Origin of the sequence: Roseateles chitinivorans, assembly GCF_050632145.1 — a bacterium.
GTDB lineage: Bacteria > Pseudomonadota > Gammaproteobacteria > Burkholderiales > Burkholderiaceae_C > Roseateles > Roseateles chitinivorans_B.
Window position 1 is genome coordinate 2,028,585 of record NZ_CP192577.1, and the last position, 56,008, is coordinate 2,084,592.

A 56,008-nucleotide genomic window follows, 5' to 3' on the forward strand; every position below is an offset into this window, starting at 1 on the left:
CCCTCAGGAGACGGATCGCCGAAGCTCCCGAAGCTGAGCCTCGAGACTCAGCAGCCGCCGCAGGCGACGACCTCGACCGCCACGACATCGTCGCCCAGCCAGGTGCCGCTCCCCGCGTCGGGCTCGACGTCGCCGGCCAGCACCGTCTCCTCGCCGCAGATCCCGGTATCGGAGGGCCGACCACAGACGCCGCAGAAGACCCAGGCGCAGGGTTCCGACGAGAAGGGCAAGACCGCCTTGCCGTCAGGCGACGCATCGCCGAAGCTCCCGAAGCTGAGCCTCGAGACTCAGCAGCCGCCGCAGGCGACGACCTCGACCGCCACGACATCGTCGCCCAGCCAGGTGCCGCTCCCCGCGTCGGGCTCGACGTCGCCGGCCAGCACCGTCTCCTCGCCGCAGATCCCGGTATCGGAGGGCGGGCCGCAGACACCGCAGAAGACCCAGACGCAAGGTTCCGACGAGAAGGGCAAGACCGCCTTGCCGTCAGGCGACGCATCGCCGAAGCTCCCGAAGCTGAGCCTCGAGACTCAGCAGCCGCCGCAGGCGACCACCTCGACCGCCACGACATCGTCGCCCAGCCAGGTACCGCTCCCCGCGTCGGGAGCGACATCGGCGGCGAGCACCACGTCGTCTCCGCAGACACCGGTCAAGGAAGGCAAGCTCCCAGCGAAGGAGGATTCAGTCGCGGCTGGCAAGCTGCCGCAGAAGACTTCACTGGGAGGACCTCTGCCGACCGCGCCGAAGTTGTCGACCACGACGTCCGCCGTCGCGTCCTCCTCTGCGTCCTCGTCCTCTGCCACGCCGCAACCGCTCCGTCCGAGGCCGCCGCTGACGCTGGACAACCGGCCGTCGACATCGGGCGTGACGCCCTCGACGACCACGGAAGTCGCGAAGCCCGTCGTGGCCGCGACCACGACCCGACCGACCGCGACCACCACCGCGACCACCACCGCGACAACGACCGGCACGACGACCGCGACCGCGACCGCGACCACCGCAGCGAATCCCACCACCACGGTGGCCGCGCCCACCACCAACGCCGTGCCGCCGGCCAACGTCTCCGGCAAGCAGCTCACCGACGCCTTGCTGGCCACGCTCGGACAGCGCGCGACGACCTACGGCGGTGGCCACGCCATCGCCTGGGCGGTGCAGGCGATCACGCTGATGAGCGCCGGCGCGGCCGGCGCGTCGAAGGAGGCGCTCGGCGTGTCGTCCAGCGTCCTCGGCGGACTGGCCGCGGCGCTGGGCAAGGAGTTCATCGGCGAGCACATGAAGACCAAGCCCTCGCTGGGCGCGACGATCAAGCTGCCGGGCGACACCTTCATGCAGCGCGAGGGACCGCGCGTGATGGCCGGCTTCAACGACATGTGGACGGCGATCGCCGGCGGCATGAGCGGCGTGGCCCTGGCGGGCAAGCTGACGCCCGCGATGACGGAGGCCTTCAAGGCCAAGGGCATGTCGGACCCGATGGCGCAGGCCACCGCGATGATGGTCACCGCCGTGGCGCAGCGCGCCGTGAGCGCCGGGTTCGACACCGTGTCCGACCTGACCAGCACGGTGATGAAGAGCAAGCTGCCCGGCGCGACCGGCGGCACGTCCGTCAACGACAAGGTGGACTACGCGACGATGAAGGCCGGCATGGCCGCGCGGATGATGATCAACTGGGGCCTGACCCTGCCGGTGGGCATTCCCGTGGGCCTGGGCAAGACGCTGTCGGACGCCAACCCGTTCGCGAAGGCGGCGGCGTCCAGCGCGCCGGCCTGGGCCGGGCTCAATGTCTGGATCAACACCAAGATGAACCTGGCGCCGATGTTCAAGAAGGACGAGCCGGCGGCCACCACCCCGCCGATCGCGATGACCGCGATGGGCGCAGGGAACGACAACAACGTCTGACCCTCCTGCGGCCCCCGCCGTCCGGGCCGCGGTCCGCGACCCGCCCGGACTGCGCCCGCGGTGCCGTGCGCTTCAGAGCTCGATGATCCCGCGCTTCAGCGCGATCGTGACCGCGTGGGTGCGGTCCTTCGCCGACAGCTTGCCGAGGATGGTGCGCATGTGGACCTTCACCGTCTCCTCGGTCAGCGAGAGGTGCTCCGCGACTTCCTTGTTGGCGTGGCCCAGGGCGACCAGGCGCAGCACCTGCGTCTCGCGCAGCGACAGCGCGCGGCTGCCCGCATGCTGGGCGAGGGCGGCCTCGATGGCCGGCGGCAGCATCAGCCGGCCGGCGTGGACGCCGCGGATGGTGTCCAGCAGCTCGGTGCGCATCAGCCCCTTGAGCAGGTAGCCGACCGCGCCGGCCTTGATCGCCCGCGCGGCCTGGAAGTCGCCGGGGAAGGTCGTCAGGATCACGATCCGCGCCTGCGGGAATTCGCGGCGGATGGCGGTCATCGCCTCGATGCCGTCCATGTCCCGCATGCGCAGGTCCATCAGCGTCACGTCGGGCTGATGCTGGCGGAAGCGCGACAGCGCCTCCAGGCCGGTCGTGGCCTCGGCCACCATGCGCATGTCGGGCTCGGCGTCGATGACCGTCGTGATGCCGCTGCGCATCAGCGCATGGTCGTCGACGGCCATCACGGTGATGGGGGAGGAGATCGGGGCGGAGTCGTTCACGCGCGGTTCCGCGGTTCGGCGGTCAGGTCGGGCGCCCTGCATCGTGGGCGCAAGGGCCGAAGCGTAGCCGCAGCGGGCGGTCCCGATCGTCCCTCGGGATGATGGCCCTCCCTCGAAAGAGTTAGCCCGGACGTTGTCGCGCGCGCGCCTCGCCCCCCGCACGGCTGCCCCGATCTTCCGGCCGCTTCTGATAGTGTTCCGGCCCCATGAGGTTGTCGTCCGAGATCCCCGTTTCCACCCGAGGTGCGCGCCCGGCATCGCCGGTGGCGGGCTCGCCGCGCGGGACGGCGATCTGGCGGGCGCTGCTCGCCGCGATCCTGCTGCTGGTCGCGGGGCCGGCCCGGGCCCTGGACCGCGACCTGGCCCTGAACCAGTTCCATCACCGCGCCTGGACGGCCGCGGACGGCGTGCCGATGGAGACCTGGACGATGGCCCAGACCTTGGACGGCCTGCTCTGGATGGGCGGCCCGAACGGCCTGACGCGCTTCGACGGCGTGCGCTTCGAGCGCTTCCGGCCGACGCCGCCCGCGGAGTTCCCGTCCGGCACCGTGGCGAAGGTGCTGGGGACGTCCGGCGGCGACCTGTGGGCCGCCTTCTTCCCGCGCGGGCTGGTGCGGATCCGCGGCGAGCAGGTCTGGCGCGTGCCGGCGACCGAGGCGGTGTCGACCGCCCGCGTCCGCTACATCGCCGAAGACGCGGACGGCGCGATCTGGGCCGGCGGCACCACCGAGCTGTTCCGCTTCCAGAACGGGCGCTGGGAGCGCATCGGCTCGTCGTGGGGGTGGAGGGCCGCGCCATCGACGGCGTGGTCGTCGATGGGCGCGGCACGGTCTGGCTCTGCGACAACGATCGCCTGCTGGGCCTGCCGCAAGGCGAGTCGCGCTTCCGCGCGGTCGGCGAGTGCAAGGACGCGACCAGCCTGCAGGTGCTGCGCGGCGAGGCGTGGCTGGTCTTCGCGCACGAGATGCGCAAGGTGCCCGCGCTGTCGCGGATGGCCATCGCGCGGGATCCGCGGCTGTCGACGCGCCGGGGGTCGTCGACGGCGGTGGACCGCGACGGCAACCTGTGGACCGTGTTCTGCCCGGCCGGCCTGTGCCGCCGCCGGCTGCCCTGGCCGCTGGCGGGCGACCGCGTGCCGCTGACCGGCGAGTACCAGCGTTTCGCCGCGCCGGAGGGCCTGTCGGGCGACTTCGGGATGATGATCGTCGAGGATGTCGAAGGCAGCCTCTGGGTGGCGACCAAGACGGGCCTGGACCGGTTCCGGCGCGCTGCGCTCGTGCCGGCGCCGATGCCGCGCGCCACCAGCAATTTCGCGCTCGCGGCGGACCCCGACGGCGGCGTGACGGTGGCGGCGTTCTCGCCGGTGGCGTCGACCGTCTGGCAGCTGTCGGGCACTGCCGGTGCGGCCGAGCAGGTCTCGGCGCCGAGCGCCCAGATCACCGCAGCGGGCCGCGACCGCCAGGGCCGGCTCTGGCTGGTCGGGCCTGCGGGGCTCTGGCGTCGCGACGGTGCGCGCTGGCTGGAGGTGCCCAGACCGCCGGGGGTCGGCGAGCGCTGGATCAGCGGCATCGTGCCGTACGGCGACGGTCTGATGGTCGCGTTCCAGCGCGGCGGCGTGCAGACGTGGGAGGACGGCCGCTGGTCTCCGCTGTCGCTGCCCGGCCTGCCGACGCCGCTCGAGGCGTCGGTGGCGCAGGCCGGCGGCAGCACCTACTGGTTCGGGCTCAAGGACAACCAGGTGCTGCGCTGGACCGACGGCGCGGTGCGCCGCTTCGGCCCGGCGGAAGGCGTGGATGTGGGAGACGTGCTGCATGTCTACGCCGGGCGGTCGCGTCTGCTGGTCGCCGGCGAACGCGGCGTGGCGATCCTGTGGGACAACCGTTTCGTTTCATTGACCACCGAGGCGCCGGAGACGCTGGCCGGCGTGTCCGGCATCGCCGAGACCGCGGACGGTGACCTGTGGCTCAACGGGCGCAAGGGCGCGGTCCACGTGCGGCGCGACGACCTGCGCGCCTTCCTCGCCGATCCCGGCCAGCCGCTCAAGGTCGAGGTGCTGGACACGCTGGACGGTCATCCCGGCGGCGCGACGGCCTTCTGGCCGCAGCCGAGCGTGGTGGAGGCCTCGGACGGGCGGCTCTGGTTCGCGGGCACGACCGGGGTGGCCTGGCTGGACCCGCGGCGGTCGCGGGCCAATGCGGTGGCGCCGGTGGTGCGCATCACCGGGCTGCGCGCCCATGGCGTCGACTACCCGCCGGGCGCGCCGGTGACCCTGCCGAAGAACGCCGAGATGATGGAGTTGCGCTTCTCCGCCGCGAGCCTCGCGGTGCCGGAGCGGGTGAGCTTCCGCTACCGGCTGGACGGCGTCGACCACCGCTGGCGCGACGCGGGCGCGCGCCGCGAGACCGTCTACAACAGCCTGAGCCCGGGCAGCTACCGCTTCCGTGTGCTGGCGGTCAACAGCGATGGTGTCGAGGCACCCGAGGAGGCGGTCCAGGACATCGTCATCCCGGCTGCCTGGTATCAGACGACGGTGTTCCGCGTGCTGTGCGTGGCCGCGGTGATCGCGCTGGTCTGGGGGCTGCACCGGCTGCGGCTGCGGCAGGCCGCATGGCGGGCGCGCGAGAAGATGCGCACGCGCATGGCCGAGCGCGACCGCATCGCCCGCGAGCTGCACGACACGCTGCTGCAGGGGGTGCAGGGGCTGATCCTGCGCTTCGAGGCGCACTCGGCGCAGTTGCCGGCGACGCACCCGGTGCGCGCGGCGATCGATGCGGACCTGGTGATGGCGGACGGCGTGCTGGACGAGAGCCGCCGGCGCGTCATGTCGCTGCGCGGGACCGCGCAGACGGGCGCGAGCCTGCCGCGGGCGCTGGAGGACATCGCGTCGCAGCTGGCGCGGGACTACGACGGCGAATTCCGGCTGGAGATCGTCGGCCGGGAACGGCTGCTGCGGCCGGAGGTCCGGGACGAGCTGCGGATGATCTTCGGCGAGGCGCTGCTGAATGCCTTCCGGCATGCCCGGGCGAGCCGGATCACAATGACCTGGCGCTTCGGCTGGTGGCGGCTGCGGGTCGAGCTGCGGGATGACGGGACCGGCATGCCGGTCGATCTGGCGGCGACCGGCAGGCCGGGGCACATGGGACTGGCGTCGATGCGGGAACGGGCCCAGTCGCTGGGCGCGGTGCTCAGGATCGACAGCGCGCCCGAGCAGGGCACGACCGTGACGCTGGCGATGCGGGCGTCCCGGACCTACGCCGCCTAGCGACGCCTTGCCGGCAGAACGCCCGCCGCTTTGACATCTCCGACCTGTAGAAGGATCACCATGAGTTCAAGACTGTTCGTCATCGCGGCCGCCGCCGCGCTCGTCTCGTCGCTGGCCGCAGCGCAGACCCCGGCCGTCACCGCCGCGGTCGCGGACGCGACCCGTCCCGCCAAGGACGTCCAGCAGGATGCCTCCCGGCGGCCGGTGGACCTGGTCGAGTTCTCCAAGGTGAAGCCCGGCGACAAGGTCATCGACGCGGTGCCCGGTGGCGGGTACTGGACGCGGATCTTCTCGCCGCTGGTGGGTCCCAAGGGCAAGGTCTACGCCTATGTGCCGAGCGAGTTCGCCGTCTTCAAGTCGAACCCGGCCGCCACCGCGCGGGCCATCACGGCGGAGCCCGGCCATGGCAATGTCGAACAGACCTCGAGCCCGCTCGCCGAGCAACCGCCGGCGGCCATCCACAACACGCTCGACGTGTTCTGGACCTTCGAGAACTATCACGACTTCCACGACAGCTTCATGAAGGGCGCGGACGTGAACGCCTACAACAAGGCGGTGTTCAGCCTGCTGAAGCCGGGCGGGTACTACATCGTGGCCGACCATTCCGCCGTGGCGGGGTCAGGTCTGAAGAACACCGAGGACCTGCACCGCATCGACCGCGCGACGGTCAAGGCGGAAGTGGAGAAGGCCGGATTCGTGCTCGACGGGGAAACCGATGCGCTGGCCAATCCTGCCGACGACCGCACGCTGAAGGTGTTCGATCCGGCGATCCGCGGGAAGACGGACCGCTTCGTGCTGCGCTTCAGGAAGCCGTGATCTCAGGGGCGCAGGACGATCTTGCCGATGACCTGCCGACCCTCCAGGGCGCGGTGAGCGTCTGCGCCGTCCCGTAGAGCGAATGCCTGCGAGACGCGCAGCGTCACGGCGCCCGACTGGATCCAGCCGAACAGTTCCGATGCGCGAGCCCGGCGCTCTTCGGCGGTGGTGAGCACGTTCCACAGATCGCCGCCGACCAGCGCCAGCGAGCGGTCCATGAGCAGTCTCGGATCCACCGGCGCCGGATCGCCCGCCGCCATGCCGTAGAACACGACGGTGCCGCCGGTGCGCGCGGCATCCAGGCTGTCGCGCAGCGTGGTGCCGACCGAGTCGTACATGACGTCCGCGCCGCGCCCGTCGGTGAGCGCCTTCACGGCCTGCGACCATCCTTCGGTCGGGATCACGACGTCGGTGCCGACCTCACGCACGGCTTGTCGCTTGGCGTCGGTCGAGGCGATGCCGATGACGCGCGCGCCCAGGTGCTTCAGGATCTGCACGAGCAGCAATCCCACGCCGCCCGCTGCCGCATGCACGACGGCCCAATCGCCGGGACGCGCCGCGTAGCTGTCGCGGCACAGGTACTGCGCCGTCAGCCCCTGCAGCAGGGCGCCGGCGGCGGTCTCGAAGGACACCTCGTCCGGCAGCGGAATGAGTCGGCCCGCATCGACCGCGCAGAGTTCCGCGTTGGCGAACGGACCGTCGGCGAAACCGACGCGCTGGCCGGGCCGCAGGCCGCTGCCCTCGGGCGCCGTGACGACCTCGCCCGCCCCTCGTAGCCGAGGATCCACGGCGGCGAACCGGCCAGGTGATAGTTGCCCTTGCGGCGGTAGACGTCGGCGAAGTTGAGGCCGACGGCGCGCATGCGCACCAGTGCCTGGCCGGGGCCCGGGACCGGATCGGGCACCGCTTCGTAGCGGAGGACGTCGGCGTCGCCGAATTGATGGAAGACCAGTGCTTGCATGGCGTGCCCCTCAGAGCGATCGCGTCAGGCCGCCATCGACGCGCAGGTTCTGGCCCGTGATGTAGCCGGCGCCCTCGGACGCCAGGAAGGCGATCGTCGCGGCGATCTCGTCGCTGCGTCCGTAGCGCTGCATCGGCACGCTGTCGCGGCGTTCGTCGGTCGCGGGGAGGCTGTCGATCCAGCCCGGCAGCACGTTGTTCATGCGGATGTTGTCCGCCGCATAGGTGTCCGAGAAGATCTTCGTGAAAGCGGACAGGCCCGCCCGGAACACGCCCGAGGTCGGGAACTGGCCGGACGGTTCGACGGCCCAGGCCGTCGAGATGTTGATGATCGTGCCCGACTGCTGCTGCTTCATCGTCGTCACCACGAGCCGCGACGCGCGCACGACGTTGAGCAGGTAGGTGTCCATGCCCCGATGCCAGTCGTCGTCGGACATCTCGAGCAACGGGCCTCGCGGGCCATGACCGGCGCTGTTGACCAGCACGTCGATGCGGCCCCAGCGCGCCAGCGCCTGGTCGACGAGACGCTTCAGATCCGACTCGGACTGGTTGGAGCCGGTGACCCCGATGCCGCCGAGTTCGTGTCCGAGGGCTTCACCCTTGCCCGACGATGAGAGCACGGCGACCCGGAAGCCGTCATGGGCCAGACGGCGGGAAGCGGCGGCGCCCATGCCGCTGCCGCCGGCGGTGATGATGGCGACCTTTTCTACTGTCTTGTCGGTTGTCATGAGATTTGCCCTCTGTCGTGCTGATGCCGGATGGAATCTGCCCACGTCGAGCAATACGCTATCAGCGCCGTCCAGGTTCGGCGAGCCCGCCCGCCTACATTCATCCAGTAGAAAAGCTACAGTCCTTCAATGACTATTCGATTGGAAGGGCTGCGGTCGTTGAAGGCGCTTCGCGTCTTCGAGGTCGTGGCGCGGCACCTGAATTTCCGGCTCGCGGCCGAGGAGCTCGACGTGACGCAAGGGGCCGTGGCGCAGCAGATCCGCGCGCTCGAAGCCGACTTGCGCATCAAGCTCTTCGAGCGGCACCCGCGCGGTCTGGCGCCGACCGGCGCCGGCGCCGCCTACGCGCGCCGCGTGCGGCTCGCGCTGGAGGAGATCGCCGACGCCACGCGCCTGCTGCGTCCCGGCGACCGGCACGTCACGATCAGCGTGGCGCCGACGATCGCCACCAAGTGGCTGCTGCCGCGCCTGCCCCGCTTCGCCGCGCGGCACCCCGACATCGACCTGCGGGTCCTGGCGACGGAGCGCGTGTCCAGTTTCCACGGGGAGGGCGTCGACCTGTCGATCCGGTGCGGGCGTCCGCCGTTCGGTCCGGGCGTCGAGGCGCGGCTGCTGCTCGAGAACCAGCTGATCGCGGTGGGGAGTCCGGCGATGCTCGGCGGCGCCGCGGCCCTGACACCGAAGCGGTTGGCGGGCTGCCCGCTGATCCATGATGGGCACGACGCCTGGCCCGCGTTTCTCGCGCAATTGGGCGTGTCGTCCTCAGCGTCGAAGGGCACCCGGTTCAACCAGACAGGACTGGCGATCGACGCGGCGATCGCGGGGCAAGGCCTGGCCCTCGCCGGGCGTTTCTTCATGGAATCCGACCTCGCGGCCGGGCGCCTGGTGCAGGTGACGCCGCAGGTGATGCACCTGGGTCTCGACTACTACCTCGTGTCGCCACGGCGGGCTCGCGGCGAGGCGCCGTTGGCGGATGTCGCCGCGTGGCTGGTCGGGGAAGCGGCGAGTCCGGGTTCGACGGATCTCACCTGATCCTCGAAGACTTCAGCGGTGTCTCGCGTGAGCGCCCTCAGACCTGCGCGCGCAACTCTCGCACACCCCGGCCCAGCTTGCGTCGCAGCAGGGTGCGCAAGGTCACCCCGTCGGCGTACCCGATCTGCGCGGCGATCTGGTCGATGCTCTCAGTGCTGGTGCGAAGCAGGTGCACGGCGCGCTCGACACGGAGATCCTGGAAGTACGACAGCGGCGTCTTGCCCAGCACGCTGTGCAGGCGCCGCGCCAGCGTCCGCTTGCTGGCGCCGACCGCGACCGCCGCTTCGTCCAGCGAGAACCCGCTGGCGAGTCGCTGCCGTGCCCATCCCTCGAAACGCTCCACCACGGGGTCGGCGTGGGAGAGGTGGTCGGGGATGATGAACTCCGCCTGCGAGCCGCGCGCCTCGATCAGCAGGTAGCGCGCCACCAGGGCCGCCAGGGCCGGGCTGCGGCTGCGGACCACGCTCAGCCCGAGGTCGAGGTGGGCGAGCGCGGCGCCGGCGGTCACGAAGCCGGCGGAGCTCACCCGCATGCGGGACTCGTCGAGCGTGACGCGCGGGTAGCGCTGCCGGAACATCGGCGCCAGCCACCAGGACGTCGTGGCGCTCTGGCCGTCGAGCAGCGCGCTCTCCGCCAGCACGAAGGTGCCGGTGCATGCAGCCCCGGCCATGGCGCCGGCGTCCGACCATCGCCGCAAGGCGGCCCCCGCGTCGGCGACGTCCGCGAGCGCCAGACGCGCGGCGAGCGCGTCCGGCATCTTGGCGCCGAGCGCGGGGACGAGCACGATGTCGGGCGCCGGGAGACGGTCCACCGGCAGTACCGGCACGATCAGCCCTTGCGCCGTGCGCACCCGCCGCCGGACGCCGACCAGGGTCACCTCGACAGGTGCTGGCGCCGGGTCGAGCGAGCCCGCCAGCTGGTTGGCCGTGCTGAGCGTGTCGGTCAGCGACGCGAGCCCCAGGTCGAAGACGCCGTCGAGAACGAGGATGTGGAGGTGCATGGCAGTAACGGTATCAATGTTGGCCATCTTGCCACTCGCCGATCGAAGGTGGGGCGCGGAGACTGGCGCCTCGCCAATCGATTCACCCGTTCAACGAGAGAAGCACCTCATGTCCGAATTTGCCCTGTTCGTCCGTCTTGAAGCCAAGCCCGGCCAGGAAACCGCCGTCGCCGACTTCCTGGCCGGCGCGCTGCCGCTCGCCAATGCCGAGTCCGGAACGACCTCCTGGTTTGCCTTGCGATTCGGTCCTTCGACCTTCGGCGTCTTCGACACCTTTGCAGACGAAGCCGGGCGTCAGGCTCATCTGGAAGGACCCATCGCGGCCGCCTTGATGGCCAACGCGGCCACGTTGCTCAGCAGCCCGCCGACGATCGAGACCATCGATCTGCTGGCCGTGAAGTTGCCCGGCCAATGAGGCCAGGCGCGACGACGAAGACTCACGCCGTCGCGTCGCGCCCGCTCCGGATCGATCCCGGATCGATCTCATTCGCCGGTGAATACCGGTGGACGACGTTCAGCCCGCGCGGCGAGGCCTTCCTTGAAGTCCTGGGTCCGATAGATCGTGCTGCGAAGCGCGTTGAGGCCGGACAGCGCGGTCTCCTCGTTCACGTCGAGCGCCGTGTGCGCGGAAGCGAGCGTGGTCCTGATGGACAACGGCCCGCAGGCCGCGATCCTGGCGGCGATCTGAAGCGCCATCAGGATCGCGTCGTTCCTGGTCGGACTGATGTCCTGCAGGGTGCCCATCCGCCTGGCTTCCGCCGCAGTCCAGGCGTCGCCGCTCAGGATGTAGCGCATGGCATTCCCCCAGCCGGCTTCGCGCACGAAGCGCACGGTCGCCCCGCTGGCGGGAATGCGCGCCTGCGTGTTCTCCATCTGCCCGAAGATCGTGTCGGCTGCGGCCAGCCGGATGTCCGCGGACAGGAAGAGCTCGTGGCCGACGTTCAGCGTGTTCCCATGCGCGACGACGACGACCGGTTTGCTCAGGCGGGTCTTGTCCTTTCCGAACGGATCGATCGTCTGGGGTGCGGCGGGGGCATCGCTGCCCGCGGCATACCTGGCGATGAAGGCGTCCACCTCGATGCCGGCGCAGAAGCTCCTGCCGTGGCCGAACAGGATCGCCACCCGGAGGGTCGGGTCTTGCTCGAACGCGTAGTAGGCCCTCGCCAGCGCGGCGGACATCGGCGGAATCAGCCGGTTCTCAGCCTCCGGGCGGTTCAGGCCGATCAGGAGGACGTGTCCGCGGTGTTCGAGCGTGACCAGGTCCTGCGAGCCGCTCGCGGGCTCGGCAGGAAGCGACGAGTCGGGTGCTGCCGAGCGTCCGGCCAACTCGGCCGGGGTGGCCGCGTCAGCGAAGGCGAGGGTCGACGTGGCCGTCGCCGCGAACTTCAGCAGGTCGCGGCGTTGCATGGCGAGGGGTGTGTTGAGCTTGTCCATGAGGCGTCCTTGCGCACGTTGGGATCGAGGTGGACTGTCCCCGTTCGACGCTGGCGTGGGCAGGTGCGCCGGCAACTAAGACTTATCCGTCGAATGGATCGACACTGCGCCGCATGAACGACAAGCTGCTTGCCCTCCGACTGTTCGCACGCGTGGCGCGCACCGGAAGTTTCTCTGCCGCCGCGCGGGAACTGGACCTGTCCCAGCCGTCGGTCTCGCGCATCATCGCGGCGCTGGAACAGGACATCGGCGCGGCGCTGGTCACCCGCACGACGCGGGCGCTCACGCTGACGGAGGCCGGGACGGACTACCTCGCGCGTGTCGAGGCGATCCTGGCGTCGCTCGAAGAGGCCGATCACGTGGCGAGAGGATCGCTGGAACTGCGCGGCGCGTTGCGTGTCGCGTTGCCTTCCAGCTTCGGCGTCCGCGAGATCGTGCCCTTGCTGCCCGGCTTCCTGGCACGCCATCCGCTGTTGAACGTCCACCTGTTGATGAGCGACCAGCGGCAGGACACGTTGAAGGAGGGCGTCGACGTCGCGTTGCGCCTCGGTGAACTGGCTGATTCGAGCGCGACCGCGCGTCTCATCGGCCGGACGCATCGATTGATCGCGGCGTCACCCGCCTACCTGAAGGCGAACGGCACGCCCGGGACGCCAGCCGACCTCGCGAACCACACGGCCATCGTCGGCCCTGCGGGAACGAGCGCGGCCGGATGGCTGTTCAACAAGGGTGGCCGGGACATGACGATCCGCGTCGACAGCCGGCTGAGCGTGTCCGTCAACGAAGGCGCGGTGGCCGCGGCGGTGGCGGGCATGGGCGTCGTGACCACGGCGCTGTGGGGATGCCGCGCCGAACTCGCGAGCGGCGCGCTCGTCCGGTTGCTTCCGGACTGGAAGATGAACGACGTCGAGGTCCATGGCATGTTCACGCCGGGCCGACCGCCGAAGCCGTCGGCCCGGGCCTTCGTCGAGTACCTGATCGCCGAGCTGCCTCGCTGATCAGGCTCTGCGGTCAGGCGCGCTGACCGCCGGAGGCCGTGATCCGTTCACCGGTCACCCAGGCCGAGTCGTCGGAGGCCAGGAACTGCGCCACGCGGGCGATGTCCTCCGGCTGTCCGGGACGGCCGAACGGGATCGTGGCGACGATCGACTTGACGGCCTCCTCGGGCCAACCCAGGGCGGCGATGCCTTCGGTGATCGTAGCCCCAGGGGCGAGGGTGTTCACCCGGATCTTCCTGGGCGCGAGTTCGACCGAGGTCACGCGCGTGATGGCGTCGACAGCGCTCTTGGAGGCTGCGTAGATCGCCGAGTTGGGCATGAAGCCGATGCTGGCGATGGAGCTGATGTTGATGATGCTGCCGCCGTTCGGGCCGAAGTACTTCGCTGCTTCCTGCGTGGCGGTGATGACGCCCAGCACGTTGGTATTGAACTCGCGATGGAACTCCTGCTCGGTGGCGCCTTCGATGGGACCGAAGGCGTAGACGCCCGCGTTGTTCACGAGGACGTCGAGCGTGCCGAAGATCCGCTTGGTTTCTTCGAACAGTCGCTGGATGTCGGCCGTCTTCGAGAAGTCGGCTTGGATCGCGACGGCCTTGCCACCGGCGCCGTTGATCTCGCCGACCAGCGCATGGGCGGCATCCTTGCTGGTCGAGTAGTTGATGACGACCGAGGCGCCGGCCTTGGCGAACTGCCTGGCGATGCCCGCGCCGATGCCCTTGGAAGCGCCGGTGACGATGGCGACCTTGTTGTTGAGTGTGCTCATGGATTCAATCTCTGGATGACGGCGCCGGGGTGGCGTCGGGATGAACTTTGATCCGCCGTCCGAAGAATGAGTAGGTGTTCAGGAGACTAAGACTTATCCGCCAGACGGATTGATGTCCGATGCCTTCCCCAGGTCGGCGCGCCGGGTCCAGTTGCCACGGGCCGGCTGGCGGCATCGGCCTGGGTCGTCGTCATGTCCGGCAATAAAAAGGCCCCTGCTGCCTGACAAGCAGACAACAGGGGCCGGGCAGGCTCAGCCTTTCAGCCGAGCACTTCAGTCACGATGCCGGCGCCGACGGTCTTGCCGCCTTCGCGCATCGCAAAGCGCATGCCGTTCTCGATCGCGACGGGCTTGTTCAGCTCGAAGCTGATCAGCGCCTGCGCGCCGGGCTCGACGACACCGGCATCGGTGTCGACGCTGATGACGCCGGTCACGTCGGTCGGGCCGAAGAAGAACTGCGGCTGGTAGCCAGAACCGAACGAGGTGTGGCGGCCGCCTTCCTCCTTGCTGAGCACGAAGATCTGGGCACGCCCCGTGCGGTAGGGCTTCAGCGCACCGGGCTTCACCACGACCTGGCCGCGCACGACGTCATCGCGCTTGACGCCGCGCAGCAGCAGGCCCACGTTCATGCCGGCACGACCTTCGGCCACGTCCTTGTGGAAGGACTGCACGCCGGTGACGACGACAGGGTCGTCGCCGGACGAGCTGAGGCCGACGATCTCCAGGGAGTCTCCGACGCGGATCACCCCGCGCTCGACACGGCCGCTGATGACAGTGCCGCGGCCAGCGATGGTGTGCACGGCCTCGACGGGCATCATGAACGGGCTGGCGTAGTCGCGCACCGGGTCAGGGATGCGCGAGTCCAGTGCCTTCACCAACTCGACGATGCATTGCACGTCCGGGCCGTCCAGCTCACCGCGCTCGGCGGCAGCCAGCGCCCGCATCGCGCTGCCGAAGACGAAGGCGGGCTCCGTGTAGCCATGCGTGGCCAGCAGCGCACCGATCTCCATCTCGATCAGTTCCGCGATGTCGGCGCGGTCGCTCTCGGGCACCAGGTCCATCTTGTTCACGAACACCACCATGTGGCCCACGTTCACCTGGCGGGCCAGCAGCACGTGCTCGATGGTCTGCCGGGCGGCGCCTTCGGTGCCGTCGACCAGCAGGATGGCGCCGTCCATCTGCGAGGCGCCGGTGATCATGTTCTTGATGTAGTCGGCGTGTCCCGGGCAGTCGATGTGCGCGTAATGGCGCGCGTCGGACTCGTACTCGACGTGCGAGGTGTTGATCGTGATGCCGCGCTCACGCTCTTCCTTGGCGTTGTCGATCTGCCCATAGGACAGCGCGCGGCCGCCGAAACGTGCGGCCTGCACGGCGGTGAGGGCGGCCGTCAGCGTCGTCTTGCCGTGGTCGACGTGACCGATCGTGCCGACGTTGACGTGGACCTTGGTGGTCATGATGTTTCTCCAATTCGTTGATGAGTGAAAAGCCGGTTCGGCCCACTGGCCAGGTGGACCTCTCGGCGGGGTTGTCGGCGCGCGCGCCAGACCTGGGTGCCCGCTTGCGCGGACGAAAACAAAAAAGCCTGCGGGGTGTGGGCCACCCGGCAGGCTTTCTCAATTCGCCTGAAGGATGGACCTCCAGGCACACGCAGGCCCGGAGGGGTCTACACGGACCACTCCACGGAGGGGACGCACAACACGACGCTGCTTGCAGCGCGTGCGGCGAAGAATGAGGACGGATCTCGATCGAGGCTCATGGGCATGGTCTCCAACGGAGGACGGAAAAAACAAAACCCGGTGGCTTGAGGCCTACCGGGTTTCGTTGAACTCAGGAGGCCGAGCCTCCGGATGGAATGGCTCTAGGGAAGCAGTGCTGCGTCATACGCCGCGCGCAGCGAGACCGCCGCGGATGTGCGGGTCTGGGCTGCGGCTTGCGCGCGTTGAGAGGTCAGGGACTGCTGCATGGTGTGGTCAGGCTAACACCGTGACCGGATGCAGGCAACGGACGCGTTGCGCGCGCGCCGCAGTTGGCATGAGCCTTGTTCCAGTCGGTGCCTGCGACGCTGGCGGACCCGCCGCGAGCGTCGACGGCAGCCACCTCCGCTTCATCCCCCTTTTCTGCAGTCTGTCGCCCCCCGCTGGGTCCGCACGGGGGCGCTTGCTATGGTGTGCTACATCAGCAACACACTGGCGCTCCGGCGCCCCGCGTCATGCACAGCTGGAACGATCAAGCGCCGATCTATCAGCAGCTCGCCGACCGCCTGGCGTCGCAGCTGCTCGACGGCGACCCCCGGAGGGCGAAGCGCTGCCCTCCGTGCGCACGCTGGCGAGCCAGTACCTCATCAACCCGCTGACCGTCAGCCGCGCGCTGCAGGCCCTCGTCGACGAGGGCCTCGTCGAGAGCCGCCGCGGCGTGGGCATGTACGTCCGCGACGGCGCCCGCATCCGCCTGCTGCACACCGAGCGGGAGCAGTTCCTCCAGGAGGAATGGCCCCGGTTGCGGGAGAAACTTCGCCGCCTGGGCCTCAAGCCCCAGGACCTGAACTGGGAGGACGCATGAAGACGCTCATCGAGGCCAGCCATCTGAGCCTGAACTACGGCCGCAAGGCCGCCCTGCAGGACCTGTCCTTCACCATCCCCGCCGGCCGCGTCGTCGGACTGCTCGGCCATAACGGCGCCGGCAAGACCACGCTGATGAAGGCGCTCGTCGGACTCAAGCGCGCTGAAGGCGAGCTCCGCGTGCTCGGCCTGGATCCGCATGCGGACCGCGCCCAGCTCCTGACCTCGCTCTGCTACATCCCCGACGTCGCCGTCCTGCCGCGCTGGGCCAAGGTCTCCGAGCTGATCCGCCTCATGGCCGGCCTGCAGCCCAGGTTCTCCGCCGACCGCGCCCGGCAGCTGCTCAAGCGCACCTCGGTCACCGAGAACGACAAGGTCAAGCATCTCTCGAAGGGCATGGTCACGCAGCTGCACCTCGCGCTGATCGCGGCCATCGACGCGAAGCTGATGATCCTCGACGAGCCGACGCTCGGCCTGGACGTGATGTCGCGCAAGAGCTTCTACGAGATGCTCATCGACGAGTGGTGCGATGGCGAGCGCTCGGTGCTCATCTCCACCCACCAGGTCGAGGAGGTCGAGACGCTGCTGTCCGACGTGCTCATGCTCGACGAAGGCAAGCTGGTGCTGAACATCTCGCTGGCGGAGATGGATGAGCGCTTCGTCGCGCTGTCGCATGACCCCGACGCCGCCGAGCTGGTCGCCGCCAACCACCCGCTGCTGCGCTACCGCGTGCAGGGCCGACCGGCCGCGCTCTTCGACGGCGTGCCGCCCGATGCGCTCGCCCACCTGGGCCAGCGCGTGCGCCCCAGCCTCGTCGACCTGTTCATGGCGTTGACCCGCAAGCCCGAGCGTCAGGCCACCGAAGCCTGACCAGCCTCCTCGCAACGCCCGGCGACCCTCATCCAAGGATTCAAGGACCACCCCATGACGCTCTTCAACACGCTGCTGCTGCGCGAGTGGCTGCAATACAAGCGGGCCTGGATCGGCCTGGTGCTGGCGCCCGTGCTGGTGCTGCTGGCGCTGGTGCCGTTCAGCCAGGTCGACGGCATCGACGTGCCCAGCCCCGAACCGGTCGCGCTGATCGCCGGCCTGCTCACCGTCGGCCTGGTGCTGGCGCTGGCCCTCGGCGTGTCCACGTACCAGTTGATGGGCCTGGCCCGTCGCGACCAGCAGGACCGCTCGATCGAGTTCTGGTCCTCGCTGCCCGGCAGTCACGCGGCCAGCATCGGCGCGCCGATCGTCGCCCACGGCCTCCTCGTGCCGGTCGTCGCCACGCTGCTCGCGCTGGTCGGCGGCGCGGTCGTCGGGTCGGCGATGGCGTTCAAGGAATTCGGCCTCGCCGCGCTGCAGCAGACGCAGTGGGCCGCGCTGTTCCAGGGCGCCCTGTGGCTGGGGCTTCGGCTCGCCGTCGGACTGGTGCTGGCGGCGCTGTGGCTGTCCCCCATCGTGCTCGCGTTGATGGCCGCCTCGGCCTGGCTCAAGCGTTGGGGCGCGCCGCTGCTGGTCATCGGGGTGTCGGCCTTCCTCAAGATCTACCAGAACGAACCCGCCGCCGAGATGCTGCGCCATGCGCTGATCACGCAGGTCGCGGGAGTCGGCGCCTCGCTGGTCCAGAGCGGGACCCGGCTGGTCATCGAATCGGACGGCGACGGCCACCTGAACATGCAGGACTTCTTCGACATGCTCTACCGCTTCCCGGATTACGCCCGGGAAGGGCTGCCCCAGGTGCTGCAGGCCGCGGTGCATCCGCAGTTCGTCGGCGGACTGGTGATCGCGGGCCTGTGCTTCTGGCTGCTGGTGCTGCAGCGCAAGCGCAGCCTCTGAGCGGGCGCGGCGCTCCCCGCCGAGGGCGCGCGCCGCCCTGCGTGCCGGCCCTCTCACCCCATCGTCGGGAACGGGCTGACGCCGATGATCATCCGGTGCAGTCCCATGACGAGCGCGATCCAGGCGACGACGCCGATCGCGACCGAGATCGCCGTCCCCTTGGCGGTCCCCGCGGGCGGCGGCGGCGTGGCACGACGCCGGGCCGACCGGAGATCCAGGATCGCCCAGGTCAGGAAGGCACCGAACAGCACGAGGTCCGCCACGGTGTTGTTGGCCAGCAGGTGGCCGAAGGCCCAGAGTTTCACGGCCAGCAGCATCGGGTGATGCAGCTTCGCCTTGAAGTGGTTGCGCGGCACATGGGAGGCTGCCAGCAGGATCAGCGAGGGCAGCATCAGCAGCCCGGCCAGATGGTTCATGCCGCGGGGCGTGGCCCACAGCGGATGCGGATCCAGCCGCGCCTGCCCGTAGCCCCAGATGATCAGCAGCAGGCCGATCACGGAGAGCGCGGTGTAGCTGAGCTTCCAGCGTTTCTCGCCCCAGGTGGCGAGGCGGCCGTCGCGCCAGGCCGGCGCGACGAAACGGACCGAATGCGGCCCGAGGAAGAGGATCAGTCCGAGGATGAGTGCCCACATGGTGAAGTCGCTCCTTTGCGGCGCGGACTATGCGCCTGCCGCGAGGACCTCACCAGTGCCGCCCGGATCAAGAGACCGTTGTCCCGGGCGGCAGGAATGCGGGCGCGGCCGGCGTCGTGGCGGACGGTCGGGCCGCCGGCGCGCGCACCTGGCGCAGATCGCCTTCGGCATGGTCGAGCCAGGCCATCGCGGCCAGCAGGGCCAGCGCCGTGACGGCGATGCCGATCGCGGGCAGCAGCAGGCGTCGCCAACGGTGGGCGGCCAGGGGCTGTGGCGCATGCACGGGCGGTGCGGCGCCGTGGAGACGGGCGGGGGCTTTCATGGCGGAACTCCTCAGGACGTGGAGGTCGCCGCCGTGCTCACGGGAGCACGGCGCCGAGGCCCCACAGCAGCGACGGATAGACCGCGCCCCAGGCCACCGCGAGGATCGCGAGGGCTTTCAGGCCGACGACGATCGGCGGGACGTGCTTGGCGGTGACGGCGGGCTTCGACATGGTGCGCTCCTTGAGCTGGCGGCTCATGGTTTGCAAACGGCGTGCCAGCGCCATGCGTTGACGGGGCCCGACCCCTAAAACATGACGTTACTCACGCGCCACGAGGCTGACATGGATCGCGCGTGGGCTCAGGCGCTCCGGTCCACCCGCAGCGCCAGCAGCACCGAGGTGTGCGTCTTGATCACGCCCTCGATGTCGCCGATCTCGTCGAGGAGCGCGTCCAGTCGCGCCGTGCTGTCGGCGCGCAGCGTCGCCATGTAGTCGAACTCGCCGCTGACCGACGCCAGCTGACGCAGCTCCGGCAGCCGCGACAGCAGCTTCACCACCTCGCGTCCGGCGCGCGGCTGCACCGTGATGCCGACGAAGGCCTGCACGCCGCGCTCCACCGCCTCGCCGCCCAGCCGCACCGTGTAGCCGGCGATCAGGCCTTCGGCCTCCAGCCGGGCGAGCCGGGCCACCACGGTGGTGCGGGCCACGCCCAACTTGCGTGCGAGGTCGGCCGTGCTTTCGCGCGCGTTGGCCTGCAGCAGCGCGATCAAGGCGCGATCGGTCTGGTCGCGCAACGTTGCCGGAGCGGCAGCCTGCGATTCAGGGGCGGATCCGGAGGCCGATGCGGGCGAGGTCTTCCTGGCATTCATGGGCGGTGCCTTCGACAGGCTGTGACGGAGTGCTCGGGATAAACCCTGGTTTTCGCCGGAATGGAAGATCCGGCTGACGGATCGTCAGTATCGAGGTGTTTTTCGTCGAACTCGCGCTTTCTTTCGTCAGGGCAGGTCGGGACACTGCCGCCATCGCATCTGAAACCTCATCCGCACAGGATCACAAGGAGTACGACATGAAAGTGGCACTGCTGGGCGCCGGACACATCGGCCAGACCATCGCTCGACTGCTGCAGGGCAGCGGCGACTACCAGGTCACCGTGATCGACAAGAACGCCACCGCGCTGAAGCTGCTGGCCGGCCAGGGTCTCGCGACGAAGACCGTCGACACCGAGGACAAGGTCCAGCTCGCCGCCGCGCTGCGCGGCAACGACGTGGTCGTGAACGCGCTGCCGTACCACCTGGCCATCACCGCGGCGCACATGGCGCTGGAGGCCGGCTGCCACTACTTCGACCTGACCGAGGACGTCGCCGCGACCAAGGAGATCAAGCGCATCGCCGAAGGCGCGAAGACCGCGTTCATGCCGCAGTGCGGCCTGGCGCCGGGCTTCATCGGCATCGTCGCGCATCACCTGGCCAAGAGCTTCGACTCGCTGAGCGACGTCAAGATGCGCGTCGGCGCGCTGCCCGCGTTCCCGACCAACGCGCTGAAGTACAACCTGACCTGGTCCGTCGACGGCCTGATCAACGAGTACTGCCATCCCTGCGAGGCGATCCACGACGGCGCCACCATCGCCGCGCTGCCGCTGGAAGGCCTGGAGCACTTCTCGCTGGACGGTACCGAGTACGAGGCCTTCAACACCTCCGGCGGCCTGGGCACGCTGTGCGAGACCTGGGAGAACAAGGTCCGCAACCTGGACTACAAGACCGTCCGCTATCCGGGCCACCGCGACCTGATGATGTTCCTGCTGGACGACCTGGCGCTGAAGAACGACCAGGAGAAGCTCAAGGACATCATGCGCAAGAGCATGCCGGCGACGATGCAGGACGTGGTGCTGGTGTTCGTGACCGTCTCGGGCATGAAGAACGGCGTGCTGATGCAGGAAGTCTTCGCCCGCAAGATCTTCGCCGAGCGCGACGGCGCGCAGCCGCTGTCGGCCATCCAGATCACCACGGCCGCCGGCATCTGCGCCGCGGTCGACCTGTTCCGCGAAGGCAAGCTGCCGCAGTCCGGCTTCGTCCGTCAGGAAGAAGTCGCGCTGCCGGACTTCCTCGCGAACCGCTTCGGCAAGGCCTACCAACAGTCGCGTCAAGTCGAATCGATCGGTTGATCGGTCGGCCGATCGATCGCATCCGTCGATTCGATCGGCCCCTCGCACGACTTGCCTGAACGCCTGAAGGAGAATTCCCCGATGACTTCCACCACCACCGACCTGCTGGCCGCCCTGGGCGTGCCGGCCGCCGCCGTCACCGGCGGCACCATGACCGTCCGCAGCCCGATCGACGGCGCCGTGATCGGCGCGGTCCATGAGGCCAAGGCCGCCGACATGACCGCCGCGATCGCCAACGCGCAGCAGGCCTTCCTGGCCTGGCGCACCGTGCCGGCGCCCAAGCGCGGCGAGCTGGTCCGCCTGTTCGGCGAGGAACTGCGCGCCAACAAGGCGGCGCTGGCCCGCTTGGTCTCGCTGGAAGCCGGCAAGGTGACCAGCGAGGGCGAAGGCGAAGTGCAGGAGATGATCGACATCTGCGACTTCGCCGTCGGCCTGTCGCGTCAGCTGCACGGTCTGACGATCGCCAGCGAACGTCCGGGCCACCGCATGATGGAGCAGTACCTGCCGTTGGGCGTGGTGGGCATCATCTCGGCGTTCAACTTCCCCGTGGCGGTGTGGGCGTGGAACTCGGCGCTCGCGCTGGTCTGCGGCGACACCTGCCTCTGGAAGCCCAGCGAGAAGACCCCGCTGACGGCGCTCGCGACGCAGGCCCTGTTCGAGAAGGCCGTGGCCCGCTTCGACGGCGCGCCGAAGTTCCTGTCGCAGGTCCTCATCGGCGGCGCCAGTGTCGGCGAGGCGATGGTCGACGACGCCCGCGTGGCGCTGGTCTCCGCGACCGGCTCGACCCGCATGGGCCGCGCGGTCGGCCCGCGCGTCGCGGCGCGCTTCGGCCGTTGCCTGCTGGAACTGGGCGGCAACAACGCCATCGTCGTCACGCCGAGCGCGGACCTGGACCTGGCCGTGCGCGGCATCCTGTTCGGCGCCTACGGCACGGCCGGACAACGCTGCACGACGACGCGCCGCGTGATCGCGCACGAGTCGATCCATGACGAGCTCGTCGCCCGCCTGGACCGCGCCCGCGCGCAGCTCAAGATCGGCAGCCCGGTCGAGCCCGGCCACCTGATCGGCCCGCTGATCGACAAGGCCGCCTTCGACGCGATGCAATCGGCCCTGGCCGCCGCGCGCGAGCAGGGCGGCGAGGTCAGCGGCGGCGAACGCGCCCTCGCGTCCCAGTATCCGGAAGCGTTCTACGCGGTGCCGGCGCTGGTCCGCATGCCGTCGCAGTCGGCCATCGTGAAGCACGAGACCTTCGCGCCCATCCTGTACACGCTGAAGTACAAGACGCTGGACGAGGCGATCGCGCTGCAGAACGACGTGCCGCAGGGCCTGTCCTCGGCGATCTTCACCAACGACATCCGCGAGGCTGAGACCTTCGTCAGCGCGAGCGGCTCCGATTGCGGGATCGCCAACGTGAACATCGGCACCTCGGGTGCGGAGATCGGCGGCGCTTTCGGCGGAGAGAAGGAGACCGGCGGCGGCCGCGAGTCCGGCTCGGATGCGTGGAAGGCCTACATGCGCCGCACGACCAACACCGTCAACTACTCGCGCGAGCTGCCGCTGGCGCAGGGCGTGAAGTTCGATGTCTGAGCGGAACGAGGAACTGAAGGCGTTGACGGCGCTCAACGCCAAGGTTGCGGCGGCGGTCGACAGCGGACTGTTCCAGGTGCTGCGCGGCGCGCTCGGCGACGAGGCGGCCCGCGCTGCCTTCTCGCGCGTGCAGGTCGTGCCGTCGCTGCTGCGTCCGGCCGGCGAGCGGGTCTCGCGCGCCGAGCTGGCGCAGGCGCTGAACATGGCGCTGTTCCTCGACGTGACCGACCGTGTGCCGATGGCGGCCGCCTACGTGGCCGACTTGCAGCGCGACGGGCAGCAACTGGTCTTCGACCACGGCGCGCTGCGCACGGTGGCCTGGCCGTCAGGCGCGCTGCCGCCGGGCGAGGCCGCGATCACCCGCGTGCTGAGACCGTTGGGCTTCACGATGGCGGCGACCTATCCGCTGCCGCGTCTGAAGATGACCGGCCGCGCCTGGCGCCACGCCGACTTCCCGGAGGACATCGCGCAGTTCTTCGTCTCTGAACTGCACCCGGAGCGCTTCTCCGGCAGCTTCCAGGGCGCGGTGACGCGGGTGCTGGCGACCTCGCAGGACCCGCTGACGCCGGGCGACCTGGCGCTGCTGGAACACCTCGCGCGCGACGGCGATCTGCCGACCGGTTCCGCCGTGGCGCTGCTGCCCAAGCTGGTCGGCTGCTTCGCCCGGCAGCACGCGCTGTTCGAGGCGGACGACTACCAGCTCCTGCTCACCGAATCGGCCGAGATGGCCTGGATCGCGACCGAGGGCAATGCCTTCAACCACGCGACCGATCGCGTGGCCGACATCGAGTCCGTCGTCGCGGCGCAGCGCGCGCTCGACCGGCCGGTGAAGGACTCGATCGAGACCTCCGCGACCGGGCGTGTGCGCCAGACCGCGTTCAAGGCGGTGCGCGTGATGCGCGAGTTCCTCGATCGCGGCCAGCGCGTGATGCTGGAAGTGCCCGGCAGCTTCCACGAATTCATCCAGCGCGCGCCGCTCGATGAGTCCGGCGCGCTGGACCTGGCCTTCGACGCGGGCAACGCGACCGGCATCTTCAAGATGACGGCCGGTGCGGCCAAGGACGCCGACACGACCGGCGAGGCCGCGGCGTGCTGAGCTTCCAGGCCGGCGGCTTCCTCGCGGAAGCGATCGCCGTCTGCGGCGAAGCCTTCGTGCAGGTGGGCGCGGACATCGAGCCGCGCTTCCTGCAGCCCGCGCGCTACGCGGCGGGGCGTGCGGCCGCGCTCGTGCGCCCCGGCAGCCGCGACGAAGCGGCGCGCGTGCTGGCGCTCGCGGCGGCCTGCGGACTGCGCGTGGTGGTGCAGGGCGCGCACACCGGCCTGGTCCGCGCGGGCACGCCGGACGACGCGAACGGCGAAGTACTCCTGAGCACCGAACGCCTTCGCGAGGTTTTCGACCTCGACCTGCTCGACCGCACGCTGCGCGTGTCGTCGGGCTTCCGGCTGTCGGAGATCAACGAGCGCCTCGAGCCGCACGGACTGTGGTTCCCGGTCGACCTGAGCGCCGATCCGTCGATCGGCGGCATGGTCGCGCACAACACCGGCGGCACGCGCATGCTGCGCTACGGCGACGTGCGCGCCAACACGCTGGCGCTGGAGGTCGTGCTGGCCGAACCCGCGGGTCAGGTCTTGCGCCTGGGGCAGGGGCTGCAGAAGGACAACTCGGCGCTCGCGCTGGGGCAGCTCTTCATCGGCTCGTCCGGCAGCCTGGGGCTGGTCAGCGAGGTCACGATCAAGCTCGCGCCCTTGCCGCGTCAACGGGCCGTGGCGCTGGTGGCGCCGTCGTCCCTGGCGGACGTCTTTCCGCTCTACGCCGACGTGATGCAGCGCTGGGGTGGGCTGGTGTCCGCCTTCGAAGGCATCAGCCGCGCGGCGCTGGAAGCTGGTTTGCACGGTCAGGATGCTGCGCGGTGGTTCGAAGGGCAACTGCCGGACTACGCGATGCTCATCGAGCTCAGCAGCGAACTGCCGGCGGATCGACTCGCGCTGACCGGACTGCTGCAGGGCTGGCTCGAAGCCGAATTCGAATCGGGACGCGTGTGGGATGCGGTGCTGGACGCCGACGAGGCGATCTGGGGCCTGCGCCATCGCATCAGCGAAGGACTACGGGTGCAGGGCAAGGTGATCGGGCTCGATCTCTCGCTGCCGCGCAGGCACTTCATGGCCTTCCGCGAGCGCGGCGCGGCCTGGCTGGCCGAGCGCTTCCCGCAGGTGCGACTGGCCGACTTCGGCCACCTCGGCGACGGCGGGATGCACTTCAACATGGTGTGGCCGGCAAGCGCGGGTCTGCTTGCGCCCGAGCAAGAGCTGACCCTGCGCGAGGGCCTGTACGCGCTGGTGGCGGCGCTGGGCGGATCGATCAGCGCGGAGCACGGGGTCGGGCCGCAATTGCAGGCGGCATACCGCGCGCATTGGGAGAAGGTCGAGCCCGCGATGCTGGATTGGGCGAGGAGAGTACAGACGTTGTGGGATCCGCACACACGTCTTGGAAAAGTGAATTGGGGCGGTTGAACCCCTTGCCAGGTTTCAAAACCATGCTAAAGTCCAATTCCTCGCTGCAACGCAAGTTGTGACGAAGAAATCCTGAAAGCCCAGGTGGCGGAATTGGTAGACGCACTAGTTTCAGGTACTAGCGGGTAACTCCGTGGAGGTTCGAGTCCTCTCCTGGGCACCAAATACGAAAAGCCGGCTTCCAGCCGGCTTTTTCATTGGCGACTCTCATTCGCGCTCCGGATTCGCACTCTCCCGCAGGGATCGTGTCCATATGGCAAAGTCGGGCGAGCATTTCGGATCTCTATGCCGCCACGTAAACCCGCCACCATCATCGACGTCGCTCGCGAAGCGGGCGTCTCCATCAAGACGGTATCCCGGGTCCTGAACCAAGAGCCGGGCGTCCATGCCGAAACCCGCGAAGCGGTGCTGAAGGTCGTCGCCGACCTCAAGTACCGCCCCAAGCAATCGGCCCGCAGCCTGGCCGGCGGGCGGTCCTTCCTGATCGGCCTGCTGTACTACGACCCGTCCGCGGCCTTCGTCGGCGGCGTGCAGCAGGGCGCGACGCTGCGCTGCCGGGAGGCGGGGTACCACCTCGTCGTCGAGTCCCTCCACAACGACGCGCCCGACCTCGCGATGCAGGTCGACCGCATGGTCTCGGCGCTGCGTCCGGACGGCATGATCCTGACCCCGCCGCTGTGTGACAACCCGCAGGTGCTGTCCGCGCTGCGCGAGAGCCAGACGCCGTGCGTGCTGATCTCCCCGGCGGCGGACGAGCCCGATCATCCGAGCGTCCGCATGGACGACGTCCACGCGGCGGAGGAGATCACCAACCTGCTGATCAGCCTGGGTCACACGCGCATCGCGATCATCAAGGGGGCGAAGGAACAGGTCGCCTCCAAGCGTCGCTACCAGGGTTACCTGGCCGCCTTGAAGGCGCACAAGCTGCCGCTCGACAAGGACCTGGTGGTGCAGGGCGACTTCACCTTCGACACCGGCGTCGAGGCGGCCTACCAGCTGCTGAGCCGACGCCAGCGCCCGACCGCGGTCTTCGCCAGCAACGACGACATGGCGCTGGGCGTGCTCGCCGCGGCGCAGCGCCTCGGCCTGGCCGTTCCGGGTGACCTCTCGATCGCCGGCTTCGACGACACGCCCGCCGCCGCGCGCGTGTGGCCGCCGCTGACGACGGTGCGTCAGCCGATGGACGACATGGCGCGCGCCGCCGTCGATCTGTTGATCGGCACGCCGCGCGATGCCGAGCCCGAGATCGGCGCCGAAGAGGCCGCGAAACCCAAGCACCGCGTCCTGCCGCACGAGCTCGTCGTGCGCGACTCCACGGCGGTGCTCGGCACCAAGGCCGCGCCGCGCCTCAAGAAGGCCTGAGCGCCTTCCCCGGCTTTCCGGGCTCTATGCCGCCCTATGCGGCCCGCTTGCCCGTCCGGGCAAGGAGCTGCTCGATCAGCACCCGATGCGGCGGCAGATCCCGCAATGCGTGCGCGCCGAGCTGCGCGATCGTCCCGAACTCCTTGCGCGCTTCCTCGCTGCGCATCAGCGCGGCGGCACCCGTGCCCAGCTGCGTCTCGAATTCCATCCCGTAGAGCACGTACTGCCAGCTCGCCGGCAGGTACATCTCGACGTCGGTGATGAAGTCCAGCCGCTGCGGCGGCCGGCAGCGCCACATGGCGAGCTTCTCCTTCAGTGTGTCGGTGAATGACGCCGGATCGGCGTTGTCGCGCCAGAACGCCGTGTCGGTGCGCTGCGTCAGGCCGTAGTGCAGCTTGATGAAGTCGACGATGCGTGCGTAGCGCGCGTTCATGAACGCGTTGAAGTGCTTCGCCACCGGCGCCGTATCGCCGTTGAACGGGAAGAGCTGTCCGATCAGATACGCCGCGGTCTCGATGAGTCCGATGCCCGACGACTCCAGCGGTTCCAGGAAACCGCCCGACAGGCCGACCGCCACGCAGTTCTTCACCCACTGCGTCTCGCGGTAGCCGATGTTGAGCGCGAGCTTGCGCGGCGTCAGTGCCTCCGACGCCGGGCCGATGTAGCGGCGCAGCGCGCGCTCCGCCTCCTCGTCGTCGCAGTGCCGACTGCTGTACACGTGGCCGATGCCGCGCCGCTCCTGCAGGCCGATGTCCCAGATCCAGCCGTGGTCCTGCGCGCTCGCGATCGTGTACGACGCGATCGGCGCATCCGGCCGCGCATACGGCACCTGCATCGCCAGCGCGCTGTCGACGAAGAGCACGTCACGCATCGACTTGAACGGCGATCCCAACGCCTCGCCGATCAGCCGCGCCCGGAAGCCGCTGCAGTCGACGTAGAGCCCGGCCGTCAGCGTGCCGGCCTCCTTCGTGTGCACCGCCGCGATCGCGCCCTGTTCATCGAGATCCACGCGATCCACCGTCGCGATCACGCGCTTCACGCCGAGCGCCTGACCATGCTCCGCGAGCAGTGCCGCGAAGCGTCCGGCGTCGAAGTGGTACGCGTAGTTCAACGGTCCGAGGAAGTCGCCATCGCTGGCGCGCTTCGGCCCGTGGCGTGCATCCGCGACGGCCTTCTGCAGCGTCACCGCCTCGGCGAACGCGCGTCCCTTGCCGGCATCGCCCATCAGCCAGTACGGCAGCAGTTCCGGCGCGCCGGGTCGCTGGCTCGGCTGGCTGAACGGATGGAAGTAGTGATCGGCGCCCGGCGTCCCCGGCGGCCGCACCCAGTGCTCGAAGCGGATGCCCTGCTTGTACGTCGCCGAGCAGGCCTCGAGGAACTCCGCCTCCCCGATGCCGATCGCCGACAGCGTCCCGCGGATCGAGGGGAAGGTCCCTTCGCCGACGCCGATGATGCCGATGTCGCTGGATTCCACCAGCGTGATGCGGACGCCGCCGTGCGCGGTGCCCAACTGCCGCGCGAGGAAGGCGGCGGTGAGCCAGCCTGCCGTGCCGCCGCCGACGATGAGGAGGTCCTGGATGGGTTGCATGGGCTTGTCTCCGGTGATCTTTTCAGGCGCGGCATCGAGGCCGCGATCTACGGGTAAATGATAGTGAGCAAAATGACAACGATGTCAATCGAAGCGTTGACAACGTTGTCATACGTTGCCTACGATGCACTCAAATTAGAAGAACACGCCCACCCGGAACAGAGCTTCGAATCGAAAGCCACCAGGAGACAACATGACTGACCGCCTCATCCGCCGGCCGCGCCTCGGCCTTTCCTCGCCCGTCCAGATCGCCGTGCTCGCGCTGCTGGCCGGAGCGGCCCACGCCCAATCGACCGAGGCTCCCGCGCCGACGCCGCAGGCCGACACCAGTGCCGCGGCCTCCGCCGACGGCAAGGAGAACAAGGCGCTGCCGCAGGTCGTCGTCACGGCGACCAAGCGCGCCACCTCGCTGCAGAAGACCCCGATCGCGGTGACCGCGATCAGCGCGTCGACCATCGACGACGCCCACGTCAAGAGCATGCTCGACGTGTTCAACCTCGTGCCCAGCATGCAGGGCACCGGGCAGGGCGACCACGGCATCGTGAGCATCACGCTGCGCGGCATCGGCAACGATTCGGCCAAGACCGAATACGCCGACCCCGAGGTCGCGCTCTTCGTCGACGGCGTCTTCGCGCCGCGCCCCGAAGGGGCCGCGACCATGCTGTTCGACCTCGACGGCATCGAAGTGCTGCGCGGCCCGCAGGGCACGCTGTGGGGACGCAACTCCACCGTCGGCACCATCAACATGAAGACGGCCAAGCCGGTGCTGAAGGACAACACCGGCTATGTCGAGCTCGGCACCGGCAGCTACAACCGCCTGGGCGCCAAGGGCGCGATCAACATCCCGCTGGGCGACACGCTCGCGGCGCGCGTCGCGTTCATCCACGAGCAGCACGACGGCTACGTCGACTACCAGAAGCCGACGCAGTACACGATCGCGCAGCAGCAGGCCGCCTACAACGCGGGCAACACGGCCGGCACCTTCCCGCCGTTCCAGCCGCTGAACTACAACCTGTTCACCACCGGCGGACCGAAGTACAACGCGCAGGATCAGACCGCCGCGCGCCTGAGCCTGCTGTGGCAGCCGATCAAGGCCTTCCGCTGGGACGTGTCAGTGGAGCAGTTCGCCGATCGCGGCACGCCGGCGATGAGCCTGATGCAGACGCCGCGCGAAGGCCAGAAGTTCTGGTCCGCGCTGATCGACACGGCGCCGTCGCTCAAGCGCGACTCCACGTCGATCCGCAGCCGCGCAGAGTACGACCTGGGCGGCATGTCGCTGGCCTACGTCGCGGGCTACACCCACTTCAAGGGCTCGGGCACCTACGACCAGGACCTCGGCGTGCAGATGCCGACGAGCTTCACGACCGGCGCGAACCACCAGGAAGACAACACCGTCTGGACCAGCTACCGCAGCCAGAGCCATGAGCTGACGCTGCAGAGCACGCAGAAGCAGACCATCGACTGGGTGCTGGGCCTGTACTACGCGGCCGAGGACAACGGCATCCGCTTCGACATCCCGATCATGAACGGGACGCAGCAGGGCACGGTGAGCTGGCAGGGCTCGTTCATCCAGCCGAAGGAGACGGTCGATTCCAAGGCCGCCTTCGGCCAGGCGACCTGGAACCTGACCGACGCCTTCCACGTCACCGGCGGCCTGCGCTACACGCACGACGACCGCAAGAACATCGGCGGACGCGGCTGGACCTGGGCCTACAACGCGGCGGCACCGCAGATCCCGCTCAACCCGACGATCGATCCGACCGATCCGGCCAACGGCTACCAGGCAGGCAACATCAACGACGCGCACTACAAGGGGAGCAAGACGACCTGGCTGGCGCGCGCGACCTACGACATCGACAAGAGCTCGATGGCCTACGGCAGCGTGTCCACCGGCTACAAGTCCGGCGGCACCGGCGACGGCGGCCTGCCCTACGGCCCGGAGACGCTCACCAACTACGAGGTGGGCTACAAGACCTCGCTGCTGGACGGCCGCATGACCTTCAACGTCAGCGCGTACCACATGAAGTTCAAGGACTTCCAGTTCAGCGCGCCGGTGATCGTCAACGGCAACCGCCAGTTCGCCTACTCCAACGCGGAGGGGGCGAAGGTGTCCGGCATCGAGCTCGAGACCGCCTGGATGATCACCAACGACGACAAGCTGATGCTGTCGGCCTCGTACACGAAGACCAAGCTGGGTCAGCTGGTGGCGGCGTCCAACGACTACCAGTTGCCGACCTGCTTCGATCCGACGCTGGGCGGCACCTGCCTGAACGTCACCGGTCACGAGCTGCCGCACGCACCCAAGGTGGCGATCCAGCTGATGTACGAGCACGTCTTCCCGCTCGCCAACGGCGATCAGGTCGCGCCGCGCATCAGCTACCACTACCAGTCGGCCAACTGGCTGTCGGTCTTCAACCTGGGCGACGGCGATCGTCAGAAGGCGTACTCGACGGCGGACATCAGCGTGCGCTACTCGTCGAAGAAGAACTGGTACGTCGACGGCTTCGTGCGCAACGTCTCGGACGAGAAGATCAAGACCAGCGCGGGCAGCGCGGTGAGCTTCGCCAATCCGGTGTGGACCGCGCAGTACGCGGCGCCTCGGACCTTCGGTCTGAACGCGGGCTACAACTTCTGACCGCTGTGCCCGACGTCCACCTGACCCGGCGATCGGCGGCGCGTGCGCTGCTGGTGGCCGGGGCGGCCGCGGCGCTGCCGGCAGCGTTCTCCGCGACGGCCCAGGTGGCCCCGACGCGCGCGCCGGCTTCGGTGCTGCGCGTCGCCACATTCCCCGACCTCGACCGTGCCGCGATCGCGGCGGCGCCGCGCTGGCGCGCGCTGCATCCGGAGGTCGAGCTCAAGTTGCTGTCGATGCAATACGCGGATCACCACCTGTCGATGACGACGGCGTTGGCCACGGGCTCCGGCCTGCCCGACGTGATGGCGATCGACCTGCGCTACATCGGCAAGTTCGCCGGCTCGGGCGGTTTCGTCGACCTGAACCGGGCGCCGTTCAACGCGGCCGCGCACGCCGACGACTACGTCCGCTTCGCCATGGCGCAGGGCGTGGGCCCGAACGGCGCGCAGGTCGCGATCCCCGCCGACATCGGTCCCGGCACGCTGATCTACCGCAAGGACCTGCTCGACAAGGCCGGCGTCAGCGAGGCGGAGATCACCCGCGACTGGGCCTCGTACCTGGCGGCGGGCGAGCGCATCCGCAAGACCACCGGCGCCTACCTGATGGCCGACGCGGCCGACCTGCGCGACATCGCGCTGCGGCAGGGCCTGCAGGACGGCGAGGGCCTCTACTTCGACGCGGAAGGACGGGTGCTCGTCGAATCGGCGCGCTTCCGCCATGCCTTCGAACTCGGCCGCGCCGCGCGCCGTGCGGGCCTGGATGCGCGCGCCATCGCGTGGACCAACGACTGGGCCGCCGGCTTCAAGCAGGGCCGCATCGCGACGCAGATGATGGGCGCCTGGCTCGTCGGCCAGCTGCGCAACTGGATCGCGCCGCAGACGGCCGGCCTGTGGCGCTCGGCGCCGCTGCCCGGCGGTGTGCAGGCCGCATACGGCGGATCGTTCTATGCGATCCCGAAGAAGGCCGCCAACAAGACCGCCGCCTGGGACTTCATCCGCCTGATGACGGCTGATGCGCAGGTGCAACTGGAGTCGCTCAAGGTGCTCGACAGCTTCCCCGCGATGCGCGCGGTGCTGCGCGATCCGGTGATGGACGAACCGATCGAATTCCTCGGCGGACAACGCGCACGCCAGCTGTGGCGCGAGACCGCGTCGCACATCCCCGCGATCCCGGTGAACCGGTTCGACGTGCTCGCCACCACCGTGATCCGCGACGAGTTCGAGCGCGTCATCTCCAAGGGCAAGGCCATCGCGGAGGCGCTGGCCGACGCGCGATACCTCATCGAGCGCCGCGCTCGCCGCCGCTGAGGCCACACGCATGAACGCGCGCCCCTCCCCTCGCCCGCCGCCCCGCGCCCGTCATGGCTGCGGTTGCCGGCGCTGCGTTCGCGCCGTCTCGCGCCCTACTTGTTCATCGCGCCGTTCTTCGCGCTGTTCCTGGTGTTCAGCCTGTTCCCGCTGGTCTTTTCGATCTACCTGTCGCTGCAGCAGTGGAACCCGGCCGAGGGCCTGCACACGATGCACTGGGTGGGGCTGGAGAACTACGGCTACGCGCTCACCGACCCGTGGTTCTGGGATGCGCTCTACAACACCGCCTGGTTCGCGCTGGTGGCCGGCGTGCCGCAGCACCTGGTGGCGCTGCCGCTGGCGTTCTTCATCCATCGGCGATTCAAGCGCGGCCGGGACCTGGTCGTCGGCGCGTACTTCGTCCCGTACATCACCTCGAGCGTCGCCATCGCGTTGATCTTCACGACGCTGTACTCGAAGGACTACGGCCTGATCAACGCGGCGCTGGCCGAGCTCACGCGGATCCCGTTCATCGGCAGCCCGCTCGCGTCGTTGACGGCGCTGAAGGACGGCGGCATCGACTGGCTCGGCGATGCCGATGTCACGCGCCCGGCCGTGGCCTTCGTCGTGTTCTGGCGCTACCTCGGCTGGAACCTCGTGCTCTACCTGTCGGGCCTGCAGGTCATCGACAAGGACCTCTACGAAGCCGCGACGCTGGACGGCGCCACCGAGTGGCAGCAGTTCTGGCATGTCACGCTGCCGCTGCTCAAGCCGATGATGTTCTTCGCGGTGACGCTGACCATCATCGGCAACCTGCAGCTGTTCGAGGAGCCCTTCATCCTCGTCGACGGCGAGAAGGGCGTGTCTTCGTCCGTGATGACGACGGCGATCTTCATGTACCGGACGGCGTTCTCGGACGGCGACTTCGGGACCGCGTCGGCGATGTCGTGGCTGATGTTCGTGCTGATCGCCGCGCTGACCTGGGTCAACGCGCGGCTGTTCGGCCGCGACCCGCGGAGTGGCCATGGCACACGCTGAACGCCATTGGCCCGCGTGGCTGATCGTCGTCGGCGGGGCGATCCTGCTCGTGGCGCCGCTGTACTTCACCTTCGTCTTCGCGACGCACGGGCGCACGGAGATCTTCGACAACCCGCCGCCGCTCTGGTTCGGCGACGCGGCATCCTCGAACCTGCGGCTGCTCGAGGAACGCCTGCCGTTCTGGCGCAACCTCGGCATGAGCCTTTACGTCGCGTCGATGACGACGGTGCTGAACCTGCTGCTGTGCTCGCTCGCCGGCTACGCGTTCGCGATCTACGAGTTCCGCCTCAAGGGCTCGCTGTTCGCGATCGTGCTCGGATCGATGATGCTGCCGGCGTTCATGCACATGATCCCGAGCTTCATGGTGATGGACGCGCTGGGCTGGATCGACGAGCCGCGCGCGCTCTACCTGCCCGCCGCGGCAAGCGCGCTCGGCATCTTCCTGATGCGTCAGTACATCGGCTCGGCGATCCCGTCCGACCTGATCGACGCCGCGCGCATCGACGGCTGCGGCGAGCTGCGCATCTTCTGGAGCATCGTGCTGCCGCTGCTCACGCCCGCGCTGGGCACGCTGGGGCTGATCACCTTCATCGCGAGCTGGAACAACTTCGTCGCGCCGCTGGTCGTCATGCGCTCGGCCGAGAACTACACGCTGCCGCTGGCGCTGCGCTCGATGCAGGCGCCCAACAACACCGAATGGGGCGCGCTGATGATCGGCAGCGCCATCGCGATGCTGCCCTTGCTGGTGGCGTACGTCTTCAGCGCCCGGCGGCTCGTCGCCGGGCTGACCTCGGGCGCCGTGCGCGGCTGACCGAACCGACCCCGGAAACGCCATGTCCTCCTCCGCGATTCCATCGACTTCCTCGACCTCGACTGACACCACCATGCACGCGAACGACGCCAACCCCGCCGCAGACACCGCCACCTTCCAATCGCTCATCCAGTCGTTGCCCGCGGACTTCCAATGGGGCTCCGCCACCAGCGCCGCGCAGATCGAGGGCGCCGCCCGTGAAGAAGGGAAGGGCGAGTCGATCTGGGACCGGTTCTGCGCCCAGCCCGGCCGCATCAAGGACGCGTCCAACATCGACGTGGCCTGCGACCACTACCGCCGCTATCCGGAGGACGTGAAGCTGATGAAGTGGCTGGGGCTGGACGCCTACCGCTTCTCGTTCTCGTGGCCGCGCGTGCAGCCGCTGGGCCGCGGTGCGTGGAACGAGGCCGGCTTCGCGTTCTATGACCGGTTGATCGACGAGCTGCTCGCGGCCGGCATCAAGCCCAACGCGACGCTGTACCACTGGGACCTGCCGCAGGCGCTGGACGAGTCGATCGGCGGGCTGCTGTCGCGCGACGTGGTGCCGCTCTTCGCCGAGTACGCCGCCGAGATCGCACGCCGCTTCGGCGACCGGCTGTCGACGATCGCGACGCTGAACGAGCCGTGGTGCTCGGCGACGCTGGGCTACGAGACCGCGCAGTTCGCGCCTGGCCACACGAACCGCGCCGAGGCCTACCAGGTGTCGCACCACCTGCTGATGATGCACGGCGCCGCGATCCAGGCGATGCGCGCGGTCGGCTCGAAAGCCCAGCTCGGCATCGTGCTGAACCACACGCCGTCGTTCCCGGCCGACCCGCTCAGCGAGGACGACCGCCGCGCCGCCCGCATCGACGACGGCACCAACGTGCGCTGGTACATGGATCCGGTGTTCCGCGGCCAGTACCCGGCCGACATCGTCGAGCACCTGGGCGCCGACGCACCGAAGATCCAGGACGGCGACCTCGCGCTGATCCAGCAGCCGCTGGACTTCCTCGGCATCAACTTCTACACGCGCAGCGTGCTCAACGGGCAGCAGCAGTTCGTGACCCCGCCGGGGGAACTCGGCTTCACCGACATGGGCTGGGAGATCTATCCGCAGGCGCTGACCCAGCACCTGCTGCGCATCACCCGCGAATACACGCCGCCGCCGATCGTCATCACCGAGAACGGCATGGCCAACGCGGACAGCATCGTCGACGGCCGCGTGCCCGACGCGGCGCGCATCGCCTACCTGCGCGGCCATCTGGAGGCGCTGGCCCAGGCGGTGGCGCTGGGGGCCGACGTGCGCGGCTATTTCTACTGGAGCCTGCTGGACAACTTCGAGTGGAACTCGGGCTACCTCAAGCGCTTCGGGCTGTTCCACGTCGACTACGCGTCGCAGGAGCGGCTGGCCAAGGACAGCGCGCACTGGTATCGCGACGCGATCGCGGCGTTCAAGGCCGGTCGTTGACGCGCGTGCTCCAGGGCACGTTCAGCGCGACGCGCTAAACACCGGCCGCGACCCTGTCCGTCACCCGGGATCGGCGACGGACTGTGGCAGCATCCAGGGCTTTCGCGGGCAGGCGACGAACTTGCCCCGCGACGGCATGGAGCATCGGTGAAGGAGCACAAGGCATGACACAGGGCGCAACAGGGGCGCCGGCGCGGTTGCTGGCGGATGTGGGCGCGACGCACGTGCGTTTCGCCAGCCAGGGCGGCGCGGCCGGGCCGCTGGAACACGTGGCGCGGTATGTCTGCCAGGATTTCGACACGCTCGCGGACGCGATCTTCTATCACCTGCATCGTGAGGGCCTGCCGACGCCGCGCAGCTGTGCGATCGGCATCGCGACGGCGGTCACCGGGGACCACGTCCGGATGACCAACCATCATTGGAGTTTCTCGACGCGGGCATTGCAGTCGGCGCTCGGCGCGGAGCGGCTGCTGGTGATCAACGACTTCACCGCGCTGGCGTTGGCCTTGCCCGGGATCGGCCCGCAGTCGACGCGCAAGGTCGGTGGCGGGGAGGCCGTCGTCGGCGCGGCGCGCGGCCTGGTGGGGCCTGGCACGGGGCTGGGCGTCTCCGGCCTGCTGCCCTCGGAGGACGGTACGTCGATGGTCGCCGTCGGCGGGGAGGGCGGGCATGCGACGCTCTCATCCTACGAGCCCGAAGAGCGCGCCGTACTCGACCTGCTGCACCGCCGCTTCGGGCACGTGTCGGCGGAACGGGCCGTGTCCGGGCCCGGTCTCGAGAACCTCTACACGGCGCTCGCGGAACTCCGCGGGCTCAAGCTCGCGCCCGGGGAAGGCCGCAGCGCACCGGCCATCACCGCCGCAGCGCTCGCGGGCGAATCCTTCAGCAGCGACGTCGTCAACATGTTCTGCGCGCTGCTCGGCGACATCGCCGGCCACGTCGCACTCACGCTCGGCGCGCGCGGCGGGCTCTACATCGGCGGCGGCATCGTGCCTCGTCTCGGTGAATGGTTCGATCGCAGCCCGTTCCGGACGCGGTTTGAAACCTGCGGCCGGCTCACCTCGTACCTGCGAGCGATCCCGACCTTCGTCGTGCATGAAGCCGATCAGGCACCGCTGCTCGGTGCGAGCCGGGCGTTGGATCGGGACGTTCCGACGCACTAAAAAATCGGCCGGGATTCCCGGCCGATTTGCTTTGCAGAGGTCTGATTACCAGATCCGGATGCGGTCCTCGCTGGACTTGAACATCTTGTCGCCCGGCTTGGTCTTGAAGGCCTCGTGGAAGCCGTCATGGTTGACCGCGGCACCGTTGGCACGGAACTCCGGCGGCGAGTGCGGATCGATGGTCAGCAGCTGCAGCTTGCGCTCGTCGCGCGCCTTCTCGCGCCAGGCCTGCGACCAGCCCATGAAGAAGCGCTGCTCGCCCGTGTAGCCGTCGATCACCGGCGCCGGCTTGCCGCCCAGCGAGCGCAGGTAGGCCTTGTAGGCGATCTGCAGGCCGGACAGGTCGGCGATGTTCTCGCCCAGGGTCAGCTTGCCGTTCAGGTGCTTGCCGGCGATGGGCTCGTAACCCTCGTACTGCGCGACCAGTTTGTTGCCGATGGCGTCGAAGGCCTTGCGGTCGTCGTCGGTCCACCAGTTGCGCAGCTTGCCGTCGCCGTCGAACTGGCTGCCCTGGTCGTCGAAGCCGTGGCTGATCTCATGCCCGATCACCGCGCCGATGGCACCGTAGTTCACGGCGTCGTCGGCCTTCGTGTTGTAGAAGGGCGGCTGCAGGATCGCGGCCGGGAAGACGATCTCGTTGAGCGTCGGGTTGTAGTACGCGTTGACCGTCTGCGGCGTCATCAGCCACTCGCGGCGATCGACCGGCTTGCTGGCCTTGGCGGCCTGGCGCTTCCACTCGAAGGTCGAGGCGCGCAGGTTGTTGCCCACCGGATCGCCGGCCTTCACTTCCAGCGCGCCGTAGTCGCGCCAGACGTCGGGGTAGCCGATCTTCACCATGTACTTGGACAGCTTGTCCTGCGCCTGCGCCTTGGTCGCGGGCGTCATCCAGCTCAGCTTGTCGATGGACTCCTTGTACGAGGCCAGCAGGTTGTTGACCAGCTGCACCATGCGCGCCTTGTCGGCGGCCGGGAAGTGGCGCTGGACGTAGACCTCGCCGACGGCTTCGCCGAGCGCGCCGTTGACGTTGCCCACGGCCTGCTGCCAGCGCGGCTGCTGGCTCTTCGCGCCGGTCAGTGCCGCGCCGTGGAAGGCGAAGTGCGCATCGCGGTAGACCTTGGGCAGCGTCGAGGCGTTGGCGTCGATGGTGCGGAAGGTCAGGTAGAGCTTGAGGTCGTCGAGCGAGGCCTCGCCGAGGATCTTCGCGGCACCGGTCAGGTAGCTGGGCTGCGAGGCCGACAGCTTGTCCAGGCCCGGCAGCGAGGCCGCCGTGAAGAACGCGTTCCAGTCGAAGCCCGGTGCCTTCAGCGCCAGTTCGGCCGGCGTCATCGGGTTGTAGGTCTTCTGCGGATCACGCAGCTCGACCTTGTCCCATTGCACCTGCGCCAGGCGTTCCTCGAGCGCCAGCACGCGCTGCGCGCTGCCCGCCGGATCGGCGATGCCGGCGGCCTTCGCCAGCGTCTGCAGGTAGTCGACGTAGGCGCCGCGCGCCTTGCCCAGGCGCTCGTCGTCCTTCTTCAGGTAGTAGTCGCGGTCCGGCAGGCCGAGGCCGCCCTGCCAGGTCTGCAGGCGGTTGATGGTGGGATCCTGGTAGTCGGCCTCGATGCCCAGCGGCACCGGCAGGTCGACGACGCCGGTCTGCGCGCCCAGCCAGGTGGCCAGCTGCTCGCGCGTCTGGATCGCGGCGATGCTGTCCAGCAGCGGCTTGACCGGCGCCAGGCCGGCCTTGTCGATGGCCGCGGTGTTCATGTAGGCGGCGTAGTAGTCGCCGATCTTCTGCTCGACGGTGCCGGCCTTGGCCTTCTTCTTGGCGAGGTCCTCGATGATGGCGCGGGCCCGTTTGTCGGAGAGGTCCGCCAGCTGGTGGAAGGCGCCGTAGGAGGACTTGTCCGCGGGGATCTCGGTGGTCGAGAGCCAGTGGCCGTTGGCGGCGCGGAAGAGGTCGTCCTGCGGCCGGACCGACTTGTCGTAGCCCTTGAGGTCGAGACCCGATTGCGGCGGTGCCGCCATCGCGAAGCCGCCCAGCTGCATCAGCAGGGCGAGGGTGGTGAGGCGGAGGGCAGTCTTCATCGCAAGCAGCTCTTGAGCGCGGGCCGGGGCCCGACGAGGCCGCCAGCCTATGCCAGAAGACAGGCCCATGACAAAAGGCATGAGCCCGCCTGTGGCGCCCGCCGCACCGGGACTTTCCAGCTTGTCGCCAGGCGCATCAAGTGGCTGGGCAGCGCCCGCCGGCACCCGCCATCGCCCCGTCCTTTACCTCCGCTTTACCGGAGGCGCCGTTTCCTGTCCCGCCGTGGCCATCGACGCGCGTCGTCGACGTCGATGCGGGCGCCCGCGTGCTCAAGGTGAGCGCCGCGATGACGAGCGCCGCGCCGATCCACTCCTGCATCGCCGGATGCTGCCCCAGCGCGACGCTCATCAGCAGCGCGGACACCGGCACGCCGTTCAGGAACAAGGTCCCGCGCGAGGCGCCGAGCTGCCGCACGCCGAAGTTGAAGGCCACCACCGCCGCGACCGTGGGCACGGCCGCGATGTAGACGAGCTGCGGCACGACCGGCGTCACGTCGGTCCACGCCGGCGCGGCGATCCAGCCCCCGGCCGTCGCGACGAGGGCGAACGCCAGCTGCCACGGCAGCGCCGCGATGGCGGTCAGGCCGGTGTATTCGAGCGGGCTGAGGGCCGGGACCTTCGCCGCGCCGCGCGTGTAGAGCACCCAGCCGACGGTGCCCAGCAGGGTCAGGGCGTCGCCCAGCAGCATGTGCGGCGGTCCGTCGCTGCGCCCGAGCACGCCGGAGACGAGGATGACGCCGCTCAGCGCCAGCACCGCCGCGCCGGCCACGGCGATCCCCGGCCGCCGGCCGTCGAGCAGCCAGCGCAGCAGGATCGTCGTCATCGGCATCGTCGCCATCAGCACGGCGCCGTGCGAGGGCAGCGAGAGCTTCAGCCCTTCCAGCACCAGGATGCCGAAGAAGCCGTAGCCGAGCACGCCGTAGCCCGTCAGGGGGCGCCAATGGGCGCGCAGCTTGGCCCAGGGCCGTTCGCCGAAGACGACGACCAGCACCGTCATGCCGACGCCCGCGAGGAGGTAGCGCAATGCCGTGAACCAGATCGGATCGAGGCGGCTCAGCACCGGCTTGCCGACGAGGAACAGGCTGCCCCATGAGACGGCCGCGAACAGCATCGCGACGGTGGCGGCATACGGGTTGGAGAGGCTCATGGCGGCCTTCGCTTTCGGAGACTTCGATGGCTGGAAGTCTGGGCGTCGCCGCGCGCACGGTCCATGCGCATGTTTGGAACAGGCGTTTTGAGAATCTGAACGACGGTCTCACGGCGGCTTGTCAGAATCCGGACCCATGGAGCTGTACCAGCTGAAGAGCTTTCTGGCCGTCGTGGCCGAACGGAACCTGACCCGCGCGGCGGAGAAGGTGTTCACGTCCGTGCCCGCCGTGAGCGCGCAGATCAAGGCGCTGGAGGAGGAGCTGGGCGTGCAGCTGTTCGAGCGCAGCTCGCGCGGCATGACGCTGACGCCCGCCGGGGAGAAACTGGCCGAGGAGGCCCGCCGCACGCTCGATGCCGCGCAGCGCCTGCGGCATGCCGCCGCGCAGATCCGCGGCGACGTGCAGGGCGTGCTGCGCATGGGCACGGTCAGCGATCCGATCTCGCTGCGCCTGGGCGACGTGCTGGTCAGGCTGGCGGAACGACACCCCGGCATCGGCCTGCAGCTGATGCAGCGCCTGTCGCTGCAGAGCGTGCAGGCGCTGCGCCGGGGCGACGTCGATTGCGCGTACGTGCTCCACGACAACGAGACCGCGGAAGGGCTCATCGTCAATCGTCTGCGACGGATGGAACTCGCGATCGCGGTGCCGCGCCGCTTCGCCGACCGCGAGTGGCCTGTGTCGCGGGATGCGCTGCTGTCGCTGCCCTGGATCGGCACGCCGGTGGTCTGCGGCCTGCGCGCCGCGGCCGAACGGCTGTTCCAGAGCGCCGGCCGCGAACCGCCGCACAGCCTGATGGCCGAGACCGAGTCCGCCGTGCGCGGCATGGTCGCGAGCGGCCTCGGGGCGGCAATCCTCCGGCTCGATCAGGCGCAGGCCGCCGTCGACGCCGGCGAGCTGCGGATCTGGCCGCACTGGCAGGACGAGACCTGGCTGTGCTGGCTTCAGAAGGAAGGCCCCGAGGAACACGCGCTGACGGCGGTGCGCGAACTGGTCGAGGAAGTCTGGCGGGACTGAGCAGGCCCTTGCCGGATTGAGAGGGCCGGACCGACGGCCGCACTGACGGCCGCTCTCGTGTTTCTTTTTCGACCGACCGGTCGGGCTGCGATACTCCGGCGATCACAACGGAGACGGCATCGTGGAGACCCTGCAGATATCGACCGACGCGCGTGGCGTGGCCCGCGTGACGATGAACCGGCCCGAGGTGTTCAACGCCTTCGACGAAGCCATGATCGCGGCCCTCGACGCCGCGTTCGAGCGGCTCGGGCAGGACCCCGCCGTGCGCATCGTCGTGCTGGAAGGCGCCGGCAAGGCTTTCAGCGCCGGAGCCGATCTCCAGTGGATGAAGCGTGCCTCCGAGGCGACGCAGGACTGGAACGTCGAGGACGCGCGCCGCTTCGCCGGCATGCTCGACCGCATCGCGCGCTGCCCGAAACCGACGATCGCGAAGGTCCATGGCGTGGCCCTGGGCGGTGGCGTCGGACTGACGCTGGCCTGCGACATCGCCGTCGCCGCGGCCGGCGCGCAGTTCGCCGTCAGCGAGGCCCGCTTCGGCATCCTGCCGTCGGTGATCGGGCCCTACGTGATCAACGCGGTCGGGCCGCGCGAGGCGCGCCGGCTCGCGCTGACGGCCAGCCGCATTCCCGCCGCCGAGGCGCTGCGGATCGGCATGCTGCAGGAGGTCGTCGAGAGCGACGCGGCCGGCGGCCTCGACGGTGCCGTCGAGCGCTGGATCGGCGAGCTGTTGATGAACGGTCCGCTGGCGCAGGCGGAAATCAAGACACTGTTCGCGCAACTCGAGGTCGGTCCCGTGACCGATCAGGTCCGCGAACTCACCGCGCAGACCATCGCCCGCGTGCGCATGGGCGCCGAAGCCAAGGAGGGCTTCGCAGCGTTCCTCGGCAAGCGGCCCGCGACCTGGGTGCCGGGCCAGGATTGACCGGCAGCGGCGCCGGAACCGGACCAGAACTGAGAACGACGACGAGACGGAGACAGCAATGACGGAATCGACGGGATCCTGGCGCGTCGCGACGGCACCGGCTGCGCAGGCGGCGGTGGCGGTGATCGGCGCGGGCGTGATGGGCGCGGGCATCGCGCAGGTGGCGGCGCAGGCCGGCCATCCGGTGCGACTGATGGACCTGCGCGAAGGCGCTGCGGCTGCGGCGATCGTGCAGATCGGCAAGGCGCTCGACGGACTGGTGGCCAAGGGCCGCATTGAGGCATTGGAACGGGAGGCGGTCATGGGCCGGCTCTCGCCGGCCGGCGCGACGGCGGACCTGAAGGACGCGGCGCTCGTGATCGAGGTGATCGTCGAGAAGCTCGAGCCCAAGCAGGCGCTGCTGCGCGAGCTCGACGCGCTGCTGCCGCCCGACGCGCTGATCGCGTCCAACACCTCGTCGATCAGCATCACCGCGCTGGCCAATGGGATGGCGACGCCGCGCCGTCTGGTCGGCATGCACTTCTTCAATCCTGTGCCGTTGATGAAGCTGGTGGAGGTCGTGTGGGGTGCGGAGACGGACCCGTCCGCCGCGCAGGCGATCGAGCAGCTGTCGCGCCGCTGGGGCAAGACGCCGGTGCACGCGAAGTCGACGCCGGGATTCATCGTGAACCGCATCGCGCGGCCGTACTACGCAGAGACGCTGGCGCTGCTGCAGGAGCTGGCCGGTTCGCCCGCGCAACTGGACCGGGCGCTGCGCGGCGCCGGCTTCCGCATGGGGCCGTGCGAGCTGATGGACCTGATCGGACACGACACCAACTATCTGGTGACGCAGTCGGTGTTCGAGGCCAACTATGGCGACAAGCGCTATCAGCCGTCGCTGGTGCAGAAGGCTCTGGTCGACGGTGGCCGGCTCGGTCGCAAGTCGGGCAAGGGCTTCTATGACGGCGTGCCCGCGGCGACGGCGCCGGCGAGCGGCACCGACGAGGACCTCGGCCCGATCACGCTGGCGGGGCGGGGCGCATTGGTCGAACGCCTCGGCGAATGGATGGCGACGCGTGGCGTTTTCTTCGACCGCGATCCGACGACGGACTGGAGCGGTGTCGCCATCGAGGGGCTGCAGCTGCACTTCACGCGCGGACGCTGCGCCGCGCAGCTGGCGCACGAGCGCCGCCAGCCCGGCCTGGCGGTGATCGACTGGCCGCTGTCGCCGGATCGCATCGACGGTCTGGCCGTCGCCTTCGCGCCGGGCGCCGAAGCCGGTCCGCGGGGGCATGCCGAGGCGCTGCTGCGTCGCCTCGGCTGGGAGCCGCTGGTGCTGCGCGACGTGCCTGGCCTGGCGGTCGCGCGGACGATCGCGATGCTGGTCAACGAAGGCGCCGATGCGGTCTGGCAAGGCGTCTGCGATGAAGCCGGCGCCGACACGGCGATGAAACTCGGCGTCAACTACCCGGCGGGACCCTTCGAATGGCTCGCGCTGCTCGGCGCGCCGTTCGTCGTGGACGCGCTCGACGGGCTCTTCGACGCGTACCGCAGCGAGCGTTACCGCGTCAGCCCGCTGTTGAGGCAGCGCCTCTGGGCCTGAAGCGCGGCCATTCCCTCCCGGATCCCGACCCGGACGCGGGCATGAAAAAAGCGACCCTCGGGTCGCTTTTCCATTGGCGCTTCGGAACCCTGCTCCGCAGCCTCAGAGCAGCATGCGCAGGTGCGCTTGCGCCTGCAGCAGCGGGGGCAGGCAGTGCTCGACCATCTGTTCCATGCTCATGCGGGTCGCGTGGACGCTGATGGCCATGGCGGCGACGGTGTCGCCCTTGTAGTTCTTCAGCGGCACGGCCACCGAACGCAGGCCTTGTTCCAGCTCCTGGTCGATCAGCGCGTAGCCCTGGGCGCGGGCCCGGGCGATCTCGATGCGCAGGCGCTCCGGGTGGGTGATCGTGTGCGGTGTCAGCGCGGTCAACTCCTGACGGGCGATGAAGGCGTCGACTTCCGCTTGCGGCTGTGCCGCCAGCAGCACGCGGCCGTTGCCGGTGCAGTAGGCCGGCACGCGGGTACCGGGTTGCAGCGTCGGGGACACCACGCGCCCCGCGCTCGTCGCCGAGATGCAGATCACGTCGTTGCCGTCCAGCACGCCGGCCGACGAGGCTTCCTTCATCGCGTACGCCAGCTTGTGCAGCTCGGGTTCGATGATGCGGGGCAGGCGGGCGGAGTGCATGTAGCTCTGGCCCAGGCGAAGCACCTTCGGGGTCAGCGCGAACATCTTGCGATCCTGCGAGACGAAGCCCAGGTGGGTCAGCGTCAGCAGGTAGCGGCGGGCCGCCGCGCGGGTCAGGCCGGTGCGGCCGGCGACCTCGCTGATGGTCAGTCTGGGACGTTCCTGATCGAAGGCTTCGATCACGGCCAGACCTTTTTCCAGGCCGGCGACCAGGTCGCGCTTGAGCGGACCGGTACGGACTTCGGCGTCAGGGGCGGGGACGACCGCTTGGATCGCGGTCAGTTCATCATCAAAGGCTCGTGCAGCGGACATGGCGGGGAGGGAGGACGTGCGTTTGACGCCCAAATCTGCTGGGCGTAAGCAGGTGATGTCCACGACTATAGGGACAACCCTGTGAAGAATGTTTGCCAGGGCAATTGTTTTATCCGCAAATCGCACGCATGTGCATCAATTTGGTGCATTTTCTGCGCACAGCGCCCCACCGCCTGGGTCAGGCAGCGTGAAAGGGCGTTCAGCGGGAAAAAGGTGCGCGAAACCGCGGTGGGTGGTCGCTAAGCAGGCGGTCAATAGTCAGACATCATGCTTGTCACCGCATACCCTACATATATGAGCGGTATGCGCCATCAAACGGAGCCAGTATCACATGCGATGTGCGATTGGCGCCTACGTGGTCCTACGTGCGCCCATGACTATTTCTTTGTCGATACCAACTTTTGGCTATAGGTCCAGCAACAGTGGGCGGCGAGCCCGGCGCTGCCGCGCCGCACCAAAATGAGGTCAGACAACCTGGGCGATTGCTGGAATCCTCAACGCTCCCAGGGCGCCGGTGCTCCGCCTTGAACAAGGGACAGGCAGCCGGTCGGCGCCGGCTGCCGGAACGATCGGTGTCAGACCCGCTCAATGACGATGGCGATGCCCTGACCCACCCCGATGCACATGGTGCACAGCGCGTAGCGTCCCTGGCTGCGATGAAGCTGGTTGATCGCCGTGGTGACCAGCCGGGCGCCGCTGGCACCGAGCGGATGGCCCAGCGCGATCGCACCGCCGTTGGGGTTCACGCGCGGATCGTCATCCTGCACCCCGAGGTCGCGCAGCACCGCCAGGCCCTGGGCGGCGAAGGCCTCGTTCAGCTCGATGACGTCCATCTGGGCCAGGGTCAGTCCGACCTGGGCCAGCACCTTGCGCGTGGCCGGGGCCGGGCCGATGCCCATGATGCGCGGTGCGACGCCGGCGGTCGCCATGCCGAGCACGCGCGCCCGCGGGGTCAGTCCGTGCCGCGCGATCGCCGCTTCGCTGGCCATCAGCAGCGCGCAGCTGCCGTCGTTGACGCCGGATGCATTGCCGGCCGTCACGCTGCCGTCCGGCCGGACGACGCCCTTGAGCCTGGCCAACGCCTCCAGGCTGGTGTCGCGCGGGTGCTCGTCCTGGCGCACGACGATGGCGTCGCCCTTCTTCTGGGGAATCGTGACCGGGCAGATCTCGGCGTCGAAGAAGCCGCTGCGCTGCGCGGCCAGCGCCTTCGTCTGGCTGGCAAGCGCCATGCGGTCCTGCGCCTCGCGCGCGATGTCGAAATCGACGGCGACGTTCTCGGCCGTCTCGGGCATCGCGTCGACGCCGTACTGCGCCTTCATCTTCGGATTGATGAAGCGCCAGCCGATGGTCGTGTCGTAGATCGCGTTGGCGCGGGAGAACGCCGTCTCCGCCTTGGGCATGACGAAGGGCGCGCGGCTCATGCTCTCGACGCCGCCGGCGATCATCAACTGGGTCTCGCCGGCGCGGATCGCGCGGGCGGCGCTGCCGACGGCGTCCATGCCGGAGCCGCACAGCCGGTTCAGTGTCACGCCGGCCACGCTGATCGGCAGGCCGGCCAGCAGGGCGGACATGCGCGCCACGTTGCGATTGTCTTCGCCGGCCTGGTTTGCGCAGCCGTAGAACACATCATCCAGCGCCTCCCAGTCGAGCGACGGGTGCCGCGCCATCAGGGCCTGGATCGGCAACGCCCCCAGATCGTCCGCGCGGAGGGACGACAGGGCGCCGCCATAACGCCCGAAAGGGGTGCGCTGCGCATCGCAGATGAAGGCGTGCATGAAAAGTCTCCTGTATCTTTATGAGAATGCGAGGTTCGGGGGATCATAGGGGGGCAGGAAAAACCTGTGACAAGTCGCACGGTCTCCCCGGGATCATGAGCGACGCCGTACGGTTGACGCGCTTTTGATTTAAGTTGCGCCCCTCCGCAGCCGATGCTGCTGACGAGGGCGTCCGAACCGGGACGCGGAACTACAAGAATATGAAGGACAGATCGGCCGATCCGCTCATCGATGTGAACCAGCTGAAAGTGGGGATGTTCATCCATCTCGACCTCGGCTGGATGTCGCATCCGTTTCCGCTCAGCAGTTTCAAGCTGAGTTCGGAAGAGCAGTTGCTGATCCTGCGCCGCCTGGGCCTCAAGCAGGTGCGTTGGAGTCCGGGCAAGAGCGACCTGCCGCTGGAAGCGACGCCGATGCCCGCGCCAGCGCCCGCCGCGGCCGTCGTCGAGGAGAACCGCAGCGCCGAGGACGAAGTCCGCGAACGCCATCGCCGGCTGCTGGCGGAGCAGCGCGATGCGCTGCTGCTGTGCGAGCGCCAGTACGCCGAAGCGGCCACCGCCTTGCGCGACCTGATGGACCTGGTGCCGCGGGAGCCGACCGATGCGAAGGACCGGTCGTCCGCGTTGTCCCGCGCGTTGCTGGACAAGATGCTGGTCGAGGGCGACATCAATATCCGGCTGCTCAACGAGGGGGCCGGCGACCGGGGCACCGCGCACGCGCTCAACGTGGCCGTGATCGCCCTGCTGCTGGGCCGGGCCTTCGGCCTGGGGCGAGACGAGATGCTGGACCTGGGCCAGGGGGCGCTGCTCCACGACATCGGCAAGATGGAGTTGACGGCCCGGTTCCGTCATCGTGACGACAGCTTCACCGCCGCCGAGGTCGCGGCCTACCAGCAGCACGTCGCCAAGGGCGTGGCGCTGGGACAGAAGATGGGTGTCGGTGCCGGTCCGCTCCTGATCATCGCGCAGCATCATGAGCACGCCGACGGCAGCGGTTTCCCGCAACGCCTGAACGCCGACCGGATGAGCATCGGTGCCCGCATCGTGGCGCTCGTCAACCGCTTCGATGGCCTGTGCAACCCCCTGCTCAGTTCAAAGGCGATGACGCCGCACGAAGCGCTGTCGCTGATGTTCGCGCAGGGGCGCAGCCGTTTCGACGCCACCATGCTCAACGCCTTCATCCGGATGATGGGCGTGTACCCGCCGGGTTCCGCGGTGCAACTGACCGACGACCGCTACGCGTTGGTCGTGGCCGTCAACTCGTCGCGCCCGCTCAAGCCCAAGGTCATGGTCCACGACCCGAAAGTGCCGCGAGACGAGGCGCTGGTGCTCAATCTGGAAGAGCTGCCCGACCTCGGCATCCGCCGCAGCGTCAAGCCGCAGCAGTTGCCGCGCGCCTCGCTGGATTACCTCAGCCCGCGCAGCCGCATCGCCTACTTCTTCGAATCTGCCGGCCAGATGTCCACGCCGCCCTCGCCCCCCGGGGAGATGGCGGCGTGACTGCTGTGACCCGAGCCGCCGCCGCGACCCCCGCGGCGTTCAATGCCGCGTTCCTGCCGTTGATCGACGGCCTGCAGGAGGCGGTCTGGCTCGTCGACGCGCGCACGCATGGCGTGGTCGCGGTCAACCAGGCCTCGCAGCAGCTGTTCGGACTGCAGGCGAAGGACCTGGTCGGTCGCAGCATCGAATCGCTGGCGTCGACGCCGGAAGATGCGCTGTTCTGGATGGATGCCGCGATCGGCCGCCGCGAGAGTCTGCACACCGACACGATGATGCGTCACGCCGACGGGCGCATGCTGTGGATCTCACGCCGCATCAGCCATGTGGCGCAGGCGCAGGACGACGGCCTCTGGCTGATCGCGATGCGCGACCAGACCCAGCAGCGTCAGCACGACGAGGAGCGCGAGACGCTGCTCGCCGAGCTCCGGGCCACGCTCGAATCGACTGCGGACGGCATCCTGGTCACGGACCTGGCCGGCCGGATCCGCAGCTTCAACCAGCGGCTGGCGTCGTTGTGGGGCATCCCGGAGGACCTGCTCAACGACCGCAACGACGACGCCGTGCAGGCGTGGATGCGGCGCAGCGTCGTCGACGGGGCCGCCTATGCGATGCGGCTGGGCGCGATCCAGGAATCGCCGCTGCTGCACACCAGCGACAACCTCAAGCTCATCGACGGGCGCGTGCTCGAGCGCGTCTCGCTGCCGCAGTGGAGCCGGGGCCGACCGATCGGCCGTGTCTACTCGTTCCGCGACCTCAGCGAGAAGCTCGCCGCCCACCAGCGCATCGAGGAGCTGTCGCACAACGACATGCTCACCGGGCTGCCGAACCGCCGCGCGCTGATGGAGCGCGTCGACTACGCGCAGGCCATGGCCCGTCGCGAGGCGACGCCGTTCGCGCTGCTCAACGTCGACCTCGACCGCTTCAAGCAGATCAACGACACGCTGGGTCATTCCTATGGCGACCGCGTACTGAAGGAGGTGGCGTTGCGGCTGAAGGAGTCGCTGCGCGAGGTCGATACCGTCGCGCGGCTCGACGGCGACGAATTCGCGCTGCTGATCCACCAGGCCGACGTCCGCGGTGCGGAACACGCGGCAAGGCGCGTCCAGGAGGCGATGTCGCGGCCTTTCTGCTTCGACACGCTCAGCTTCACCGTCACCTGCAGCACCGGCATCGCGCTGTTCCCGGGCGACGGCGCGAGTGCCGAGGAACTGCTCGCCAGCGCCGAGCGCGCGATGCACTGGGTCAAGGAGAGCGGCCGCAGCGCGTTCCGCTTCCACCAGCCGCGCAAGGACGTGGACCTGCTGTCGCGCATGCGGCTGGATCACGCGATGCGCCAGGCGCTGCAGGAGCACGAGTTCCGGCTGCACTTCCAGCCGCAGGTCTCGCTGGAGACCGGCGAACTCGTCGGTGCCGAAGCGCTGATCCGCTGGCGCGACCCGCTGCGCGGCGACGTGCCGCCGTCCGAGTTCATCCCCGTGGCCGAGGAGAGTGGCTTCATCGTCTCGATCGGCCAATGGGTGCTGCAACAGGCGGTGGCGCAGGCTGCGGCGTGGCTCCAGAAGGGACTGCGCGTGCCCGTGGCGGTCAACGTGTCGGCGCTGCAGTTCCAGCAGACCCAGTTCGTCGAACAGGTCGCGCAGGCGCTGCGCGCCTACGACCTCCCGCCGTCGCTGCTGGAGCTGGAACTGACGGAATCCGTGCTGCTGCGCGATGCCGAGGAGGCGCTGCATCGGATGGAGGCGCTGTCGGAGCTCGGCGTGCTGATGTCGATCGACGATTTCGGCACCGGCTACTCGAGCCTGGGGTACCTGAAGCGCTTCCCGATCCAGCGGCTCAAGATCGATCGCAGCTTCGTGCAGGGGTTGCCGGGCGACGCGAGCGACGCCGGCATCGTCAATGCGATCGTGCAGATGGGGCGGGCGCTCAACCTGAAGGTCATCGCCGAGGGTGTCGAGACCGACGCGCAGCGCGATTTCCTGGCCCGCTGCGGCTGCCACGAGTACCAGGGCTTCCTGTGCGCGCCGGCGCTCGAGACGCGTGCCTTCGAAGAGCGCCAGGCCCAGATCGCCGCACAGGCCGAGGCCGCCAGGCTGGCGCGTGAGCAGGCGGTGGCACCTCGTGCCGCGCGGGCCTCCGTGCACCTGTTGCGCGGCGGCTGATCCTTCCGGCGCCGGGTGCGCATCGGGGTCGACCCGGACGCAGGGCCGGGACGGGCTCGGGAGACCTCTCCACTGCCTCGCGCGCGAGGGCGGCACAATGCATCGATGGCCGACGTCGACGGCCGGGAGACACACGTGCTGTACAAGTTCAAGTCGAAGGCCGGGGCTGACGTCATCATGTTGGCCGCTCATGGCGATCAGGCGCTGCAGGCCCTGGGCCGCGGACCGGCGCCTCAAGGAATCCTCCAGGCGGCGGACCTGTCCGCACTGATCTCGCAGGGCGAGTCGGCCATTGCGGAGGAGCAGCGCTCGTTGGACCGCGCCGCCCAGGAAGCCCAGGCCGAAGGCCGCAAGCCGCCGCCCAAGCCCGAGGTCACGTTGCGCCAGCGCCTGTGGCCGCTGCTGGAACTGATGCGCGCCGCGCAGGCCGCAGACACCGATGTGGTCTGGGGCGTCTGAGTGGACTCGACCCTGATCCTGGCCATCCGGCATGGCGAGACCGCCTGGAACCGAGAGGGCCGGCTCCAAGGCCATCTGAATCTGCCGCTGAACGCGTTGGGCGAGCGACAGGCCGAGCGGCTCGGGGCCGCGCTGGCCGATCATCCGATCGACGCCATCTATGCGAGCGATCTGGACCGCGCCGCGGTGACGGCCCGGCATCTGGCGGCACCGCACGGCCTCGAGGTCCGCCTGGATGCGCGTCTCCGGGAGCGCGCTTTCGGCCTCCATGAGGGCAAGCTCTGGACCGAGATCGAATCCGGATTTCCCGAGGATGCCCTGCGCTGGCGCCGGCGCGATCCGGACTTCGAGCCGCCCGGTGGGGAAAGCCTGGTCACGCTCTACGCCCGCTGCATCGCCGTCGTGTCCGAACTGGCCGCGGCGCACGCGGGGCAGACGATCGCGGTCGTCGCTCACGGCGGGGTGATGGATTGCCTGTATCGCGCCGCCACCCGTATCGATCTTCAGGCGCCGCGCAGCTGGGTCCTGGGTAACACGAGCGTGAACCGGCTGCTTCATTCGCCGCAGGGATTCAGCCTGGTCGGGTGGAACGACGATCAGCATCTGCAAGGCTTGGCGTTGGACGATCCCGGCGTCCCGGGCTTCATGCCCGCCGCGGTCGCGACCGCCAAGGCCTGAGCGCGTGATCGCCGGCTCCCACGAGGGCCGGTGGCCGCGGACATCGACAGAAGCGCCGCATCGAGCGCTCATCGAGGAGACACATGACCGACGCACAGATCATCGTGCTGGCCACGCCGGTGTTCTTCGCCCTGATCGGGCTCGAATACTGGATCGGCCTGCGCCGCGGCCGCAACACCTACCGGCTGAACGACGCCGTGAGCAGCATCGCGCTGGGCATGCTCAGCCAGGTGGTGGGCGTGCTGACGAAGCTCTTCACGCTGGGCCTGTACACGTGGGTGTTCGAGCGCATGGCGCTGACCCGCCTGGACGCGGGCGCCTGGTGGGTCTGGTTGCTCGGGTTGCTGTTCTACGACTTCCTCTATTACTGGCACCACCGGCTCGGTCACACGACCGCGCTGCTGTGGGCGGCGCATGCCGTCCATCACCAGAGCGAGGACTACAACCTCTCCACCGCGCTGCGCCAGACCGGCAGCGGCTGGCTGGTCGGCTGGCTCTTCTACATGCCGATGGCGATCCTCGGTTTCCCGCCGCTGGTGTACGCGGTCGTCGCGCTGATCGACCTGCTGTACCAGTTCTGGGTGCACACCCAACAGATCGGCAAGCTCGGCTGGTTCGACCGCTGGTTCTGCTCTCCCTCGAACCATCGTGTGCATCACGCCGTCAACGATCCCTATCTTGATCGCAACTACGGCGGAATCCTCATCATCTGGGACCGGATGTTCGGCAGCTTCCAGGAGGAGCTGGATCACGAGCGCTGCGTCTACGGCACCCGGGATGCCCTGCAGAGCTGGAACCCCTGGACGGCGAACGTGCAGGTCTACGCCAAGCTGCTGTCCAAGACCCGGCGCACGCCCCGCTGGCGGGACAAGCTGCGGTTATGGTGGGAGCCCGCGCATTGGGAGCCGGGCCTCGGTGCCCGCGTAGCGCCCGGATATGACCCGCACACGCGGCCGCTGTTCGACCCGAAGATCGCGTCCTCGCACGCCTGGGCGGCGGGAGCGATGTTCCTGCTGCTGCTCGGCGCCGTCGCGCTGTTCCTGTGGAACGCCCACCGGCTCGGCCCGATCGAGCAGATCGCCGTGCTCGCCGGACTTCTGGCGGGGCAGGTCCTGACGGCACGCCTGCTATCACCCACCGGCCCCCTGGTTCACCCCTAACGGGGAACTGTTGCAATTTTGCGTCGGGCGTTATGGGTGCGTGCAACGCACTTCTATACTCCGCACACCTTGCAGTAAAGCCATTGAGCCAGACCGGCTGAAACCTCCAACTGGATGAAGGTGGGTATGAAAAAGATTGCATTCGCTGCGGCCATCGCGGCTCTTTCCGCTCCCGTGTTCGCGCAGAGCTCCGTCACGCTCTGGGGTCGTATCAACACCTCGGTGGAAAGCATCAAGACCGGCAACAACGACCGCGTCGCTTCGGTGATCAACAACAATTCCCGCCTGGGTTTCAAGGGCACGGAAGACCTGGGCAGCGGCCTGAAGGCCAGCTTCGCCCTGGAACACGGCCTGAATTCGGATGACGGCCGCGCCACGAACTCGGCGTTCTGGAACCGTGAAGCCAGCGTGCAACTGGCCGGTGACTTCGGCGCGATCCGCCTGGGTCGCTGGACCCCCGGCTCGTACTACGCCACGGCCGACTACGTGTCGATGCACAACCACGACACCGGCACGTCGGAAGACAAGCTGTACTCGGGCGCCGGTTTCACGCAGACCAACAAGGTGGGCTACTTCACCCCGAACGTCAGCGGTTTCAACGGCGAGTTCACGCTGCACGCCGGTGAAGGCGTCGACCCGCGCGGTTACGACGTCGCCCTGAACTACGACCAAGGCCCGATGCACCTGGGTGCCGGCTACAGCAAGCAAGGCAGCGCCAAGCAGTACGCGATCCGCGGCCTGTATGAACTGGGCGCCTTCACCTTCGGCGGCTACGCGCAGCGCGAAGAGTCGGGCACGCCGCAGTCGCCTGGTGCGAAGGACGCGCGTTGGATCGGCCGCGCCGCCGTGATGTACACGCTGGGCCAGTCGGAATTCCACCTGAACGTCGGTGGCACCAAGGCAGGCGCCTACTCGTTCAACAGCGGTCGCAGCGGTGGCAAGCAGTACACGGTGGCCTACAACTACAACCTGAGCAAGCGCACCAAGGTGTACGCGTTCTACACCGCCGTGGATGCGAACACGCCGAACAAGCGCGACGACCTGAGCTCGTTCGCCCTGGGCGTCCGCCACAACTTCTGATCTCCGGATCACGAAGCAGAAAGGCGCTCCTCGGAGCGCCTTTTTCATTGCTGCATCGGTGAGTCCCCGGCGCGTGGCCCGGGCTCGCCGCCTTCATTCGATGTCGAACAACTGCCCGGCCTGCTTCGGCGGTGCCACGCCGAGATGGCGATATGCCGCCAGCGTGGCGATCCGTCCCCGCGGGGTGCGTTGGAGGAAGCCCTGCTGGATCAGGTAGGGCTCGATCACATCCTCGATGGTGCCGGGCTCCTCGCCGATCGCCGCGGCGACGTTGTCCAACCCCACCGGCCCGCCGTCGAAGCGGTGCACCACCGCCTCCAGCAGCTTGCGGTCCATCAGGTCGAAGCCGAGCGGATCCACGTCGAGCATGGCCAGCGCCTTCTCCGCGATCGCGCGGGTGATCGTGCCGTCGGCCTTCACGTCGGCGTAATCGCGGACCCGCCGCAGCAGCCGGTTGGCGATCCGCGGTGTGCCGCGCGACCGTCGTGCGACTTCGAGGGCGCCGGCCGGCTCGATCGGCGCGCCGAGCAGCGACGCGGATCGCGTCACGATGCGCTGCAACTCCTCGGCCGTGTAGAACTCCAGCCGCGCGACGATGCCGAACCGGTCGCGCAGCGGGTTGGTCAGCATGCCGGCGCGCGTGGTCGCGCCGACCAGCGTGAACGGCTGCAGGTCGAGCTTGATCGACCGGGCCGCCGGACCTTCGCCGATCATGATGTCGATCTGATAGTCCTCGAGCGCCGGATACAGGATCTCCTCGACGACCGGTGAGAGCCGATGGATCTCGTCGATGAACAGCACGTCGTTGCGTTCGAGGTTGGTCAGGATGGCGGCCAGGTCCTTGGGCTTCTCCAGTACCGGTCCGCTGGTCTGCCGCAGGTTGACGCCCAGTTCCGCCGCGACGATGTGGCTCAGCGTCGTCTTGCCCAGCCCGGGCGGTCCGAACAGCAGCACATGATCGAGTGCCTCCCGCCGCTTTTTCGCGGCGCCGATGAAGATCTCCAACTGCTCGCGCGCCTTGGTCTGGCCGACGTACTCGTCGAGCAGCTTGGGTCGCAGCGCCCGCTCGATGGCGTCCTCGTTCGGCGACGCGGGTTGCGCGCTGATCAGGCGGGCCTGCTGCGGTGCGGGCGTGAAGTCGTCGGTCTGGATGCTCATGGTGGGAGGGTACGCCGCGCGCGCGGATTCATGACAGGTGCTTCATCGCCAGCTTGATGCCCTCGCTGACACCGATGCCTGGCGGCAGCGTCTTCAGTGCGGAACCGGCCTCCTTCTCGCTGTAGCCCAGCGCGACCAGTGCCTGGAGGATGTCGGCCTGCGCATCGTCGGCCACCGACACCGGCAGCGACAGGTCGGGACTGAGCTTGCCCTTGAGTTCCAGCAGCAAGCGCTCGGCGGTCTTCTTGCCGATGCCCGGCACTTTCACCAGTCGACCGGCTTCCTGCTTGGACACGGCCTGCGCCAGGTCACCGACCGACATGCCGGACAGCAGCGACAGCGCCATCTTGGGGCCGACGCCGCTGATCTTGATCAGGAGACGGAAGGTGCTGCGCTCCTCGGCGGTGAGGAAACCGAAGAGGACATGCGCGTCCTCGCGGATGCTCAGGTGCGTCAGCAGCGTGGCGCGTTCGCCTAGCCCCGGCAGATTGAAGAAGGTGCTCATCGGCACGTCGACTTCGTAGCCGACGCCTTGCACGTCGATGACAACCTGCGGGGGCGATTTTTCCGCGATGACGCCGGTGAGCTTGCCGATCATGGGCGCGGATTATCCGCGCTCGGCGGCGTTTCGACGGCAGATCGCTGGATGTTTGTCCAGTATTTTCCCGAGGCGCATGGGCGCGCGCCGGATCCTGCGCGCGGAGTCGCTCAGTTCCTGCCGAAAAGGCCCAGACGCTGCGCTTCCAGCGCGGCCTCGGCGCGCGAGCTCACGTTGAGCTTGCGGTAGATCTGCTTCACATAGTCGGCGATCGTGTGGCGCGACAGGCCCAGCTGCACGCCGATCTCCGGCAGCGTGAAACCCTTCGCGACGCGCAGCAGGACCTCCGTCTCGCGGTCGGTCAGCGAGACCTCGTGCAGCACCTGGAGCCGCCTGCGGCCGGCGTTGCGACGTGAAGTAGGCGATGACCTTGCGGGCGATCGACGGGGACAGCGGCGGCTCGCCCTGGCTGATGCGTTGCAGCTGCTCGACCAGCAGTTCGCGCGACTGTTCCTTCAGCAGATAACCGAAGGCGCCAGCCTGCAGGGCGGGGAAGAGGTGCTCGTCGTCGTCGTGGATCGTGACGATCACCGACTGGACTTCCGGCTGCTTCTCGCGCAGCGCGGAGATCACGTCGACACCGGAGCCGTCCGGCAGGCCCAGGTCCAGCAGGGCCAGCGTGAAACGCTGCGAGTTGACCTGCTGGAGCGCGTCCTGCACCCGGGAGCATTCGGTGACCACCGCGTTGGCGAAGACCTGTTTGACCAGGACCTTGAGCCAGGCACGGATTTCGGGAATGTCTTCGAGGAGCAGGATGTGGTTCATGGCGCGGATTCTTGCTCAGGAAAGCAATGCCGGCAGGGAACCCGCCGGCTTCGCGCAACAGTACGGCTTTCTTGGGGGCTGACCATCCTGATCAACGCCGGACTGTGGTGCCGGCGGCAATGGATCACGCGAGAAACGCGATCAGAGCGTGATCAAAGTGGGATCGTGAGCCGGATGACGGTGCCCCAACCGGGGCCGGATTCGACCAGGCACTGTCCGTGCATCTGCTTGGCGCGGGCCTTCATGCTGGCCATGCCGTGTCCCTTGTCCAGGCGACCTTCGAGCTCGAGCGGGATGCCCTGGCCGTTGTCCTGGATCACCACCGAGAAGTAGCCGTCCTGCGCCGAGCAGCTGATCACGCAGTGGGTGGCGCCGCTGTGCTTGATGATGTTGCTCACCGACTCGCGCAGGATGCGCGTCGTCTGCACGTAGGCGCGAGCGGGGAAGGTGTGCTCGATGTCCTCCGCGGGCGACTTCCATTCCGCCAGGATGTTGGCCTGGGCCAGCCGCGACACCACCTCGGCGCGCCAGTCCCC

At 68.9% G+C, this 56,008-nt stretch carries 49 protein-coding genes, 1 tRNA gene and 2 pseudogenes (2 of these 52 only partly in view); 30 read left to right on the top strand and 22 right to left on the bottom strand.

Annotation, left to right across the window (positions count from 1 at the left end):
• On the top strand, positions 1-1,893 hold the 3' portion of the coding sequence (locus ACQ86G_RS09285; RefSeq protein ID WP_431260313.1) for a hypothetical protein. Its footprint begins 495 nt before the window's first position; 1,893 of the gene's 2,388 nt are visible here — the last part of the coding sequence; the start codon falls outside the window, past its left edge; its stop codon occupies positions 1,891-1,893.
• Positions 1,894-1,965: 72 nt separating this feature from the next.
• Here the strand turns inward: ACQ86G_RS09285 and ACQ86G_RS09290 are convergent, their stop codons facing one another.
• Both ACQ86G_RS09290 and ACQ86G_RS09295 read right to left on the bottom strand, forming a co-directional pair.
• Positions 1,966-2,607 (bottom strand): response regulator, encoded by a 642-nt coding sequence (locus ACQ86G_RS09290; RefSeq protein ID WP_431260314.1) that lies wholly within the window; start codon positions 2,605-2,607, stop codon positions 1,966-1,968.
• Positions 2,608-2,986: 379 nt separating this feature from the next.
• Positions 2,987-3,154 carry a hypothetical protein gene (locus ACQ86G_RS09295; RefSeq protein WP_431260315.1) on the bottom strand — a complete coding sequence of 56 codons (168 nt, stop codon included), beginning with the start codon at positions 3,152-3,154 and terminating at the stop codon, positions 2,987-2,989.
• Positions 3,155-3,382: 228 nt separating this feature from the next.
• On the opposite strand from ACQ86G_RS09295, the gene ACQ86G_RS09300 reads away from it, so the two are divergent.
• A complete protein-coding gene (locus ACQ86G_RS09300; protein WP_431260316.1) occupies positions 3,383-5,869 on the top strand; it encodes a triple tyrosine motif-containing protein in 2,487 nt (828 codons plus the stop codon).
• 60 nt (positions 5,870-5,929) lie between these two features.
• Positions 5,930-6,685 carry a class I SAM-dependent methyltransferase gene (locus ACQ86G_RS09305; protein ID WP_431260317.1) on the top strand — a complete coding sequence of 252 codons (756 nt, stop codon included), beginning with the start codon at positions 5,930-5,932 and terminating at the stop codon, positions 6,683-6,685.
• Between the two features lie 2 nt (positions 6,686-6,687).
• Here the strand turns inward: ACQ86G_RS09305 and ACQ86G_RS09310 are convergent, their stop codons facing one another.
• The 3 genes and pseudogenes from ACQ86G_RS09310 to ACQ86G_RS09320 all read right to left on the bottom strand — a co-directional run bounded on the left by ACQ86G_RS09310 (position 6,688) and on the right by ACQ86G_RS09320 (position 8,373).
• The gene (locus tag ACQ86G_RS09310) at positions 6,688-7,473 is read right to left on the bottom strand and encodes a zinc-binding dehydrogenase (protein WP_431260318.1); all 786 of its coding nucleotides are present in this window, start codon (positions 7,471-7,473) and stop codon (positions 6,688-6,690) included.
• 35 nt (positions 7,474-7,508) lie between these two features.
• Positions 7,509-7,646, bottom strand: a pseudogene (locus ACQ86G_RS09315) (quinone oxidoreductase); the annotation flags it as partial.
• A gap of 10 nt (positions 7,647-7,656) precedes the next feature.
• A complete protein-coding gene (locus tag ACQ86G_RS09320; protein ID WP_431260319.1) occupies positions 7,657-8,373 on the bottom strand; it encodes an SDR family oxidoreductase in 717 nt (238 codons plus the stop codon).
• A gap of 129 nt (positions 8,374-8,502) precedes the next feature.
• On the opposite strand from ACQ86G_RS09320, the gene ACQ86G_RS09325 reads away from it, so the two are divergent.
• Positions 8,503-9,405, top strand: coding sequence for a LysR substrate-binding domain-containing protein (locus tag ACQ86G_RS09325; RefSeq protein ID WP_431260320.1), 903 nt, complete (start codon positions 8,503-8,505; stop codon positions 9,403-9,405).
• 37 nt (positions 9,406-9,442) lie between these two features.
• On the opposite strand, the gene ACQ86G_RS09330 is transcribed toward ACQ86G_RS09325, so the two are convergent.
• The gene (locus tag ACQ86G_RS09330) at positions 9,443-10,405 is read right to left on the bottom strand and encodes a GlxA family transcriptional regulator (RefSeq protein ID WP_431260321.1); all 963 of its coding nucleotides are present in this window, start codon (positions 10,403-10,405) and stop codon (positions 9,443-9,445) included.
• 109 nt (positions 10,406-10,514) lie between these two features.
• Between ACQ86G_RS09330 and ACQ86G_RS09335 the strand changes: the two genes are divergently transcribed.
• Positions 10,515-10,820, top strand: a complete 306-nt coding sequence (locus tag ACQ86G_RS09335) for a putative quinol monooxygenase (protein WP_431261365.1) — start codon at positions 10,515-10,517, stop codon at positions 10,818-10,820.
• Between the two features lie 68 nt (positions 10,821-10,888).
• On the opposite strand, the gene ACQ86G_RS09340 is transcribed toward ACQ86G_RS09335, so the two are convergent.
• The gene (locus ACQ86G_RS09340) at positions 10,889-11,839 is read right to left on the bottom strand and encodes an enoyl-CoA hydratase-related protein (RefSeq protein ID WP_431260322.1); all 951 of its coding nucleotides are present in this window, start codon (positions 11,837-11,839) and stop codon (positions 10,889-10,891) included.
• A gap of 113 nt (positions 11,840-11,952) precedes the next feature.
• On the opposite strand from ACQ86G_RS09340, the gene ACQ86G_RS09345 reads away from it, so the two are divergent.
• The gene (locus tag ACQ86G_RS09345; RefSeq protein ID WP_431260323.1) at positions 11,953-12,837 is read left to right on the top strand and encodes a LysR family transcriptional regulator; all 885 of its coding nucleotides are present in this window, start codon (positions 11,953-11,955) and stop codon (positions 12,835-12,837) included.
• Between the two features lie 13 nt (positions 12,838-12,850).
• Here the strand turns inward: ACQ86G_RS09345 and ACQ86G_RS09350 are convergent, their stop codons facing one another.
• Positions 12,851-13,600 (bottom strand): glucose 1-dehydrogenase, encoded by a 750-nt coding sequence (locus ACQ86G_RS09350; protein ID WP_431260324.1) that lies wholly within the window; start codon positions 13,598-13,600, stop codon positions 12,851-12,853.
• A gap of 260 nt (positions 13,601-13,860) precedes the next feature.
• Entirely contained in the window at positions 13,861-15,054 is a 1,194-nt protein-coding gene (locus ACQ86G_RS09355) for an elongation factor Tu (protein ID WP_431260325.1), read from the bottom strand.
• A gap of 577 nt (positions 15,055-15,631) precedes the next feature.
• On the opposite strand from ACQ86G_RS09355, the gene ACQ86G_RS09360 reads away from it, so the two are divergent.
• From ACQ86G_RS09360 to ACQ86G_RS09370, 3 genes are read left to right on the top strand one after another with little or no spacing between them, the layout of a single operon-like run.
• The gene (locus tag ACQ86G_RS09360; protein WP_431260326.1) at positions 15,632-16,159 is read left to right on the top strand and encodes a GntR family transcriptional regulator; all 528 of its coding nucleotides are present in this window, start codon (positions 15,632-15,634) and stop codon (positions 16,157-16,159) included.
• Positions 16,156-17,028 (top strand): ABC transporter ATP-binding protein, encoded by an 873-nt coding sequence (locus tag ACQ86G_RS09365; RefSeq protein WP_431260327.1) that lies wholly within the window; start codon positions 16,156-16,158, stop codon positions 17,026-17,028. Before ACQ86G_RS09360 ends, ACQ86G_RS09365 begins: the two co-directional genes overlap by 4 nt.
• A 54-nt stretch (positions 17,029-17,082) precedes the next feature.
• On the top strand, positions 17,083-17,982 hold the full coding sequence (locus ACQ86G_RS09370; protein ID WP_431260328.1) for a hypothetical protein: 900 nt from the start codon (positions 17,083-17,085) through the stop codon (positions 17,980-17,982).
• A 53-nt stretch (positions 17,983-18,035) separates the two neighbouring features.
• On the opposite strand, the gene ACQ86G_RS09375 is transcribed toward ACQ86G_RS09370, so the two are convergent.
• The 4 genes from ACQ86G_RS09375 to ACQ86G_RS09390 all read right to left on the bottom strand — a co-directional run bounded on the left by ACQ86G_RS09375 (position 18,036) and on the right by ACQ86G_RS09390 (position 19,746).
• Positions 18,036-18,614, bottom strand: a complete 579-nt coding sequence (locus ACQ86G_RS09375; protein ID WP_431260329.1) for an NnrU family protein — start codon at positions 18,612-18,614, stop codon at positions 18,036-18,038.
• 67 nt (positions 18,615-18,681) lie between these two features.
• Entirely contained in the window at positions 18,682-18,936 is a 255-nt protein-coding gene (locus ACQ86G_RS09380; RefSeq protein ID WP_431260330.1) for a hypothetical protein, read from the bottom strand.
• Positions 18,937-18,973: 37 nt separating this feature from the next.
• Complete coding sequence (locus ACQ86G_RS09385) at positions 18,974-19,108, bottom strand: hypothetical protein (protein WP_431260331.1); 135 nt, start codon at positions 19,106-19,108, stop codon at positions 18,974-18,976.
• Between the two features lie 128 nt (positions 19,109-19,236).
• On the bottom strand, positions 19,237-19,746 hold the full coding sequence (locus ACQ86G_RS09390) for an Lrp/AsnC family transcriptional regulator (RefSeq protein WP_431260332.1): 510 nt from the start codon (positions 19,744-19,746) through the stop codon (positions 19,237-19,239).
• Positions 19,747-19,943: 197 nt separating this feature from the next.
• Here ACQ86G_RS09390 and ACQ86G_RS09395 point away from each other — a divergent pair, with 197 nt between their 5' ends.
• From ACQ86G_RS09395 to ACQ86G_RS09420, 6 genes are all read left to right on the top strand, one after another.
• Positions 19,944-21,038 (top strand): saccharopine dehydrogenase NADP-binding domain-containing protein, encoded by a 1,095-nt coding sequence (locus ACQ86G_RS09395; RefSeq protein WP_431260333.1) that lies wholly within the window; start codon positions 19,944-19,946, stop codon positions 21,036-21,038.
• Positions 21,039-21,119: 81 nt separating this feature from the next.
• The gene (gene amaB, locus ACQ86G_RS09400) at positions 21,120-22,625 is read left to right on the top strand and encodes an L-piperidine-6-carboxylate dehydrogenase (protein WP_431260334.1); all 1,506 of its coding nucleotides are present in this window, start codon (positions 21,120-21,122) and stop codon (positions 22,623-22,625) included.
• Positions 22,618-23,721 (top strand): 2-oxoadipate dioxygenase/decarboxylase family protein, encoded by a 1,104-nt coding sequence (locus tag ACQ86G_RS09405; protein ID WP_431260335.1) that lies wholly within the window; start codon positions 22,618-22,620, stop codon positions 23,719-23,721. Before amaB ends, ACQ86G_RS09405 begins: the two co-directional genes overlap by 8 nt.
• Positions 23,715-25,136 carry an FAD-binding oxidoreductase gene (locus ACQ86G_RS09410; protein ID WP_431260336.1) on the top strand — a complete coding sequence of 474 codons (1,422 nt, stop codon included), beginning with the start codon at positions 23,715-23,717 and terminating at the stop codon, positions 25,134-25,136. Before ACQ86G_RS09405 ends, ACQ86G_RS09410 begins: the two co-directional genes overlap by 7 nt.
• A 78-nt stretch (positions 25,137-25,214) precedes the next feature.
• A tRNA-Leu gene (locus ACQ86G_RS09415) sits at positions 25,215-25,299 on the top strand.
• 122 nt (positions 25,300-25,421) lie between these two features.
• Positions 25,422-26,498 carry a LacI family DNA-binding transcriptional regulator gene (locus tag ACQ86G_RS09420; protein ID WP_431260337.1) on the top strand — a complete coding sequence of 359 codons (1,077 nt, stop codon included), beginning with the start codon at positions 25,422-25,424 and terminating at the stop codon, positions 26,496-26,498.
• A 34-nt stretch (positions 26,499-26,532) separates the two neighbouring features.
• Here the strand turns inward: ACQ86G_RS09420 and ACQ86G_RS09425 are convergent, their stop codons facing one another.
• On the bottom strand, positions 26,533-28,086 hold the full coding sequence (locus ACQ86G_RS09425; protein ID WP_431260338.1) for a tryptophan halogenase family protein: 1,554 nt from the start codon (positions 28,084-28,086) through the stop codon (positions 26,533-26,535).
• Positions 28,087-28,279: 193 nt separating this feature from the next.
• On the opposite strand from ACQ86G_RS09425, the gene ACQ86G_RS09430 reads away from it, so the two are divergent.
• The 6 genes from ACQ86G_RS09430 (at position 28,280) to glk (ending at position 36,469) form a co-directional block, all read left to right on the top strand.
• Positions 28,280-30,721 carry a TonB-dependent receptor gene (locus ACQ86G_RS09430; protein WP_431260339.1) on the top strand — a complete coding sequence of 814 codons (2,442 nt, stop codon included), beginning with the start codon at positions 28,280-28,282 and terminating at the stop codon, positions 30,719-30,721.
• A 5-nt stretch (positions 30,722-30,726) separates the two neighbouring features.
• Positions 30,727-32,028 (top strand): ABC transporter substrate-binding protein, encoded by a 1,302-nt coding sequence (locus ACQ86G_RS09435; protein ID WP_431260340.1) that lies wholly within the window; start codon positions 30,727-30,729, stop codon positions 32,026-32,028.
• A gap of 99 nt (positions 32,029-32,127) precedes the next feature.
• Complete coding sequence (locus ACQ86G_RS09440; protein WP_431260341.1) at positions 32,128-33,045, top strand: carbohydrate ABC transporter permease; 918 nt, start codon at positions 32,128-32,130, stop codon at positions 33,043-33,045.
• The gene (locus ACQ86G_RS09445; protein WP_431260342.1) at positions 33,032-33,856 is read left to right on the top strand and encodes a carbohydrate ABC transporter permease; all 825 of its coding nucleotides are present in this window, start codon (positions 33,032-33,034) and stop codon (positions 33,854-33,856) included. The genes ACQ86G_RS09440 and ACQ86G_RS09445 overlap by 14 nt, the downstream gene beginning before the upstream one ends.
• 73 nt (positions 33,857-33,929) lie before the next feature.
• The gene (locus ACQ86G_RS09450; protein ID WP_431260343.1) at positions 33,930-35,306 is read left to right on the top strand and encodes a GH1 family beta-glucosidase; all 1,377 of its coding nucleotides are present in this window, start codon (positions 33,930-33,932) and stop codon (positions 35,304-35,306) included.
• A gap of 164 nt (positions 35,307-35,470) precedes the next feature.
• Entirely contained in the window at positions 35,471-36,469 is a 999-nt protein-coding gene (gene glk, locus ACQ86G_RS09455) for a glucokinase (RefSeq protein ID WP_431260344.1), read from the top strand.
• A 45-nt stretch (positions 36,470-36,514) separates the two neighbouring features.
• Here glk and ACQ86G_RS09460 read toward each other — a convergent pair whose 3' ends face one another.
• Together ACQ86G_RS09460 and ACQ86G_RS09465 are read right to left on the bottom strand one after the other, a co-directional pair.
• On the bottom strand, positions 36,515-38,536 hold the full coding sequence (locus ACQ86G_RS09460; protein ID WP_431260345.1) for a M13 family metallopeptidase: 2,022 nt from the start codon (positions 38,534-38,536) through the stop codon (positions 36,515-36,517).
• Between the two features lie 136 nt (positions 38,537-38,672).
• A complete protein-coding gene (locus ACQ86G_RS09465; protein WP_431260346.1) occupies positions 38,673-39,683 on the bottom strand; it encodes a DMT family transporter in 1,011 nt (336 codons plus the stop codon).
• 136 nt (positions 39,684-39,819) lie between these two features.
• Between ACQ86G_RS09465 and ACQ86G_RS09470 the strand changes: the two genes are divergently transcribed.
• The 3 genes from ACQ86G_RS09470 to ACQ86G_RS09480 all read left to right on the top strand — a co-directional run bounded on the left by ACQ86G_RS09470 (position 39,820) and on the right by ACQ86G_RS09480 (position 43,202).
• Complete coding sequence (locus ACQ86G_RS09470; protein ID WP_431260347.1) at positions 39,820-40,698, top strand: LysR family transcriptional regulator; 879 nt, start codon at positions 39,820-39,822, stop codon at positions 40,696-40,698.
• 121 nt (positions 40,699-40,819) lie between these two features.
• On the top strand, positions 40,820-41,620 hold the full coding sequence (locus ACQ86G_RS09475) for an enoyl-CoA hydratase-related protein (protein ID WP_431260348.1): 801 nt from the start codon (positions 40,820-40,822) through the stop codon (positions 41,618-41,620).
• A 58-nt stretch (positions 41,621-41,678) separates the two neighbouring features.
• The gene (locus ACQ86G_RS09480; protein ID WP_431260349.1) at positions 41,679-43,202 is read left to right on the top strand and encodes a 3-hydroxyacyl-CoA dehydrogenase; all 1,524 of its coding nucleotides are present in this window, start codon (positions 41,679-41,681) and stop codon (positions 43,200-43,202) included.
• Positions 43,203-43,304: 102 nt separating this feature from the next.
• Here the strand turns inward: ACQ86G_RS09480 and ACQ86G_RS09485 are convergent, their stop codons facing one another.
• Positions 43,305-44,141 carry an IclR family transcriptional regulator domain-containing protein gene (locus tag ACQ86G_RS09485; RefSeq protein WP_088407692.1) on the bottom strand — a complete coding sequence of 279 codons (837 nt, stop codon included), beginning with the start codon at positions 44,139-44,141 and terminating at the stop codon, positions 43,305-43,307.
• A gap of 575 nt (positions 44,142-44,716) precedes the next feature.
• Complete coding sequence (gene pcaF / locus ACQ86G_RS09490) at positions 44,717-45,916, bottom strand: 3-oxoadipyl-CoA thiolase (protein ID WP_431260350.1); 1,200 nt, start codon at positions 45,914-45,916, stop codon at positions 44,717-44,719.
• Between the two features lie 200 nt (positions 45,917-46,116).
• On the opposite strand from pcaF, the gene ACQ86G_RS09495 reads away from it, so the two are divergent.
• The 6 genes from ACQ86G_RS09495 (at position 46,117) to ACQ86G_RS09520 (ending at position 52,951) form a co-directional block, all read left to right on the top strand.
• Positions 46,117-47,415 (top strand): HD-GYP domain-containing protein, encoded by a 1,299-nt coding sequence (locus tag ACQ86G_RS09495; protein WP_431260351.1) that lies wholly within the window; start codon positions 46,117-46,119, stop codon positions 47,413-47,415.
• Positions 47,412-49,574, top strand: coding sequence for a putative bifunctional diguanylate cyclase/phosphodiesterase (locus tag ACQ86G_RS09500; RefSeq protein WP_431260352.1), 2,163 nt, complete (start codon positions 47,412-47,414; stop codon positions 49,572-49,574). Before ACQ86G_RS09495 ends, ACQ86G_RS09500 begins: the two co-directional genes overlap by 4 nt.
• Positions 49,575-49,679: 105 nt before the next feature.
• The gene (locus ACQ86G_RS09505; protein WP_431260353.1) at positions 49,680-50,033 is read left to right on the top strand and encodes a DUF1840 domain-containing protein; all 354 of its coding nucleotides are present in this window, start codon (positions 49,680-49,682) and stop codon (positions 50,031-50,033) included.
• Positions 50,034-50,711, top strand: a complete 678-nt coding sequence (locus tag ACQ86G_RS09510) for a histidine phosphatase family protein (RefSeq protein ID WP_431260354.1) — start codon at positions 50,034-50,036, stop codon at positions 50,709-50,711.
• Positions 50,712-50,794: 83 nt separating this feature from the next.
• Positions 50,795-51,871 (top strand): sterol desaturase family protein, encoded by a 1,077-nt coding sequence (locus ACQ86G_RS09515; protein ID WP_431260355.1) that lies wholly within the window; start codon positions 50,795-50,797, stop codon positions 51,869-51,871.
• Between the two features lie 126 nt (positions 51,872-51,997).
• Positions 51,998-52,951 carry a porin gene (locus tag ACQ86G_RS09520; RefSeq protein WP_431260356.1) on the top strand — a complete coding sequence of 318 codons (954 nt, stop codon included), beginning with the start codon at positions 51,998-52,000 and terminating at the stop codon, positions 52,949-52,951.
• Positions 52,952-53,044: 93 nt separating this feature from the next.
• On the opposite strand, the gene ruvB is transcribed toward ACQ86G_RS09520, so the two are convergent.
• The 4 genes and pseudogenes from ruvB to ACQ86G_RS09540 all read right to left on the bottom strand — a co-directional run.
• A complete protein-coding gene (gene ruvB / locus ACQ86G_RS09525) occupies positions 53,045-54,109 on the bottom strand; it encodes a Holliday junction branch migration DNA helicase RuvB (RefSeq protein WP_431260357.1) in 1,065 nt (354 codons plus the stop codon).
• 28 nt (positions 54,110-54,137) lie between these two features.
• Positions 54,138-54,707, bottom strand: a complete 570-nt coding sequence (gene ruvA / locus ACQ86G_RS09530; protein WP_431260358.1) for a Holliday junction branch migration protein RuvA — start codon at positions 54,705-54,707, stop codon at positions 54,138-54,140.
• A gap of 110 nt (positions 54,708-54,817) precedes the next feature.
• Positions 54,818-55,472: pseudogene (locus tag ACQ86G_RS09535) on the bottom strand (response regulator).
• Between the two features lie 152 nt (positions 55,473-55,624).
• A protein-coding gene (locus ACQ86G_RS09540) for a sensor histidine kinase (RefSeq protein ID WP_431260359.1) crosses the window boundary here: on the bottom strand, positions 55,625-56,008 show its 3' end. It continues 1,095 nt past the right edge of the window; the window shows 384 of its 1,479 coding nt (coding positions 1,096-1,479); the start codon falls outside the window, past its right edge; the stop codon is at positions 55,625-55,627.

What these genes read in the sequence shown, in the direction of transcription:
- ACQ86G_RS09505 (WP_431260353.1), top strand. Translation starts at nt 49,680, where the DNA reads ATGGCCGACGTCGACGGCCGGGAGACACACGTGCTGTACAAGTTCAAG.
- ACQ86G_RS09350 (WP_431260324.1), bottom strand. Translation starts at nt 13,600, where the DNA reads ATGAGCACACTCAACAACAAGGTCGCCATCGTCACCGGCGCTTCCAAG.
- ACQ86G_RS09425 (WP_431260338.1), bottom strand. Translation starts at nt 28,086, where the DNA reads ATGCAACCCATCCAGGACCTCCTCATCGTCGGCGGCGGCACGGCAGGC.
- ACQ86G_RS09325 (WP_431260320.1), top strand. Translation starts at nt 8,503, where the DNA reads ATGACTATTCGATTGGAAGGGCTGCGGTCGTTGAAGGCGCTTCGCGTC.
- ACQ86G_RS09360 (WP_431260326.1), top strand. Translation starts at nt 15,632, where the DNA reads ATGAGCCTTGTTCCAGTCGGTGCCTGCGACGCTGGCGGACCCGCCGCG.
- ACQ86G_RS09330 (WP_431260321.1), bottom strand. Translation starts at nt 10,405, where the DNA reads ATGCACCTCCACATCCTCGTTCTCGACGGCGTCTTCGACCTGGGGCTC.
- amaB (WP_431260334.1), top strand. Translation starts at nt 21,120, where the DNA reads ATGACTTCCACCACCACCGACCTGCTGGCCGCCCTGGGCGTGCCGGCC.
- ACQ86G_RS09365 (WP_431260327.1), top strand. Translation starts at nt 16,156, where the DNA reads ATGAAGACGCTCATCGAGGCCAGCCATCTGAGCCTGAACTACGGCCGC.
- glk (WP_431260344.1), top strand. Translation starts at nt 35,471, where the DNA reads ATGACACAGGGCGCAACAGGGGCGCCGGCGCGGTTGCTGGCGGATGTG.
- ACQ86G_RS09460 (WP_431260345.1), bottom strand. Translation starts at nt 38,536, where the DNA reads ATGAAGACTGCCCTCCGCCTCACCACCCTCGCCCTGCTGATGCAGCTG.
- ACQ86G_RS09485 (WP_088407692.1), bottom strand. Translation starts at nt 44,141, where the DNA reads ATGTCCGCTGCACGAGCCTTTGATGATGAACTGACCGCGATCCAAGCG.
- ACQ86G_RS09445 (WP_431260342.1), top strand. Translation starts at nt 33,032, where the DNA reads ATGGCACACGCTGAACGCCATTGGCCCGCGTGGCTGATCGTCGTCGGC.
- ACQ86G_RS09385 (WP_431260331.1), bottom strand. Translation starts at nt 19,108, where the DNA reads ATGTCGAAGCCCGCCGTCACCGCCAAGCACGTCCCGCCGATCGTCGTC.
- ACQ86G_RS09450 (WP_431260343.1), top strand. Translation starts at nt 33,930, where the DNA reads ATGCACGCGAACGACGCCAACCCCGCCGCAGACACCGCCACCTTCCAA.
- ACQ86G_RS09375 (WP_431260329.1), bottom strand. Translation starts at nt 18,614, where the DNA reads ATGTGGGCACTCATCCTCGGACTGATCCTCTTCCTCGGGCCGCATTCG.
- ACQ86G_RS09465 (WP_431260346.1), bottom strand. Translation starts at nt 39,683, where the DNA reads ATGAGCCTCTCCAACCCGTATGCCGCCACCGTCGCGATGCTGTTCGCG.
- pcaF (WP_431260350.1), bottom strand. Translation starts at nt 45,916, where the DNA reads ATGCACGCCTTCATCTGCGATGCGCAGCGCACCCCTTTCGGGCGTTAT.
- ACQ86G_RS09355 (WP_431260325.1), bottom strand. Translation starts at nt 15,054, where the DNA reads ATGACCACCAAGGTCCACGTCAACGTCGGCACGATCGGTCACGTCGAC.
- ACQ86G_RS09515 (WP_431260355.1), top strand. Translation starts at nt 50,795, where the DNA reads ATGACCGACGCACAGATCATCGTGCTGGCCACGCCGGTGTTCTTCGCC.
- ACQ86G_RS09420 (WP_431260337.1), top strand. Translation starts at nt 25,422, where the DNA reads ATGCCGCCACGTAAACCCGCCACCATCATCGACGTCGCTCGCGAAGCG.
- ACQ86G_RS09305 (WP_431260317.1), top strand. Translation starts at nt 5,930, where the DNA reads ATGAGTTCAAGACTGTTCGTCATCGCGGCCGCCGCCGCGCTCGTCTCG.
- ACQ86G_RS09470 (WP_431260347.1), top strand. Translation starts at nt 39,820, where the DNA reads ATGGAGCTGTACCAGCTGAAGAGCTTTCTGGCCGTCGTGGCCGAACGG.
- ACQ86G_RS09390 (WP_431260332.1), bottom strand. Translation starts at nt 19,746, where the DNA reads ATGAATGCCAGGAAGACCTCGCCCGCATCGGCCTCCGGATCCGCCCCT.
- ACQ86G_RS09520 (WP_431260356.1), top strand. Translation starts at nt 51,998, where the DNA reads ATGAAAAAGATTGCATTCGCTGCGGCCATCGCGGCTCTTTCCGCTCCC.
- ACQ86G_RS09380 (WP_431260330.1), bottom strand. Translation starts at nt 18,936, where the DNA reads ATGAAAGCCCCCGCCCGTCTCCACGGCGCCGCACCGCCCGTGCATGCG.
- ACQ86G_RS09480 (WP_431260349.1), top strand. Translation starts at nt 41,679, where the DNA reads ATGACGGAATCGACGGGATCCTGGCGCGTCGCGACGGCACCGGCTGCG.
- ACQ86G_RS09495 (WP_431260351.1), top strand. Translation starts at nt 46,117, where the DNA reads ATGAAGGACAGATCGGCCGATCCGCTCATCGATGTGAACCAGCTGAAA.
- ACQ86G_RS09320 (WP_431260319.1), bottom strand. Translation starts at nt 8,373, where the DNA reads ATGACAACCGACAAGACAGTAGAAAAGGTCGCCATCATCACCGCCGGC.
- ACQ86G_RS09395 (WP_431260333.1), top strand. Translation starts at nt 19,944, where the DNA reads ATGAAAGTGGCACTGCTGGGCGCCGGACACATCGGCCAGACCATCGCT.
- ACQ86G_RS09370 (WP_431260328.1), top strand. Translation starts at nt 17,083, where the DNA reads ATGACGCTCTTCAACACGCTGCTGCTGCGCGAGTGGCTGCAATACAAG.
- ruvB (WP_431260357.1), bottom strand. Translation starts at nt 54,109, where the DNA reads ATGAGCATCCAGACCGACGACTTCACGCCCGCACCGCAGCAGGCCCGC.
- ACQ86G_RS09430 (WP_431260339.1), top strand. Translation starts at nt 28,280, where the DNA reads ATGACTGACCGCCTCATCCGCCGGCCGCGCCTCGGCCTTTCCTCGCCC.
- ACQ86G_RS09340 (WP_431260322.1), bottom strand. Translation starts at nt 11,839, where the DNA reads ATGGACAAGCTCAACACACCCCTCGCCATGCAACGCCGCGACCTGCTG.
- ACQ86G_RS09405 (WP_431260335.1), top strand. Translation starts at nt 22,618, where the DNA reads ATGTCTGAGCGGAACGAGGAACTGAAGGCGTTGACGGCGCTCAACGCC.
- ACQ86G_RS09345 (WP_431260323.1), top strand. Translation starts at nt 11,953, where the DNA reads ATGAACGACAAGCTGCTTGCCCTCCGACTGTTCGCACGCGTGGCGCGC.
- ACQ86G_RS09335 (WP_431261365.1), top strand. Translation starts at nt 10,515, where the DNA reads ATGTCCGAATTTGCCCTGTTCGTCCGTCTTGAAGCCAAGCCCGGCCAG.
- ruvA (WP_431260358.1), bottom strand. Translation starts at nt 54,707, where the DNA reads ATGATCGGCAAGCTCACCGGCGTCATCGCGGAAAAATCGCCCCCGCAG.